We start from the raw sequence: 56,467 nt of genomic DNA on the forward strand, positions 1-56,467 counted from the left end.
CATCGCGCCGGACCAGACCCGGCGGCAGCATCAGCCCCATGCACCGCCAACGAGTCCGATCACCATCACGTCACGTGAACAACCGGCTGTAGTACTGGTCGCTGCCACCGCCAGCCTGACCCTCTCCGGTCGGCGACTGCTGCCGTGGCGGCGCCGGGAGCGCGCGCCCGAACTGGGTCCGTACGATGCGGCGTTTCTGGCGGGCGGACCGGAGCGGGTGGTGGAGGCGGCGCTCCATACCCTGTGGGGCAGTGACAACAACGTCGTGATCGGGTCGGGTGGGCGGCTGCGGTTGCCCGAGCCCTGGACGGAACCCGAGCATCCGGTGGAGCATGCCGTGGTCGAGAAGTGGCGGACCTCCGGCTCCACGACCCCGACGCTGCTGCGGGTACGGGCGGTACGGGCGGGGGCCGTACGCGAGATCGGCGACCGGCTCGTCAGCTACGGTCTGTTGATGGCCCCGCCACGCGCCCTGGCCCGTCTGTTCGCCACACGTGGCCTGGTCGTCGTGGTGTGCAGCACAGCGGTCCTGGCCGCCTTCGCCGTCCCGCAGGGGCTGCGGCAGACGGCACCGTTCATCGCGGTGGGGGTCGGCTGTCTGGCCGTGCGGGTGCTGTGCCCGGCGCGGGGTCCGCTGACCCCGGCGGGCCGTCGCCGCCTCGCAGCGATACGCACCGGCGAGCTGTGGGCATCGGCTGCGCTCGGGGCCGTGGTCTTCGACGGGTGGAGCGGGTTACCGGGTGAGCACCGACGCTCTCGGCGCTGGGGCGGGGGAGGGGGCCGTCTGCCGTCGGTGGGCCGGATGCTGATCAAGTACGGAAAGGCGCTGGATTCGGACTCCGACGACGGGAGCCCGGACAGCAACGGCACCGGCAGCGACCACAGCTCCAACGGGTCCGGCGGCTCCCACGACTCATCCGGCTCGCACGGCTCCTCGTTCGACGGAGGAGGCCACCACCACAGCTGCGGCGGTGGCAGCAGCTGTGGCGGCGGAAACTACTGAGCGTCGCGGCTCACACCTTCGCGAGCACGTCCTCCAACTCCTGGAGGAGCCTGCGCTTGGGCCGGGCGCCCACCATCGACTTCACCGGCTCGCCGGACCGGAACACCATGAGGGTCGGCATCGACAGCACCGCGTAGCGGCTCGTGATGCCCGGATTGGCGTCCACGTCCAGCTGGACGATCTTGATGCGCCCGGCTTCCTCTGCGGCGATCGCGCTGAGCACGGGGGCGAGCTGGCGGCACGGTCCGCACCAGTCGGCGGTGAACTCGACCAGTACGGGCAGCTCGGCCCCCAGCACCTCCCCGTCGAAGGTGGTATCGGTGACCTCGGCCACGCCCTCTGCCTGAATCATCTGTCATCCTCCCAGTTCACAACGTGGTTCCGGGCCGCCAGGAAGCTCGGCCGCGGCCTCCAGCTCGGCCCTCGCGAGCTCTGCGCCCACCTGGGCGCGGACCGACTGGAGCTGCTCGATGAGCGCGTCGAGCTCGCCGAGCTTGCGCCGGTAGACGGTCAGCGAGGCGGGGCAGGAGTCACCGGCCGGGTGGCCGGCGCGCAGGCACTCGACGAACGGCCGGGTCTCCTCCAGATCGAACCCGAAGTCCTGCAGGGTCCGGATCTGCTGCAGCAGACGCAGATCGTCCTCGTCGTACGTGCGGTACCCGTTCACGGCCCGCCGCGCAGGCAGCAGTCCGCGTGACTCGTAGTAGCGCAGAGTCCGCGTCGTCGTCCCGGCCTGCTCGGCCAGCTCCCCGATTCGCATGCTTCGACGGTAAAGGTTTACGCGGACGTCAAGGCAAGCGCGGGGCTCACCTGCCCCGCGCATCCTTCAACTGCCCTTTACATTCAAGAAGTTAAGAGTGCGTCGCCATTGACGGCCCTCCGGCGTGCACCTACAAAAGCGTGAGAGCGCTCTCACGACTGGTACCTCGTTCCGTTCCCCCCGCCCCCACCGGAGAGGTGTTCCTTGAACGCGAGCCGCATCCATCTGCCCGCCCACTCCCCCACCTCCACTCCCCGCAGACGCACCACCGCACTCGCCGCGCTGACCGTGATGGCCCTGGTCCTGGCCGGGCTGGCCACCGTCCTCGGCTCCGGATCCGCACGCGGCGCCGTCCCACCGGCTCCCGGCTGGGACCTGAAGTGGAGCGACGACTTCAACGGCGCCGACCGCGCCCTCCCCTCGGCCGCGAACTGGCAGATCGACACCGGCCACGCCTACCCGGGCGGCCCCGCGAACTGGGGCACGGGTGAGATCCAGAACTACACCGCCAACCCCGACAACCTCAGCCTCGACGGCAACGGCAACCTCCGGATCACCCCGCTCCGGGACGGCGCGGGCAACTGGACCTCCGGCCGGATCGAGACCACACGCTCCGACTTCAAGGCCCCGGCGGGCGGCACTCTGCGCATCGAGAGCCGGATCCAGATGCCGAACGTCTCCGGGAACGCGGCGCTCGGCTACTGGCCCGCGTTCTGGGCGCTCGGCTCCCCGTACCGTGGCAACTACTGGAACTGGCCGGGCATCGGCGAGTTCGACATCATGGAGAACGTCAACGGCATCAACTCCGTCTGGGGCGTGCTGCACTGCGGCGTCAACCCGGGCGGCCCGTGCAACGAGACGAGCGGCATCGCCGGCAACCGGGCCTGCCCCGCTACCAGTTGCCAGTCGGCGTTCCACACGTACACCTTCGAGTGGGACCGTTCCGTCACCCCCAATGCGCTGCGCTGGTACGTGGACGGCCAGCAGTTCCACTCCGTCTCCCAGAGCCGGCTGGACGCCGGCACCTGGGCCAACATGACCGAGCACGCGGGGTACTTCATCCTTCTCAACCTCGCGATCGGCGGCGCGTTCCCCGATGCGCTGGCCGGCAGCACCCCCACCGCGCAGACCGTCCCGGGCCGTCCCATGCTGGTCGACTACGTCGGCGTCTGGACCAAGGGCGGCGGAGGCGGCACCGACCCGACCGATCCCCCGGACCCGACCGATCCGCCGTCCGGCTCCTCCGACCTCACGCTCCGCTCCGGTGGCGGTCTGGGTGCGGCGGAGGCGTCCGGCTCGGCCGTGACCCTCGCCTCGGCGGGCGGCGCCAACTACGACGGCACCCCGCACAGTCCGCAGACCTTCACCTCCTCCGGCATCACCCGGACGTACAACGGCGGATCCACCCAGTTCGACCTGTTCGTCGACGCCGGCACGACGGTCGCCAACGGACAGCAGGTGAGGGTGAGCTACGACCGCACCGGCGACGGGACCTGGGACCGGACGGAGACGTACAACTACTTCCCCACCGACCCCGTCCCCGGCTACGAGCACTACACGCAGAGCAAGGGGCTCATGGCGTCGACCGGGAGCCAGGGCAATCTGGTGAACGGCAAGGTCAGGGTGGAGATCTGGAACGCCATCGGCAACGGCTCCAGCACGGTCGGAGTCGGCAACCAGTCGGTCGTCCACATCCCGTTCGCCTGACCGCACGGCCGACATACGTGTGCGGCCGGTACGGGAGTCCCGTACCGGCCGCACACCCACGTCGTTACGCCTTCGCCAGCGAGGCCTTCTCGCCGTCGCCGCCCCTGGACTCCGGGACGTACGGCTCCGTGGGGCCTTCGTCCGTGATCATCTTCTCGTCGAACGGGAGGGAGCCGGACAGCACCTGGTCCACCCGCTCCTTGTCGATCTCCTTGGTCCAGGTGCCGACCAGCACCGTGGCGACCGCGTTGCCCGCGAAGTTCGTCAGGGCGCGGGCCTCGCTCATGAAGCGGTCGATGCCGACGATCAGACCGACGCCGTCGACCAGGCCGGGGCGGTGGGACTGCAGGCCGCCCGCCAGCGTGGCGAGGCCCGCGCCGGTGACGCCTGCCGCACCCTTCGAGGCGACGATCATGAAGAGCAGGAGCGAGATCTGCTCCCCCGCGCTCAGCGGGTCCCCCATCGCGTTGGCGATGAAGAGCGAGGACATCGTCAGATAGATGGCGGTGCCGTCGAGGTTGAACGAGTAGCCGGTCGGCACGGTGATCCCCGCGACGGACTTGCTGACGCCCAGGTGCTCCATCTTGGCGATGAGCCGCGGCAGCGCGGACTCCGACGACGAGGTGGAGAGGATCAGCAGGAACTCGCGGCCCAGGTACTTCAGCAGGAGCAGCAGGTTCACCCCGGCGACCAGCCGCAGGATCGTGCCGAGCACCACGAAGACGAAGATCGCGCAGGTGATGTAGAAGCCGACCATGATGATCGCGAGGGACTTCAGCGCGTCGACGCCGGTCTCGCCGACCACGGCCGCCATCGCACCGAACGCACCGACCGGGGCCGCCCACATGATCATGGCGAGGACGCGGAAGACGAGTCGCTGGATGTGTCCGATGCCACGCAGGACGGGTTCGCCGGCCGATCCCATGGCCTGGAGCGCGAAGCCCGCGAGCAGGGCGACGAGCAGGGTCTGGAGCACTTCGCCCTCGGTGAAGGCGGAGACCATCGTCGTCGGGATGATGCCCAGCAGGAAGTCCACGGTGGACTCGCTCGCGCCGGCCGCCTGCTTCTCGCCGGCGGCGCGCACCGCTTCGGTGAGATGGAGGCCCTGGCCGGGCTCCAGGATGTTGCCGACGAGCAGGCCGATGGCGAGGGCCACGGTCGACATCACCAGGAAGTAGCCGAGTGCGAGCCCGCCGACCGCGCCGACCTTGGCGGCCTTGCGGACCGAGCCGACGCCCAGCACGATCGTGCAGAAGATGATCGGCGAGATCATCATCTTGATGAGGCTCACGAAGCCGGTACCGATCGGCTTCAGCTCGACGGCCACCCCGGGGGCCACGAAGCCCACCAGGATGCCGAGGGCCACGGCGCCGATCACGGCGAGATACAGATAATGCGTGCGGTCCCGCCTGGCGGCTGACACTTCCACGGGGCTTCTCCTCGGCTCGTCCCTGTCCGTCCCCCGTCCCTGGGGGTCCCGGCGAATATCCCGCCCCGTGTGACGACCGTCACCCTTACGTGCATTTCGTTCATATGTTTTCGGCCAGGCAGACTGTGACCATGCGTCTCCCACGCCCCCGTACCCGTCCGCGCAGCCTGGCCGGTCAGCTCTTCGCGATGCAGGTGGTGCTGGTTGCGGCCGTGGTGGCGGGGTGCGCGTTCTTCGCGTACGTCTCGGGGAGCGCGCAGGCGGAGGAGACCGCGACCCGGCAGGTCAGGGCGGCGGCGCTGGCGGTGGCCGGATCGCCGTCCGTACGGGAGGCGATCCGCACCCCGGACCCGTCCGCCGCGCTCCAGCCGTACGCGGAGAAGGTCCGCACGGACACCGGGATCGCCTTCGTCACCATCATGAGCCCGGACCGCATCCGCTGGACGCACCCCGACGCGGACCAGATCGGAGAGCCCTTCCTCGGCCACACCGCGCGGGCGCTGCGCGGCGAGACGTTCACGGAGACGTACACCGGCACGCTCGGCCCCTCGATCCGGGTCGTCACCCCGATCCGGGACGGCGGCAGGATCACCGGACTGGTCAGCGCGGGCATCACGGTCGAGCGGGTCTCCTCGCAGGTGCGGGCGCAGCTCGGTGCGCTGGGGCTCGCGGCGGGCGGCGCGCTCACCCTCGGCGGCATCGGCACCTACGTGATCAACGCCCGCCTTCGGCGCCACACGCACGGGATGAACGCCGCCGAGCTGAGCCGGATGCACGACTACCACCAAGCCACGCTGCACGCGGTGCGCGAGGGGCTGCTGATGCTCGACGGACAGCGCAGGATCGCGCTGATCAATGACGCGGGCCGGGAGCTGCTCGGGCTGCCGGCCGGTGCGGTCGGGCGCCGGGTGGTCGAACTGGAACTGCCGGCGCCGCTGACCGGGGCGCTGCTCGCCTCCGAGGAGCGGGTGGACGAGCTGCATCTGACGGCGGACCGGGTGATCGTGGTCAACACCCGTCCGGTGGTGGGCGGCGAGCAGCGCGGCACGGTCGTGACCCTCCGCGACCACACGGAACTCCAGGCCCTGTCCGGCGAGTTGGACTCGGAGCGGGGGTTCACCCAGGCCCTGCGCTCGCAGGCGCACGAGGCGGCGAACCGGCTGCACACGGTCGTCTCGCTGATCGAGCTCGGCCGGACGGAGGAGGCGGTCGGCTTCGCGACGGCGGAGCTGGAGCTCGCACAGGTCCTCACCGACCGGGTCGTCGGCGCCGTCGCCGAACCGGTGCTGGCGGCGCTGCTGCTGGGCAAGGCGGCGCAGGCGAACGAGCGGGGGGTGGAGCTGGTGCTCGCGGACGACAGTGTGATCGACGACGGTGCGCTGCCCGCGACGCTGCCGCAGCGCGATCTGGTGACGATCCTCGGCAATCTGATCGACAACGCGGTGGACGCGGCATCGGAGGCGGCGACGGCCCCGTCCGATGCGGGAGTCCCGTCCGGTGCGGGGACGGTGTCCGGGACCGGGGCGGCGGACTCCACAGCTGTGCCCGCTCAGCGCGGTGCGGCGCCACGCCGCGCCGGCCGCGCGCGGGTCACCGTCACCGCGCTCGCCGACGACCGTGAGCTGCTGCTGCGGGTCGCGGACACCGGGGCCGGGGTCGATCCCGCCGACGCCGCCGAGGTGTTCCACCGCGGCTGGTCGACGCACGGCGCCGGTCGTGGGCTCGGTCTGGCGCTCGTACAGCAGGCCGCGCACCGGGCCGGCGGGACGGTCACGCTGGGCGGGGGTCCGGACGGTGGCGCGGAGTTCACCGTACGGCTGCCGCTGTTGCCCTCGCACACCCCCACGCAGTGGCACACGACGAAGGAGCCCACCCCGTGATCCAGGTGCTGGTCGTCGAGGACGACCCCGTGGCCGCCGACGCGCACAGGCTGTACGTCGGCCGGGTCCCCGGCTTCACGGTGGCCGGGGTCGCGCATTCGCGTGCGGAGGCGGTACGGGCGCTGGACCGTACCCAGGTCGATCTGCTGCTCCTGGATCTGTATCTGCCCGACGGGCACGGTCTGCAGCTGCTGCGTTCGCTGCGCGCCGCCGGGCACGCAGCGGATGTCATCGCCGTGACGTCGGCGCGTGATCTGGCGGTGGTCCGGGAAGGGGTGTCGCTCGGTGTCGTCCAGTACGTACTGAAGCCGTTCACCTTCGCCACCCTGCGCGACCGCCTCGTGCGCTACGCCGAGTTCCGTGCGGCGGCCGGTGAGGCGAGCGGCCAGGACGAGGTGGACCGGGCGCTCGGCGCGCTGCGGGCTCCGGAGCCGGCCCGGCTGCCCAAGGGGCTGAGCGGCCCGACGCTGGAGGCGGTGACCCGCGCGCTGCGGGCCTCCCCGGACGGGGTGACCGCAGCCGCTACGGGCGTGGAACTGGGCATCTCGCGGATCACCGCACGCCGCTATCTGGAACATCTGGTGACGGTGGGCCGCGCAGTCCGCAGTCCGCAGTACGGGCAGATCGGGCGACCGGAGCTGCACTACCGCTGGGTGCCCGAAACGCGCTGACCGTTCGTCCCACCCGCACCCCTCACGCACAACAAGTGATTCCTGCACGGGCATTGACCTTGCCGACCGGCCGGTCCTACGGTCACGTCTCAGCCCCCACGGCTATGAGGAGGCCGCACCCCGCGCGATCACCTCCATGCGGCCAGCGGAACCTCGGAGCAGGCCTGTCTGCGGGCCCGGAAGCAAGCCCATGAGCAGGGTCTGCCGTATCCGACGTCGGCGGAGTTGTCGAAGAGGTTCCTCACCGGGGCGAAGAAGACGCCGGAGCGGTCCTGGCTCGGGGATGTGTCGGCCGTGGTGCTCCAGCAGTCCCTGCGGGACCTGGATGCGGCCTACCGGAACTTCTTCGGGAGCATCAAGGGCACCCGCAAGGGCCCGAAGATCACCGAACCACGGTTCAAATCAAAGCGGGACAGCCGTCAGTGTGTGCGGTTCACCGCGAACGCAAAGTGGTCGATCACACCGGACGGGAAGCTGAACCTTCCCAAGATCGGCCCGGTACGGGTGCGCTGGTCCCGTGCCCTGCCGTCGGCCCCGTCGACTGTGACGGTGATCAAGGACGCGGCCGGCCGGTACCGGGCCGGCTTCGTCGTGGAAACCGACCCCGCGAACGAGACTCTGCCCCCACACGACCGGGACCAGGGCGTCGACCTGGGGCTGACCCACTTCGCCGTCATGGCGGACGGCTCCCGCGTCCACTCGCCCCGGTTTTTACGCAGGGCGGAGAAGAAACTCAAGCAGGAGCAGCGCAGCCTGTCCCGGAAGAAGAAGGGGTCGAAGAACCGGAACAGGCAGCGGGTCAAGGTCGCCCGCGCTCATGCGAAGGTGGCGGATGCGCGCCGGGACTTTCACCACAAGCTGTCCACGAAACTGATCGTCGAGAACCAAGCGGTCAGTGTGGAGAGCCTGAGCGTGAAGGGTCTGGCCCGCACCCGGCTGGCAGGCGTTCGCCGACGACAGCTTCCGCAACGCCGTCCAGCTCACGCTCGCCTTCACCTTCCTGTCGTCGATCGTCGGGCAGAACACGCTGGGGCTGGCGCTCGCGGGCCTGATGCGGGCCGCGTCCCGCCCGGTCCGTGCGGTCACCGGGGCGCTGGTCATCACGGCCTGGGTACTGCCGGAGATCGTCGCGGCATTCCTGCAGTACGCGTTCTTCCGCCGCGAGGGCACTCTGAACGCGATCCTGGACCAGCTCCATCTGCCGGGCCAGAACTGGCTGTTCACGCTGCCGATCCTGGCGGTGTCGTTCGCCAATGTGTGGCGGGGGACGGCGTTCTCGATGCTGATCTACTCGGCGGCGCCGGCCGAGATCCCGCAGGACATCACGGAGGCCGCCGAGGTCGACGGGGCAAGCGGGCCGCGCCGGCTGTGGCACATCACGCTGCCGATGATCCGCCGTTCCATCGGCACCAATCTGATGCTCAACACCTTGTCCACGCTCTCTGTGTTCGGACTGATCTGGGCGATGACCCGCGGCGGTCCGGGCAACCGCAGCCAGACGCTTCCGGTGTTCATGTACGACCAGGCGTTCGTGAACAGCCTGATCGGCTACGGCACGGCGGTGGCGCTGCTGCTGCTTCTGGTGGGGTCCCTGTTCTCGATCGTCTACCTGAGGCTGATGAAGGTGGAGGTGTGACGGGCGTGAAAGGCGTGACGACGCCCCGGCGCACCCGGGCGCGGCTGGCGTCCGACGGGTCGCTGCTGCTGGTCGCGGTGGCGTTCGCACTGCCGCTGATGTGGCTGCTGTTCGCCTCGTTGGACGGCAGCGCCGATCTTCGGGTGCGACCGCCGGCGTCACCGACTCTGGAGAACTTCGACGCGGTCCTCACCGACGAGATCACCTTCACACCGATGCTCAACAGTCTGCTGCTGTGCGGCAGTGCGACGCTGCTGACCGTGGCGTGCGCGGCGCTGGCCGCGTATCCGCTGTCCCGCCACCGCTCGCGTCTGACCCGCCCGTATCTGCTGACGATCCTGTTCACGACGTGTCTGCCGATCACCGCGATCATGGTGCCGGTGTACGGGCTCTTCGTACAGGTCGATCTGATCGACACGATGTACGGGACGATGGACGGCGTGCCGAAGGTAGTGGAGGAGGCGGCCTGGACGGACGGGGCGTCGATGACACAGACGCTGGTCCGGGTGGTGCTGCCGCTGATGGGGCCGGGCGTGGGCGTGGTGACGATCTACACCTTCATCATGCTGTGGGGGAACTTCTTCGTCCCCTTCATGCTGCTGCTCTCTCCCGAGCAACTCCCGACCTCCGTCTCGATCTTCACCTTCTTCGGCAACTACGGATCGGTGGTCTACGGGCAGCTCGCGGCGTTCTCGATCCTGTACTCGACGCCGGTGCTGCTGCTGTACATCCTGATCTCGCGCCGCCTGGGTGGTGGGTTCGCCCTCGGCGGGGCGGTCAAGGGTTGAGCGGCTGCGAACGCTAGGACGTTCCTACGAGCCGTGAACTCGGTCGAACACACCGTAGTCAGACCGGGTTCCGGCTCCTACGGTGGGGCCGTGCACCCCACCCCACCTTTCAATGCCCCCGCCGCGCGCCGACTACGCGAGGCCCTGGGGATGGCGCCCGGCCATGTCGCGTACGGCCTCAGCGCCCAGTACGGACTCCGGATCAGCGCGGACACCGTCGCCGCCTGGGAGCGTGGCCTCGCGCTGCCCAGCGAGAAGGAGCTCACGGCGTTGGCCGGAGTGCTGTGGTGCGCGCCGGGCGACCTGCTGACCGCCGCCCGCACCCTGCGCGAACACCGGGTGGCCCGGGGCCTGGCCGTGGACGAGCTGGCACGGCTGCTGGGGCTGGCGGTCTCCGCGTATCAGCGGATGGAGGAGTCGGGGCGCTGGCGCGGCAATGAACGCCAGTCCGCGGCGCTCAGCGAGGCGTTGGAGCTGTCGGCGGCCGACTTCGTGACGGCGACGGGGCGGAACGAGGAGCTGGGGGAGCTGCTGCGCAGCGCGGTGACGACGCGCTGGCAAGCATATGCCCGGCCGGTCGCGAAGCTGGTGCCGCTGGAGCGACGGCGGCTGCAGCACGTGCTGGAACAGGTGCACTCCGACTACCAGGCGCTGATGGTGTCGACGCTGAGCTGGAGCACAGGGGGTCCGGAGCGGGCGGGCGCGGACGGGGAGGCGGGGCGGGCGTTTCTGGACGGGGTCGTGGAACGGTTCTGGGAGACGGCGGGGGCGTAGTGCGGCCGGGGCTTCAGGAGCCGCCCTGCCCCCGGAGGCCGGCTCCTGAAGCCGGCCTCCGACGAGGGTCGGAACCGCCGGTCAGAACACCGACTCCGCCTCGTACATCCGGTCCTTCGGCACTGTCTTCAGCTGCGCGATCGCGTCCGCCAGCGGCACCATCGTGATCTCGTTGCCGCGCAGCGCCGTCATCCGGCCGAAGTCGCCCCGGTGCGCCGCCTCGACCGCGTGCCAGCCGAAGCGGGTCGCGAGCACCCGGTCGTACGCGGTCGGCGTGCCGCCGCGCTGGACATGGCCGAGAATGACCGGCCTGGCCTCCTTGCCGAGGCGGGTCTCCAGCTCGACCGCGAGCCGGTTGCCGATGCCCTGGAAGCGCTCGTGGCCGTACTGGTCGATTGCGCCCTTCGCGTACGGCATCGAGCCCTCGACCGGATGCGCGCCCTCTGCGACACAGATGACCGCGAACTTCTTGCCGCGGGCGAAGCGCTCCTCGACCATCTTGACCAGGTCCGCGACCTCGAACGGCCGCTCGGGCAGACAGATGCCGTGCGCGCCGCCCGCCATGCCGGACTCCAGCGCGATCCAGCCCGCGTGCCGGCCCATCACCTCGACGACCATGACCCGCTGGTGCGATTCGGCCGTGGTCTTCAGACGGTCTATGGCCTCGGTGGCGACGCCCACCGCCGTGTCGAAGCCGAAGGTGCGGTCGGTCGAGGAGATGTCGTTGTCGATGGTCTTCGGAACGCCCACGACGGGCATCCCGGCGTCCGACAGCATCCGGGCCGCGGTGAGGGTGCCCTCGCCGCCGATCGGGATCAGCACATCGACGCCGTAACGGCGGTTCAGCTCATCACAGTTCTCGGCGGCTTCGCGGAGCCGGTCGCGCTCCAGCCGGGCCGAGCCGAGGATGGTGCCGCCGCGCGCGAGGATGCCGCTGACCGCGTCGAGGTCGAGGGGGCGGAAGTGGCCGTCGAGGAGTCCCTTGAAGCCGTCCTCGAACCCGATGACTTCGTCGCCGTGACCCACCACGGCGCGGTGCACGACCGACCGGATCACTGCGTTCAGACCTGGGCAATCGCCGCCTGCGGTGAGAACTCCGATGCGCATCGTGCTGTATCTCCCGCTCGTTAGTGCCGTGCATATCGGGGGCGACTGCTGAATCCCCCGTACCGTGAGCCACAGCGATTGTCCCACGTCAGGTCTGGACCTCGCGCTCTCGGTCTGTCCGGCGCGCGGCACCCGGCCGCAGCAGGGCGTGTGCAGCACCCTGGAACGGGGGCTTTCGCCCGGCGGGCAGCCTGGCCGCCCCCACAGGTATCGTCAAAAACGGCGATATCCGCCCAAACAGCCAGGACGACGGGAGAGCACGCGTGACGCGCAGCGTGTACGTGACGGGGATCGACCGGGGAGACGGCCGCCAGGTCGTCGATCTGGGGGTCATGGAGCTCCTGACGCGTCAGGTGGACCGGGTCGGGGTGTTCCGGCCGCTGGTCCACGACGGTCCCGACCGGCTGTTCGAGCTGCTGCGGGCCCGCTACCGGCTCACCCAGGACCCGTCGTCGGTCTACGGCCTGGACTATGCGGAGGCGTCCGCGCTGCAGGCGGAGAAGGGTACCGACGAACTGGTCTCGCGGCTCGTCGACCGCTTCCATCAGGTGGCCCGGGCGTACGAGGTGGTACTGGTCCTCGGCACCGACTTCGCGGCCACCCAGCTCCCCGACGAGCTGGCGCTCAATGCCCGGCTGGCCAATGAGTTCGGTGCCTCGGTGATCGCGGTGGTCGGAGGGAAGGGGCAGGACGCGGAGTCCGTGCGGGCCGAGACGCGCAATGCCTACCGGGCGTACGCCGGTCTGGGCTGCGACGTCCTCGCGATGGTGGTGAACCGGGTGGCGGCCGAGGACCGCGAGATCATCGCCGAGCGGCTGACGGCGCGGCTGCCCGTGCCGTGTTCGGTCCTGCCGGACGACGCTGCGCTCTCCGCGCCGACCGTCGCCCAGATCACCGCGGCGCTCGGCGGCACCGTGCTGCTGGGCGACGACTCGGGGCTGGCCAGGGACGCACTGGACTTCGTCTTCGGCGGTGCGATGCTGCCGAATCTGCTGAACGCGCTGACGCCCGGCTGCCTGGTGGTCACGCCCGGGGACCGGGCGGATCTGGTGGTCGGCTCACTCGCCGCGCACAGCGCCGGAACCCCGCCCATCGCGGGTCTGCTGCTGACACTGGACGAGCGCCCCGGCGAGGAGATACTCAAGCTGGCCGCACGGCTCGCACCGGGCACCCCGGTCGTGTCGGTGGCCGGCGGCTCCTTCCCCACAGCGGGCGAGCTCTTCACGTTGGAGGGCAAGTTGAACGCGGCGACGCCCCGCAAGGCGGAGACCGCGCTCGGCCTCTTCGAGCGTCATGTGGACACCGCCGCCCTGCTGGACCGGATCTCGGTGGCCCGCAGCGGCCGCGTCACGCCGATGATGTTCGAGCACGAACTGCTGGAGCAGGCCCGCGCGGACCGGCGCCGGGTGGTGCTGCCGGAGGGCGCGGAGGAGCGGGTGCTGCGCGCCGCCGACGTGCTGCTGCGCCGCGATGTCTGCGATCTCACCCTCCTCGGCGACCTGGACGTCATCCGCAAGAAGGCAGCCGACCTCGGCATCGATCTCGCCGACACCCAGCTGATCGACCCGCAGACCTCCGAGCTGCGCCAGGTGTTCGCGGAGCGGTACGCACAGCTGCGCGCGCACCGCGGGGTCACGGTGGAGCTGGCGTACGACGTCGTCTCGGACGTGAACTACTTCGGCACCCTGATGGTCCAGGAGGGACTGGCCGACGGGATGGTCTCCGGGGCCGTGCACTCCACCGCGGCGACGATCCGCCCCGCCTTCGAGATCATCAAGACCCGGGCGGACGCATCGATCGTGTCGTCCGTCTTCTTCATGTGCCTCGCCGACAAGGTCCTGGTGTACGGCGACTGCGCGGTCAACCCGGACCCGGACGCGGAGCAGCTCGCGGACATCGCCGTCCAGTCCGCCGCCACGGCCGCCCGCTTCGGTGTGGAGCCGCGGATCGCGATGCTCTCGTACTCGACGGGCACCTCGGGCACGGGGGCCGACGTCGACAAGGTGCGCCAGGCGACGGACCGGGTGCGCGAGAGCCGGCCGGACCTCATGATCGATGGCCCGATCCAGTACGACGCGGCGGTCGAGCCGAGCGTGGCCGCGACCAAGCTGCCCGGTTCGGAGGTGGCGGGGCAGGCGACCGTGCTGATCTTCCCGGACCTGAACACCGGCAACAACACGTACAAGGCCGTGCAGCGCTCGGCGGGCGCCGTGGCGGTGGGGCCGGTGCTCCAGGGGCTGCGCAAGCCCGTCAACGACCTGTCGCGCGGTGCGCTGGTCCAGGACATCGTCAACACCGTGGCCATTACGGCGATCCAGGCGCAGGCCCAGGAGTGAACCGCATGACCACCACCCTCACGAAGGAAGGTTCCGCCGCTGTGCAGGCCCGTCGCGTACTCGTTCTCAACTCCGGCTCCTCGTCGGTGAAGTACCAGCTCCTGGACATGAACGACCGCTCCCGGCTCGCGATCGGTCTGGTCGAGCGGATCGGCGAGGAGACGTCCCGTCTGCTGCACACCCCGCTGACCGGCGGCGGCGCCGAGACCCGCGAGCGCACCGGCAGGATCGCCGACCACGCGGCGGCCCTGAAGGCGGCGGCCGAGGAACTGGCCGCCGACGGGCTGGGCCTGGACTCCCCCGAGCTGGCGGCGATCGGCCACCGGGTGGTGCACGGCGGACTGCGGTTCACCGAGCCCACCGTCATCACCGACGAGGTGCTCCAGGAGATCGAGCGGCTCGTCCCGGTGGCGCCGCTGCACAACCCGGCGAACATCACCGGCATCCGTACCGCGCAGGCGCTGCGCCCCGATCTGCCACAGGTCGCCGTCTTCGACACCGCGTTCCACACGACGATGCCGGAGTACGCGGCGCGGTACGCGATCGACGTGGAGACCGCCGACGCGCACCGGATCCGCCGCTACGGCTTCCACGGCACTTCGCACGCGTATGTCTCCCGCAAGGCCGCCGAGCTGCTGGGACGTACCCCCGAGGAGGTCAATGTCATCGTGCTGCACCTGGGCAACGGCGCCTCGGCCTCGGCGGTGGCCGCCGGCCGGTGCGTGGAGACGTCGATGGGACTGACCCCGCTGGAGGGGCTGGTGATGGGGACGCGGTCCGGGGACATCGACCCGGCGGTCACCTTCCATCTGAAGCGGGTGGCAGGGATGTCCACCGACGAGATCGACGTCCTGCTGAACAAGAAGAGCGGCCTGGTCGGGCTCTGCGGGGACAACGACATGCGGGAGATCCGGCGCCGGATCGACGGGGGCGACGAGCGGGCGGCGCTGGCGTTCGACATCTACGTGCACCGGCTGAAGAAGTACATCGGCGCCTATTCGGCGGTCCTCGGGCGGGTGGATGCCGTGGTGTTCACGGCGGGGGTCGGGGAGAACTCGGCGCCGGTACGGGAGGCTGCGATCGCCGGTCTGGAGGAGTTCGGCCTGGTGGTGGACGCCGGTCTCAACGCCGTTCGGTCCGGCGGACCCAGGCTGATCTCGCCCGACTACGCGCGGGTCGCGGTCGCCGTGGTGCCGACGGACGAGGAGCTGGAGATCGCCGACCAGACCTTCGCACTGGTCGGACAGGCCGAATCGGCCGGACAGGCAGTGCCGGTCGGACAGGCCGACAACTGAGCACCCCCGCGCCCCTTTGTATCTTCCACCAGACGGAATATTCCGCAGCGAAACAAACCGATAGGATCCGCCTCATGCGCCGTTCCAAAATCGTCTGCACCCTCGGTCCCGCCGTCGACTCCCATGAGCAGCTCGTCGCTCTGATCGAGGCCGGCATGAGCGTGGCCCGTTTCAACTTCAGCCACGGCTCCCACGAGGAACACCAGGGCCGTTACGACCGCGTCCGCAAGGCGGCCGCCGAGACGGGCCGGGCGGTGGGCGTGCTCGCCGACCTCCAGGGCCCGAAGATCCGCCTGGCGAAGTTCGCCGAGGGCCCCGTCGAACTGGTCCGCGGGGACGAGTTCACCATCACCACCGAGGACGTCCCCGGTGACAAGTCGATCTGCGGTACGACCTACAAGGGTCTGCCGAGCGACGTCACCAAGGGCGACCCGATCCTGATCAACGACGGCAACGTCGAGCTGAAGGTCGTCGCGGTCGAGGGTCCCCGGGTCAGAAGCATCGTCATCGAGGGCGGGGTCATCTCCGACCACAAGGGCATCAACCTGCCCGGTGCCGCGGTGAACGTCCCGGCCCTGTCCGAGAAGGACGTGGAGGACCTCCGGTTCGCCCTGCGGATGGGCTGCGACCTGGTCGCGCTCTCGTTCGTACGGGACGCCAACGACGTCAAGGACGTCCACAAGGTGATGGACGAGGAGGGCCGCCGGGTCCCCGTCATCGCCAAGGTGGAGAAGCCGCAGGCCGTCGAGCACATGGAGGGCGTCATCATGGCGTTCGACGGTGTCATGGTCGCCCGTGGTGACCTGGCCGTCGAATACCCCCTGGAGAAGGTCCCGATGGTGCAGAAGCGCCTGGTGGAGCTCTGCCGGCGGAACGCCAAGCCGGTGATCGTGGCGACCCAGATGATGGAGTCGATGATCACCAACTCGCGGCCGACCCGCGCCGAGGCGTCCGACGTCGCCAACGCGATCCTGGACGGAGCGGACGCGGTCATGCTGTCCGCCGAATCCAGCGTCGGCGCGTACCCGATCGAGACGGTCAAGACGATGTCGAAGATCGTCGTCGCCGCCGAGGAGGAGCTGCTCTCCAAGGGCCTGCAGCCGCTGGTGCCGGGCAAGAAGCCCCGTACCCAGGGCGGTTCGGTGGCCCGCGCGGCCTGCGAGATCGCGGACTTCCTGAACGGCAAGGCGCTGGTCGCCTTCACCAAGTCCGGTGACACGGCCCGCCGGCTGTCCCGCTACCGCGCCGTGCAGCCGATCCTGGCCTTCACCACCGACGAGTCCACCCGTAACCAGCTCGCGCTGAGCTGGGGTGTCGAGGCCTATGTCGTGCCGCACGTGGACAACACCGACGCCATGGTGGACCTGGTCGACGCGGAACTGCTGAAGCTGGACCGCTACAACGCCGGCGACACGATGGTCATCACGGCCGGTTCGCCCCCCGGCGTCCCCGGCACCACCAACATGGTCCGGGTGCACCACGTGGGCGGCGGAGCCCGCGACTGACGCGTACCGCCCGCACCGGCGTACGACTGTGGCCCGCACCCCCTGCGACGGGGGTGCGGGCCACAGTCCTGTGCGGCTCCCGAACGGGTCCTGGATCCACGGGCGCTAGCTGTTGGCGCCGGTGAAGTAGTTGTGCAGCCCGGGCACCGTGAGCGTGCCGCCGAACTGGCCGGCCTGGGTGACCTTCACGTTGGTGAAGAACGCGAACGGTACGTTCACCGGCGGCGGGGTCTGGGGGCTGAACGTGATCGGGATGAGGCCGAAGAGGTTGCCCTTCAGCTCCTCCGTGTACATCGTCACCGTGCCGTTGCGGATGGTGGACGTGGAGCCCTTCCGCGCCTGGACATGGCCGGTGCTGCCGTTCGGCCCCTCCGTCAGCTGGTGCAGGTCCTTGATGTCCACGGACGAGGCGGTGAACTTGAGCACCTTCTTGGTGGTGCCGTCGCCCTTCTCCACCTCGACGATGCCCTTGTAGTCGAGCCCGTTCAGGGTGAGCAGCGAACTCTCCAGGATCCACGGCTGGTTCGGCAGCCGGGGGATGCCCTGCTCCAGGTCGGCCGCGGCCAGCGCCTCGGGGTCGGCGGTGGGGCACGGGAAGCGCTCCTTGGCGCCGTCCGGGATGTCCTCGTCCTTCTTGGGGTCGAGGCCCTTGACCTCCTCGTCGAGCTCCTCGACCTTCGTGCCCGCCTTGCCCGCCGCGTCACGAATGGCGTCTGCGGTCTTGTCGGCGGTGTCCTTCGCGGCGTCCGTGACCTTGTCGACGGGGTTCCCGGTCGACCCGGTCGTGGTGCCGGACGGCTTCGGGGACGCGGTGGTGGCGCTCGGGGACGGGCTCGCCGTCTCCTGGTCCGATCCGCCGAGGAGTCCGGTGAGCACGTCGCCGACGCCCAGCGGGTCCAGCGGGCTCTTCGTCGCCGTGGGCGACGGAGAGGTGCTCGGCGTCGCGGCGGACGCGTCGCCGGAGCCACTTGCCGTGCCGCTCGACGACGAGGTCGCCGAAGGCTTCGGGGTCGCTCCGTCGCCCTGGTCCGAACCGCTGCCGCTGTCGCCGGTGGTCTCACTGGCGGACGGCGAAGGGGTCTTCGTCGCCGAGGCCGACGGCTCCGGAGACTCGCTCGGCTCATCGGAACGGGTCACACAGGGGCCCGCCGCGAAGGGGATGTCCGTCGCGTCGTCGGCCAGCGCAAGCTTGGGGGTGAGCCCCATCCCGACAAAGACCGCCGTCGGCATCGCGGCGAGAGCGAAGGCCTTGCCCGCGGGTATGTGCAGCTTCGTCAGCAGCGACTTCCTGGGGGCCGCGTGACGCGGCCCGCTTCTGACCCGGAAATCCTCGCCTCCGGTCGAGTTCAGCTGCGTCTCGTCACCCCGCACTGTTCCTCCCGCCGTTGGCTTCAACTTTGCCGTTCGTGCTGTCGTCGCTCCACGGAGCGGGACCCGGGCTGTACGTCGGTCCGGAGCCGAGCTGAGGTTCCCGGCCGTCCGGCGCGGAACCCTCAGGAGCCTCCGGGCCCTTCGGGGAGTGTCCGGCCGCGTGCTTGGCCGGCTGCTCGCCTGCGGGCGTGCCCGGGGCCCAGGACAGGGCGAGGCAGCCGCCGATCATGGCGAGCAGGAACCCGACCACGAAACCGCCGAGGTTGGACACCGGAATGGAGACCAGTGCCAGCAGGATCGCGGCGACACCGGCGAACACCCGGACAATTTGGTGGTACCACATGGTCAGACCAAGCGTGACCAGCAGTACACCGATGATCAGTGAGCCCGCACCCGCGGTGGTCGCCATGGCCAGCGTGAGGTGGCCGAGCTTCAGATTGGCGTACGGGAAGTACGCGATCGGCGCCCCCCCGAGTGCGGTGAGCAGGCCGGCCCAGAACGGCCGGGTGTGCCGCCAGGCACGGAACCGCAGCCGCCAGTAGGCGAAGTCGCGGGAACCTGTGGTCTCGGCGCTCATGGAAAACAGCTCCCTGGAACCGGTATTGCTGTGAAAAAAGAGTGGGAGACGGGTGGGCGGGGCAGCTTCACGCTTCCCCGCCCACCCGGGCGGAGTGCTTAGTAGCACTCCTTGACGCCGTTGTAGAGGCGCATGCTCAGGCCGCTGAGCTTGAAGGTGCCGGCGGTGGTCGCCCACGCCTTCTGCTTCACGTTGTCGAGAACCGCGCGGTCCGCCTGCTGGGCGAAGCCGTTCTCGAAGACGTTCTCGCCGTCCTTGATCTTCGGACCCTTGGAGGCGTCCTTCGCCGCAACACCGATGTCGATGTTGGTGAACGTGGCGTCGGCGTCCAGATCCGCAACGTCGAGGTACAGGTTCTCGGCGTGAACCGGGGTACCGCCGCCGCCGGCCTTCAGCTGGAGGCTGACGGACCCGAGGACCGGGATGTCGGGTGTGACGACGGACTGGCACATGCCAGTGATGTCGGCCGACTTGAACGACGAAATCGCGACGGGGTGCAGGGTCTTCTTGTCACCCTTGAGCTCCGCGTAGCCGGCGTCTATGCCGCCGTACTGCGAGAAGCCCTTGCCGTCCAGGTGCTCTGCCGTCACCTTGAACGACTGGCCGGAGACGCTGAACGACGCGGCCAGCGCACCCTGTGCAAGGGATACACCGACAGCAGCCGTCAGGGCCACGCTCGGCACCATGACGAGAGCGAACCGCTTCCATCTGGTCCCGCCACGAACTTGGGACTCCATGACTTTCCTCCTTCTCGGACGTACATCTCCGGTCCGGGCCTGGGCCCGTCCTGGGATGGGAGAAGTGCTACGTCCTCGGAAAGGAGAGCGCCGGAACCGGAGGCGTCAGCCGCGTCCGAATCACTGGCGATCACCCCCGAGCGACAACCACTGGCCACGCGTTCGCGCAACCTGTTCGGACAGGCCCTGCCGGTCAGCAGGAACCCCCCTGTCCGCGGTCGGCGCCACTGCCGCCGACCCACTCGGTGGGGACCCAATTCGGCCGCCGCGCCGACTGGCGGTCGGGCTGGCGTCATTGGACCGAGCGTGGCTGATCGTGGTGCATTCGCGCCCGCGACACAAGGGGCATCGTTACTCGCTAGTAACGGCCCGATAACCGATGCACAACCGGGTGGCGTCAACCGGCCACACAGGGTGGTGCAAGGCCCAGGAAGAAAAGGGTCAAATGGGGTCCGTAAGCGGACAGATCGCTACGTGCGATTTACTGCGAGTAACAGTTCGAGCTTTTATCAAGATTTGGTAAAGCAAGGCCGACTCTTATCGCCAGGGCGCGAAAACGGCCGTGGTGCCGCGGGGCACCACGGCCGCGTTGTCACATCGGAACAAGACCCGTCAGAACAGGACCCGGGCCAGTGCCGTGCGTGCGGCGACGACCCTCGGGTCCTCCGGGCCGATCACCTCGAACAGCTCAAGGAGGCGCAGCCGCGCCGCGTCCCGCTCGTCACCGAAATTACGGCGCACGGTCTCGACGAGCCGCCCGAAGGCGTCCTCGACATGGCCGCCGACCAGATCCAGATCGGCGGCGGCGATCTGCGCCGCCACATCGCCGGGCTTCTCGGCGGCGTCGTTGCGGACCCGCTGCGGGTCCATGTCCTGCACCCGGGAGAGCAGTTCGGCCTGGGCGAGACCCAGCTTGGCCTCGGTGTTGGCCGGGTCGTCGGAGAGCACGTTCTTGTACGCCTGGACGGCGCCGGAGAAGTCGTTGGCGTCCAGCGCCCGGACGGCCGCTTCGAGCAGCGCGTCGTACGGACCGGCGGGCACCTCCGCCGGGCCCTGATCGGCTCCCTCCGGACCGGCCGCGGCCTCCTCGACCGCGATCCCGGTGAGACCGAACCGCTCCTCGCCGACCTGGATCAGCTGGTCCAGGGTCTCCCGGATCTGGGCTTCCGGGGCCGCACCCTGGAAGAGCGGGAGGGCCTGCCCGGCGACGACGGCGAAGACCGCCGGGATGCCCTGGATACCGAACTGCTGCATCAGCATCTGGTTGGCGTCGACATCGACCTTGGCCAGCACGAAGCGGCCGTTGTACTCCTGGGCAAGGCGCTCCAGGAGCGGCCCCAGCTGCTTGCACGGCTCGCACCACTCGGCCCAGAAGTCGATGACGACGGGGACCTCGGCGGAGCGCTGGAGAACGTCGCGCTCGAAGCCTGCCTCATCGACATCGATCACCAGGGCGGACGGGGGCACGGCACCGCCGCCACCCTGCCGGGCGGTCTCGGCACGGGCCTGCTCCGCCTTCACCTTGGCCTCGCCGGCCGCCTTCACCGCGGCGAGGTCGACGACGCCGCTCATGGACATGTTCCTAGGCTGCATACGTACATCCTCCCCCCTCGGCACGCCGTTGTGGAAAGCGATCCGGGAACCGCATCCGTCCGTGGCCCCCGCCGGCGTGCGGGGCGCACGGACATCCACGGCCCGAGGGCCCCTGAAGGGCCCCTTTTCCTTGCCGGGTCCCCACCCGGCGCATGTGGCTGTCGTTCGCTCGTGGCGCAGGCAACGGCGCGGCCGCCGTCCTTACGCTACGACCCGTAGCGTAACTGTCCCGCACCCCTCATGCACAAGAGTGTTCGGTGATCTGTCTCACGACGAACGGGACCGGCCGGTTCTCCTTACTGGCGGGTATGGTCACGGGATGCTGAGCCACGGCCACCCCAAATCCGCCCGAACGGGTCGACCGCGCAGCGCCGCGGCCGATGAAGCGATCCTGGAGGCCTGCCGGGCCTCGCTGGTCGACCTCGGCTGGTCGAAGCTGACGATGGGTGATGTGGCCACGCGGGCCGGGGTGGCCAAGACGACCCTCTACCGCCGCTGGGCCGGGAAGAACGAACTGGTCGTCGACGCCGTCGCGGTCCTCTTCGACGAGCTGGAACTGCCGGATCTGGGCAGCCTGTCGGCCGATGTGCAGGGCGTGGTGCTGCAGTTCGCCGCACTGCTGGAGCGCCCGGAGACCAGGACCGCGCTGATGGCCGTGGTCGCCGAGTCGACCCGCGACGAGGCGCTGCGGGCCCGGATCCGCGACTCGATCGTGGACCGGCAGAAGCGTCTTGTGCTGCTGGGACGGCAACGGGCGCAGCAGCGCGGTGAGTTGCCCGTCGAGGCGGACGAGGCAACGGCGGCCAGGACGGCCGACCTGATCTTCGATGTGATCGCCGGTGCGGTCGTGCACCGGACGCTGGTGAGCGCCGAGCCCGTCGACGAGGACTGGGCCCGGCGCTTCACCGTTCTGCTGCTCGCGGGGCTGGGCGCGGCGGCCGCCACGTAACGCGGGGCCGTCGGCCGTGCGGCCCTCAGAAGCCGGGCGGCTCGGTGTAGGTGCCCCACTCGTCCCGCAGGACCCCGCAGATCTCACCGAGCGTCGCCTCGGCCCGTACCGCGTCGAGCATCGGTCCGATCATGTTCGAGCCGTCGCGGGCGGCGGCCAGCATCGCGTCCAGCGAGGCGCGGACGCGGGCGTCGTCACGGGCGGCCTTGCGGCCGACGAGCTCGCGGACCTGCTCGCGCTCGACCTCGTGGCTGACCCGCAGGATCTCCAGGTCGCCGGTGACCGAGCCGTGGTGGACATTGACGCCCACGACCCGCTTGTCGCCCTTCTCCAGCGACTGCTGGTACTGGAAGGCGGACTCGGCGATCTCGCCGGTGAACCAGCCGTCCTCGATCCCGCGCAGGATGCCGGAGGTCATCGGCCCGATGGGGTGCTGCCCGTCCGGATGCGCCCTGGTGCCGCGCTCCCTGATCTGGTCGAAGATCTTCTCGGCGTCGGCCTCGATCCGGTCGGTGAGCTGCTCGACGTACCAGGAACCACCGAGCGGGTCCGCCACATTGGCGACGCCGGTCTCCTCCATCAGCACCTGCTGGGTGCGCAGCGCGATCTCGGCGGCCTGCTCGGAGGGGAGCGCGAGGGTCTCGTCGAGGGCGTTGGTGTGCAGCGAGTTGGTGCCGCCGAGGACGGCGGACAGGGCCTCGACCGCCGTTCGTACGACGTTGTTGTACGGCTGCTGGGCGGTGAGGGAGACCCCGGCGGTCTGGGTGTGGAAGCGGAGCCACTGCGCCTTGTCGGTCTTCGCCCCGTACACCTCCTTCATCCAGCGGGCCCAGATCCGGCGGGCGGCGCGGAACTTGGCGATCTCCTCGAAGAAGTCGAGGTGCGCGTCGAAGAAGAAGGAGAGCCCGGGGGCGAAGGTGTCGACGTCGAGCCCGCGGGAGAGGCCGAGCTCCACGTAACCGAAGCCGTCGGCGAGCGTGTACGCGAGCTCCTGCGCGGCCGTCGCCCCGGCCTCGCGGATGTGGTAGCCGGAGACCGAGAGCGGCTTGTACGCGGGGATGGCGGCGGCGCAGTGCTCCATCAGGTCGCCGATCAGACGCAGATGGGGCTCGGGCTGGAAGAGCCACTCCTTCTGCGCGATGTACTCCTTGAAGATGTCGGTCTGGAGCGTGCCGTTGAGCACACCCGGGTCGACGCCCTGGCGCTCGGCGGCGACCAGGTACATGCAGAAGACAGGGACGGCGGGGCCGCTGATCGTCATGGACGTCGTGACGTCGCCGAGCGGGATGTCCTTGAAGAGGACCTCCATGTCGGCGGCGGAGTCGATGGCGACACCGCAGTGCCCGACCTCGCCGAGCGAGCGCGGCTCGTCGGAGTCGCGGCCCATCAGCGTCGGCATGTCGAAGGCGACGCTGAGCCCGCCGCCGCCCGCGGCAAGGATCATCTTGTACCGCTCGTTGGTCTGCTCGGCGTTGCCGAAGCCGGCGAACTGGCGGATGGTCCAGGTGCGGCCGCGGTAGCCGGTCGGATAGAGGCCCCGGGTGAACGGGTACTCGCCCGGCCAGCCGATCCGCTCGAACCCCTCGTAGGTGTCCCCGGGGCGGGGCCCGTAAGCGGGCTCGACCGGGTCCCCGGAGAGCGTGGTGAAGTCCGCGTCACGCTTGCGGGCCTTGTCGTAACGGGCCTGCCAGCGTCGGCGGCCTTCCTCGATCGCGTCAGCGTCCATGGAATCCAATTTACTAGGACGTCCTAGTAAATGTCGATGACAAACCGCCCCGCGCTTTGCGCAGGGCGGTTCGGGTGGGGCCGGGTCAGACCTTGGCGGTCACCGGGGAGCCGTCCGCGATCAGCGGCTCGACCTCCTGGACGACCTTGCGCTCGACGAAGAACGCGGCGGTCGGGATCGTGCCGGAGATCAGCACCCAGAGGAGCTTGCCCATCGGCCACTTCGCCTTGGAACCCAGATCGAAGGCGAAGATGAGGTAGATGATGTACAGCGCACCGTGGATCTGGGAGACGACGAGCGTCAGGCCCTCACCGGTGTCGAAGCCGTACTTGAAGACCATGCAGGTGCAGAGCACCAGCAACATGACGGCGGTGACGTAGGCCATCACCCGGTACCGGGTCAGCACACTGCGTTTCATGGCAACGAGCGTAACCGGGCAACCGGGGCGATCTTGAAGCGGGCCGGGGGTCGGACGCGCCGGTCTAGCTCTCTTCGAAGTCGTGGGCCGCGACCCGCAGCGGACGCAGCATGGCGAAGATCTCCGCGCACTCCTCGGCGTCGTACACCCCGAGTCCGAATTCCATGTCCACGAGGTCCCGGGTGGCCGCCTCGACCACCACGCGGCCCTTCTCGGTGATGGACGCGAGCGTGCCGCGGCCGTCGTTCGGGTTGGGCCGCTTGTCGACCAGGCCGGACCTGACCAGCCGGTCCACGGTGTTCGTGACGGAGGTGGGGTGGACCATCAGCCGCTCGCCGATCTTGGACATCGGCAGCTCGCCCGCCTTGGAGAAGGTGAGCAGCACCAGCGCCTCGTACCGCGCGAAGGTCAGCCCGTACGGTTTGACGACCGCGTCGACCTCGGCAAGCAGGATCTGCTGCGCACGCATGATCGAGGTGATCGCCCCCATCGCGGGGACCGGGCCCCAGCGCTGCTGCCAGAGTTCGTCGGCGCGGGCGATGGGATCGAACGGGAGACTGAGCGGCTTCGGCACGGCACCGACCTTACCCACTGGTCACATGCTGGTCAGCCCCGTCTCGCACTTCGGTCAGAGGACCGCCTGCGGGCGCTGTCGCCCCGACCTCGCGGACCAGCAGGAGCGTGCACACCGTACCGATCGCCCCGGCCCCCGCGACCACCAGATGCACGGGGACGAATTCGGCGGCCAGCCCGGCCAGCGCCATGCCGATGCCCTGGACCGTCATGAGCCCGGCGGTGAGCAGGGTCATGGCCCGGCCGCGGAGTTCTTCCGGGAGGGCGTCGACGAACCACTGGTCGAGGCCGATGATGTACGCCGCCCCCACCCCGGCCAGCGCGAGTGCCGCAAGCGTCAGCGGCAGACCGGGGCGGAACCCGTACAGGGCGAGCGGCAGCAGCCCGGCGGCGGCGACCGGCAGCACGATCCGGGAGCGCATGCGGGGGGTCAGCACGGCTCCCGCGTACAGCTCGGCGGCGATGTGGCCGACCGGCATCGCGCACATCAGCAGGCCGAGGGCGGCCGGGCCGAGGCCGATCTCGTCCGCGTACGGGGCGGCGAGCGCCTCCGGTGCGACGACGAACAGCGCGGGCACCCAGAAGAGCAGCATCAGCGCACGGATCCTCCGGTCGGCCAGAACGATGCGGGCGCCGGCGAGCGACTCCTTGAGCAGGGTGGCGCCGCGGTCGCCGCCGGTCCTGGCGGGCCGGTCACGCGTGCCGAAGCGGAGCAGGACCGCCGAGCAGAGGAACGTACCGACGGTGATGGTGATCGCCCCGCGCGCGGACAACGCGGCGAGCAGCACGCCGCCGACACCGAAACCGGTCAGCAGCGCGCTCTGCGAGACGATCCGCAGCAGCGAGCGGCCCAGTACGTAGAGGTCGCCCTCGCCGAGGATGTCGGTGAGCGCGGCCATCCGCGTCCCGGTGAAGACGGGCGATACGGAGGCTACGAGACAGCGCAGCGCGAGGAGGCCGCCGACAGGGGTGCCGGGCAGCACCATGACGGCGACGCAGCCCGCGCAGATCAGATCGCAGGTGACGAGGACCCGGCGGGCCGGGTAGCGGTCGGCGACGCCGGCGAAGAGGGTGCCGCCGACGAGGTACGGGAGGAAGCCGAGCGCGAAGGTGAGGGCGCTGAGCAGCGGTGAGCCCGTGAGGTCGTAGACGAGGACGGTAAGTGCGAGCTCGCTGACGACGACGCCGAGAAGGGAGAGCAGATGCGCGGCGAAGACGGCCCGGAACTCCCGCACGGCGAAGACGGCGCGGTAGCCGCGGGGCCCGCCGGGGGCGGGGCCGTCCGACGGTGTGTCCGCAGCGGGAGCCGCGACCCGGAGCGCGGGCGACGGGTTCGGGTCAATGGGGTCGGCGCGCTCCGGGGGCGGAGCCGAGGTCGGCACCGGCCCGGCCGGACGGGCGTGCGCGGCGCGGGGCCCGGCTGACGGGTCGTGGGGCGAAGGGCCCGCCGGACCGGCCGTGGTGTCCGCCGCGTCGCGGGGGCCGCCCGCCGGGGTGGGGCTGTGGCTCGGCATGGCCGCAGCTTGGAGGACCGGGGCCCCCGCTCCGTAGACTTTCGGCTGACGCCGAATCTTCGCGGGGGCCGCCGATGCCGTTCCATTTGCATTTCGAAGGGAGCGATCTGCTCCGCTGCCGGTTCGCCCTCTCCCCGCTCTGGGAGACGCAGGCCGCGGTGCGCACCCTTCTGCGCCCCGGGCAGCACGTCTACCACCAGCCCTGGCTGAGGCGCGTCCGGAGCGCCGCCGCAGGTCTCGACCTCGGACCGCTGTGGCTGCTGATGCCGGAGAGCGGGCACAACCCGGACTTCCTCTGCCCACCCCCGATCGGGCCCTATGCCTCGTTCGAGGAGGAGATCGCCGGTGTACGCGCCATCGATCCGTTGCTCATCCATGAGGATCTGGCGCTGACGCTCGCCGACCAGCCGGGGGCGCTGGACTCCCCCGCCGGACAGGCGATGCTCGCCGATCCCCGGCGGACGCTGCGTGAGCTGACCGCATTGATGGAGCAGGCCTGGCAGGTGCTGGTCGAGCCGGACTGGCCGCGGCTGCGCGCGCTGCTGGAGGCCGATATCGCGTACCACTCGCGCCGGCTCGCCGAGGTCGGCTTCGCCCGGCTGCTCGGCGAGCTGAGCCCTCAGCTGAGCTGGACGGACTCGACGCTCTCGCTGACCGGAATGAAGGGCCGGCACTCCCGGGTGCTCGGCGGGCAGGGTCTGGTCCTGATGCCGAGCGTCTTCGCCTGGCCGAATGTGGTCAGCGGGTACGAGCCGCCCTGGCAGCCCGCGGTGATCTACCCGGCGCGCGGGATCGGCAGTCTGTGGACGGAACCCGCGGACCGCACTCCGCAGACGCTCGCGCGGCTGCTCGGGCGGGCGCGGGCCGACGTCCTGTGCGGGCTCGACGAACCGGCCTCGACGAGCGCCCTCGCGCACCGGATGGGCCTCGCGCCGTCCTCCGTGTCGGAGCATCTGTCGGTGCTGCGGGCGGCGGGGCTGCTGACGTCGCGGCGGTACGGGCATCAGGTGCTGTACGAGCGGACGGCGCTCGGGATCGCGCTCACGGCACACCCCGGATGACGATGAGCCCCCGCGCCGTGCGGCGCGGGGGCTCATCGGGTGGTGCAAAAAAAGGGGACGTCAGTCTGCGAGATACCGCTCGACCGTCTCGACCTTGGAGGTCAGGCCGTCGGTGACACCGGCCCGGATATCGGCCTTCAGTACGAGGGAGACGCGTCCGGCTCGGGCCTCGACGGCCGCGACGGCCCGCTTGACGACGTCCATGACCTCGTCCCACTCACCCTCTATGGAGGTGAACATGGCGTCGGTACGGTTGGGCAGTCCGGACTCGCGGACGACCCGGACGGCGTCGGCGACGTACTCGCCGACGTCCTCGCCGACCCCCAGCGGGCTGACGGAGAAGGCGACGATCATGCCTTGACCACGCCTTCCCGGCGGGCCCGGGCGGCGATGACGCCGTCGGTCTCGTAGCGCTTCAGCACCTTGTCGCCGTACAGCCCGCCGAACGGGAGCAGCGCCAGCAGGAAGAAGAACGCGACGCGCTTGAACGGCCACTTGGTCTTGGACCAGACGTCCAGCAGCAGGACGGCGTAGATCACGAAGAAGACGCCGTGCAGCATGCCGAGCGGCATCATCAGGAAGTCGATGTCGGAGACACGGCTGAGGATCGAGCCAAAGATGATCAGCGCCGGGAAGGAAAGCGCCTCGGGAATCGAGATGAGGCGCAGCCGGTGCAGGGCAGTGGCGGTCTTGATGTCCACGAGGGCACCTTCGGTGGGAGGGTCGTGACGGCTTGTGAATTCAAGCACAAGCCTCGCCTATTCTGACATCGCGCCCCGCATGCCCCGCGGGCGGGGGCCGGTGCCCGCCACGGGGCACGTATCGGCGCATATCAGGGCCGTCTCAGGGTCCGGATAGGCCTACGGGCCCTGTCCGGACCCTGGCCCGGGCCGCTACCGTCGACCCGTGGCAATGTTCCGACTCCAAGGCAGCAAGACGCTCGCCGTCGATCTCACCGGCGACGCCGTCAAGGCGAAGAACGGCTCGATGGTCGCGTACGACGGCCGGATGGCGTTCAAGAAGATGTCCGGCGGCGGTGAGGGGATCCGCGGCATGGTGACCCGCCGGCTGACCGGCGAGCAGATGACCGTGATGGAAGTGACAGGACAGGGCACCTGCTACTTCGCTGACCGCGCGAGCGAGATCAACCTCGTGTCGCTGCGCGGCGAGAAGCTCTACGTGGAGGCGAGCAATCTGCTCTGCACCGACGCCGGGCTGCGCACCGGCACCACCTTCACCGGGCTGCGCGGCGGGGCGACCGGCAACGGTTTGTTCACCACCACCGTCGAGGGCACCGGCCAGGCGGCGATCATGTCGGACGGCTCGGCCGTGGTGCTGCGGGTGACGGCCCAGTACCCGCTGTCCGTCGACCCCGGCGCGTACATCGCCCACCAGGGCAACCTCCAGCAGCACTTCCAGTCCGGGGTGAACTTCCGGACGCTGATGGGCGAGGGCTCGGGCGAGTCGTTCCAGATCCGGTTCGAGGGCGAGGGCCTCGTCTACGTGCAGCCGAGCGAACGGAACACCATCGGGGGCGATGTCTGATGCCGTTCCGTGAGATCAACTCGAAGATGGTCGAGGCGACAGTGATCCCCGGCCAGAAGATGTTCAGCCAGCGCGGCGCGATGCTCGCGTACCGCGGCGAGGTGTCGTTCACCCCGAACATCCAGGGCGGCCAGGGCGGCCTGATGTCGATGATCGGCCGGCGGGTGGCGAACGAGGCGACCCCGCTGATGACGGTCGAGGGCAGCGGCACGGTGATGTTCGGCCACGGCGGCCACCACATCCAGGTGATCAACCTGGCCGGCGACACCCTCTACGTGGAGGCCGACCGGCTGCTCGCCTTCGACGGGACGTTGCAGCAGGGCACGATGTTCATGGGCGCGCAGGGCGGGGTCATGGGCATGGTGCGCGGCCAGGTGACCGGGCAGGGCCTGTTCACCACGACACTGAAGGGCCATGGCGCGGTCGCGGTGATGGCGCACGGCGGGGTGATCGAGCTGCCGATCACCCCGGGCCGCGAGGTGCATGTGGACCCGCAGGCGTATGTCGCGCACCACGGCGACGTGCGCAACAAGCTCTCCACCGCGCTCGGCTGGCGCGACATGGTGGGGCGCGGCTCCGGCGAGGCGTTCCAGCTGGAGCTCAGCGGCAGTGGCGCGGTGTACGTCCAGGCGTCGGAGGAGAAGCTGTGAGCACGCCCGTGATCTTCGATCCGATGACGCTGCCGTCGGACGACAACGTCAACGCGTACACCTTCTGCGTGGAGCTCAAGGGGAGCCAGTGGTTCCTGCAGAAGGGCAAGATGATCGCCTACTACGGGCGCATCGAGTTCAACGGTATCGGCCACGGCCGCTTCGACCGGCTGATCCGTACGAGCTTCCACTCGCCGCTGCACGCGAGTGACTGGGTGGTGGCCGAGGGCAGCGGCAAGATGCTGCTCGCCGACCGGGCGTTCGACGTGAACTCGTACGACCTGGAGGACGGAAACCTGACGATCCGTTCCGGCAACCTCCTCGCGTACCAGCCGACGCTGGCACTCAAGCAGTCGATCGTGCCGGGCTTTCTCACGCTGATCGGTACGGGGAAGTTCGTGGCCGCGTCCAACGGTCCGGTGGTCTTCATGGAGCCGCCGCTGCGGGTCGATCCGCAGGCGCTGGTGGGCTGGGCGGACTGCCCCTCGCCGTGCCACCACTACGACCACGGCTACATGACGGGCGTGATGGGCGGGCTCAGGTCGCTGACCGGGATCGGTGGGACGTCGGGCGAGGAGCACCAGTTCGAGTTCGTCGGCGCCGGTACGGTGCTGCTCCAGTCGACGGAGGTCCTGATGCCCGAACAGGCGACGGGGCTGACTCCGCAGCAGGCCGGGGTGCCGGGCGGCGGGCAGCACTCACCCGGTGCAGGTCAACCTGGTTCCACCCCCCGTCTGCCCGGGCAGCTGGGGGACCTCCAGCGCCGCTTCGGTTTGTGACCGGTAGTCTGCAGAGTGTGACGTCGAACGTCTGCGCCCAGCCCGAGCCGGACTCCCGAGCCGGCCTCCGGGCGGGTGCCGGGCGTCACACAACCCACTTCGTCCAGATTTCAACTTCTTAGGTAGAATCCATATATGGAGACCGAGACGGCCACCCGCTGGCTGAGCGACGCGGAACAGTGCGCCTGGCGCACCCACCTGGACGTCAGCAGGCTGCTGATGCACCAGCTGGAGAAGGATCTCCAGCCGTTCGACCTGACCATGAACGACTACGAAATCCTGGTCAACCTCTCGGAGTCGGACGACCAGCGCATGCGGATGAGCGACCTGGCCGCCGCCACCCTGCAGTCGAAGAGCCGACTCTCGCACCAGATCACGCGGATGGAGTCGGCGGGGCTGGTCCACCGGGAGAACTGCGAGTCCGACCGGCGCGGGCTGTTCGCGGTGCTCACGGAGTCCGGTGCGGAGACGATGCGGAAGGTTGCGCCGCACCATGTCGCTTCGGTGCGCAAACACTTCATGGACCTGCTGACGCCGGAGGCACTGGCGGAGCTGCATGCGGCGCTGACGCCGGTTGCGGATCATCTGCGGGGGCGGCGGGGCAAGCCGTAGCGCGGCGGGGCGCGCGAGTGGGGGTGCGCCCGTTGCACGGGCGCGGCGGCTTTGTCCTCAATCGCCGGACGGGCTTGATCTGCCCTCGACCGCCGGACGGGCTTGAATGTGGCCGGGCGGGCCTGGACGGGCCTGGTGGGGGGCGTACTCATCAGCGGGGCTGACGATGCCCTCAGCTGCCTGGATTCGGTCGTGTCGACAGGCGTAGTTCGAAATGGGCGCCGCCCTCCGGGGATCGGGTGACCGCCAGGGTGCCCCGATGTCTGCGGGCCACGTCCCTCGCGATGGCGAGGCCCAGGCCCGCGCCACCCTCGTCGCGGCTGCGGGCGCCATCCAGGCGCACGAAGCGTTCGAAGATCCGCTCACGTTCGGGCTCCGGAATGCCCGCCCCGTCGTCGTCGACCGCGACGACCACGCTGCCGCGTTCCGTACGCACCGAGACGGCGACCGAACTCTCCGCGTGACGCTCCGCGTTGTCCAGCAGATTACCGATGATTCGCGCCAACTGACCGCGTGATCCGGTGAGTTCGATGGGCTCCGACGCCGGCACCGACACCGAAACCGGGATCCGGTCGCCGGTCCGCTGCGCGACCTCCTCGTGGACGAGCGCGCCGACGTCCAGCCGGGTGTTCCCCGGCCGCTCTCCCGCGTCCAGCCGGGCCAGCAGCAGCAGATCGGCGGCCAGTACCTGGAGCCGCACGGTGTCCGCGACCGCGCCCGGCACGTCCAGCAGCTCCGGGTGGGCCGCGCCCACCTCCAACTGCGTGCGCAGCGACGCGATCGGGCTGCGCAGCTCGTGCGAGGCGTCCGCGACGAAGCGCCGCTGACGGTCGACCGAGGCCTCCAGCGCGGCCAGGGTCTCGTTGGTGGTACGGGCCAGCCGGGCGATCTCGTCGCGCGAACCGGGTTCCGGCACCCGCCGGGACAGATCCTCGGACGCCGTGATCGCGGCCATCTCCGCCCGGATGCCCTCGACGGGCCGCAGCGCGCGCCTCGTCACCAGCCAGGTCACCGCGGCGACGATCAGCAGCATGACGGGCAGCCCGATCAGCATCGCACCGCGCACGCTGCCCACCGCCTTCTGCTCGGTGGCGAGCGGGGCTCCCGCGTGGACGGTCAGGGTCACACCGGCGCCGGTGGTGGCGGAGACGGAGGCGAAGCGGTAGTCGGCCGTGTCGCCGTCGACGGTGGCTGTGCCGCTGGTGAAGTCCGGGTCGTCGGAGGAGACTTCGCCGCGGGCAGGGATGTTCCCGTTCGCGCCGTCATCGTCGCCGCGGTCTTCGCCGCCGTGGCGGTCGCCGCTGCCGTCGTCGTCGGTGCCGGCGCTCGTCGGCGCGACGGGCACATGGGGGGTGACCCGGCCCGTACCCGTGCCGGTGATCGCCTCCAGGTCCTTGGACACGGCCACCAGCCGCCCGTCCTCGTCGGTCACCTGGACCGGGTGCTCCTCCTCGTCCGGCAGGTCCAGCTGACCGACCGGAACATCGAGGGCCAGCTGTCCGGCGACCTCACGGGCCGCCACCTCCGCCTGGAGGCCCGCCTGGTCGGTGAGGTTGGCGCGCAGGACGAGGAGTACGGCGAGCCCGGCGCCGATCAGGGCGACCGCGACCACCACCGTGGCGCCGAGCGCGGCCCTGGCCCGTACCGATCTCACAGCGCCTCCAGCCGGTAGCCGGCACCGCGCACCGTACGGATGGCTGCGGCGGAGAGCTTGCGCCTCAGCGCGCTCACGTACACCTCGACGATGTTCGGGTCCCCGTCGTACGCGAAGTCCCAGACGTGTTCCAGGATGTCCGCCTTGCTGACCACCTGTCCCGCCCGCAGCGCCAGCTGCTCCAGCACGGCGAACTCCTTGGCGGTGAGCGTGACTTCGTCCTCACCCAGGTGGACGCGGCGGGCCGCGGTGTCCAGCCGCAGTGCGCCGACGGTGAGCACGGGTGAGGCGGAACCGCCGCGCCGGCGCCGCAGCAGTGCCCGGATCCGGGCGACCAGCACCACGTACGAGAACGGCTTGGTCAGATAGAGGTCGTACGCCCCCTCGCCCGCCCGGTGCAGCCCTTCGAGGCCGTCGTGCACGACGTCCACGGCGAAGCCCTCGGCGGTGAGCCCCCTGGCCAGGGACGTCGCCAGCCGCTTCTCGTCCTCCACGATCAACAGACGCATACGCACAGAGTGGCAAACGGAACCTGAAGACGGCTTCAGGTGGCTTCAGGCTGCGTTCAGCATCGGTGCGCCACGGTGGTTCACGTTGCACACGGGCAACCCGATCGGGGAGGAACCCTCATGAAGCGCAGGATCGCCATCGCCGCCGTCACCGCGGCCGTACTCGTCGGCGGCGGGACCGCCACGGCCGTCGCCTTCGCCGACGACAGCGGCCGGGACAGCCACGACAGCGCGAAGGTGCTCGGTAAGCACACCTCCGACGACAACAACGACGACCGCAACCTGCCCACGCCTCGGTCGGTCCCCGTCACGCTCTCCGCGGCGATGGACGCCGCCCTGCGCTCGACGCCGGGCACGGTCACCTCGATCGAGCTCGACGACGCCGACCGGAGCGGCGGCGCGCTGCACTGGGATGTCGACATCAAGGGCAAGGACGGCAGGCACCACGAGCTGAACGTGGACGCCAGGACCGCCGAGGTCACCCCCGACCGCTCGGACGACGGTCACCACGGGGACGACCGGCACGACGACGACCGGCACGACCATGATGGGCACCTCGACGGCCGCGACGACGACTGATCAGGGCGCGTAGACCGACAGCGCGAATGGCGCACCAGGGCCCTGTCACTGACGCTTTCTCAGCGCACACCGCCCCGGGCGGAAGGCGGCCCGCACGCCGCCCGTCGCCCCCGGCGTCAGGCCCCGGTGATTCCCGCCACCAATTCGTCCGCCGCGGCGTACGGGTCCAGACGGCCCGCCACGATGCGTTCGGCCAGGGAGTCCAGCCGGCGGTCGCCGTGGAGGTCGCCGATGCGTTCGCGGAGTCTGGTGACCGCGATCGTCTCGACCTCGCGGGCCGCGCGCGCAGCCCGCCGCTCCGCGAGGACGCCGTGCTCCTCCATCCACGCCCGGTGCTTCTCCAGCGCCTCGACGACCTCGTCGATGCCCTCGCCCCGGGCGGCTACCGTCTTCACGATCGGCGGCCGCCAGTCGCCGGGCCCCCGGGACTCCCCGAGGCCCAGCATGTGGTTGAGCTCGCGCGCGGTGGCGTCCGCACCGTCCCGGTCGGCCTTGTTGACGACGTACACATCGCCGATCTCCAGGATTCCGGCCTTCGCCGCCTGAATGCCGTCGCCCATGCCGGGGGCGAGCAGGACCACGGAGGTGTCGGCCTGGGAGGCGATCTCCACCTCCGACTGGCCGACGCCGACCGTCTCCACCAGGATCACGTCACAGCCCGCCGCGTCCAGCACCCGGATCGCCTGCGGCGCCGACCAGGCGAGGCCGCCCAGATGTCCGCGGGTGGCCATGGAGCGGATGTAGACGCCCGGGTCGGAGGCGTGCTCCGACATCCGGACCCGGTCGCCGAGGAGCGCGCCCCCGGAGAACGGTGACGAGGGGTCGACGGCGAGCACACCGACGCGCTTGCCGGCGCGGCGGTACGCCGAGACGAGCGCCGACGTGGAGGTCGACTTGCCGACACCGGGCGAACCGGTCAGGCCGACCACGTACGCGTTCCCGGCCAGCGGCGCGAGGGCCGCCATGACCTCGCGCAGCTGCGGCGACGCCCCCTCCACCAGCGAGATGAGCCGGGCCACGGCCCGCGGCCGGCCCTCACGGGCCTGCTCGACCAGGGTGGGGACGTCCACCATTACCGCTCCGTTCGGTTCGCTCTGCAGCTGCGTACGTACGACTACTTCTTGCCCGGAACGCGAATGATCAGTGCATCGCCCTGACCGCCACCGCCGCACAGCGCCGCCGCGCCCGTGCCACCGCCACGCCGCTTCAGCTCCAGCGCCAGGTGCAGCACCACACGGGCGCCGGACATCCCGATCGGGTGGCCCAGCGCGATCGCGCCACCGTTGACGTTCACCCTTTCCGGGGAGATGCCGAGGTCCTTCATCGACTGGACGGCGACGGCCGCGAACGCCTCGTTGATCTCGACGAGGTCGAGGTCGTCGACGGTGAGGCCGTCCTTCTTCAGCGCGTGCTTGATCGCGTTGGACGGCTGCGACTGCAGCGAGTTGTCCGGGCCCGCCACATTGCCGTGCGCACCGATCTCGGCGATCCAGTCCAGGCCAAGCTCCTCGGCCTTGGTCTTACTCATCACGACGACGGCAGCGGCGCCGTCGGAGATCTGCGAGGAGGTGCCGGCGGTGATCGTGCCGTCCCTGGTGAAGGCGGGGCGCAGCTTGCCGAGGGACTCGACGGTCGTCTCGGCGCGGATGCCCTCGTCCTTGGAGAAGAGGACCGGGTCGCCCTTGCGCTGCGGGATCTCGACCGGGGTGATCTCGGCCTCGAAGAGACCGTTCTTCTGGGCGGCGGCGGCACGCTGGTGGGACAGGGCGCCGATCTCGTCCTGGTCCAGACGGTTCAGACCGAGGCGGGTGTTGTGCTTCTCGGTGGATTCACCCATCGGGATGTTCTCGTACGCGTCGGTCAGACCGTCGTACGCCATCGAGTCGAGCATCTCGATCGCGCCGTACTTGTAGCCCTCGCGGGACTTCGGGAGCAGGTGCGGGGCGTTGGTCATGGACTCCTGGCCACCGGCGACCACGATGTCGAACTCGCCGGCGCGGATCAGCTGGTCGGCCAGCGCGATCGCGTCGAGTCCGGACAGACACACCTTGTTGACGGTGAGCGCGGGAACGTTCATCGGGATGCCGGCCTTGACCGCGGCCTGGCGTGCCGGGATCTGCCCCGCCCCGGCCTGGAGCACCTGGCCCATGATCACGTATTCGACCTGGTCGCCGCCGATGCCGGCCCGGTCCAGCGCGGCCTTGATGGCGAAGCCGCCGAGGTCGGCTGCGGAGAAGCTCTTCAGGGAGCCGAGAAGACGCCCCATGGGCGTACGGGCGCCCGCGACAATCACTGAGGTGGTACCGGTCGTTCCAGACATGAGGCACGGCCCCTTGGATTAGATGTGAACGAGGGTTTACTTGAATGTACTGAGCGGTACCTCGCCCGTCATCCGGCAGCGGGTGTGATCGCGCGCACGTTGCGTAACCATCGGTGGAGCGCTCCACTGTTGTCCATGCTGACGCGAATCGACCACATCGGGATCGCCTGTTTCGACCTCGACAAGACCGTCGAGTTCTACCGCTCGACCTATGGCTTCGAAGTCTTCCACTCCGAGGTGAACGAGGAGCAGGGCGTGCGGGAGGCCATGCTCAAGATCAATGAGACCTCGGACGGCGGTGCCTCCTACCTCCAGCTGCTCGAACCCACTCGCGAGGACTCGGCCGTCGGTAAATGGCTGGCCAAAAACGGCGAGGGCGTCCATCACATCGCCTTCGGTACCGCAGACGTCGACGAGGACGCCGCGGACATCCGTTCCAAGGGCGTCCGGGTGCTGTACGACGAGCCCAGGACCGGGTCGATGGGGTCCCGGATCACCTTCCTGCACCCCAAGGACTGCCACGGCGTCCTCACCGAACTGGTCACGTCCGCAGCGGAGCACTGACCTCCGGATACCTGGCCCGGTAGAGTGGGCGGTTCCGGGCCGGGGCCGGGTCGGGGCCGCGCCGCGTCCCCAGCCGTAGATCTGTCACCATTCCCCGGGGGACCGTTCGCCGGCGAACGGTACTCATTTGGAGAGTTGCGACCAGGGGACGGATGGGACCGCGCAGTGCGGGGCTACGAACGCCAGGAGAGCCACCGAGCTGACGACGACCACCTCTCGCGGTTCGAAGCCGAGATGGACCGGCTGAAGACCGACCGGGAGAAGGCCGTCCAGCACGCCGAGGACCTCGGTTACCAGGTCGAGGTCTTGCGCGCCAAGCTGCACGAGGCTCGGCGCAATCTCGCGACCCGTCCCGCGTACGACAGCGCGGACATCGGCTACCAGGCCGAACAGCTGCTCCGTAATGCCCAGATCCAGGCTGATCAGCTGCGTACCGATGCCGAGCGCGAGCTCCGTGACGCCCGGGCGCAGACGCAGCGGATCCTGCAGGAGCACGCCGAACACCAGGCGCGGCTGCAGGCCGAGTTGCACAACGAGGCCGTGCAGCGGCGGCAGCGGCTCGACCAGGAGCTCGCGGAGCGCCGTCAGACCGTCGAGTCGCACGTCAACGAGAACGTCGCCTGGGCCGAGCAGTTGCGGGCCCGGACCGAGTCCCAGGCCCGCCGGCTGCTCGACGAGTCGCGGACCGAGGCCGAGCAGTCCCTGGCCGCCGCACGCGCCGAGGCGGCCCGGCTCGCGGACGAGACCCGGCAGCGGCTCGGCTCCGAGGCGGAGTCCGCCCGCGCCGAGGCCGAAGCGATCCTCCTGCGTGCCCGCAAGGACGCCGAGCGGCTGCTCAACGCCGCGTCCAACCAGGCGCAGGAGGCCACCAGCCACGCCGAGCAGCTGCGCACGTCGACGACCGCGGAGACCGAGCAGACCCGGCAGCAGACGGCCGAGCTGAACCGGGCCGCCGAGCAGCGCATGCAGGAGGCCGAGACGCAGCTGCGTGAGGCCCGCCTGGAGGCCGAGAAGGTCCTCACCGAGGCGAAGGAGGCCGCGGTCAAGCGGCTGGCCGGCGCCGAGTCGCAGAACGAGCAGCGCACCCGTACGGCCAAGTCGGAGATCGCCCGGCTGGTAGGCGAGGCCACGACGGACGCCGAGGCGCTGAAGGCGGAGGCCGAGCAGGCGCTCGCCGACGCCCGCGCCGAAGCGGACCGGCTCACGTCCGAGGCGACGGAGAGGGCCCGCACCGCGGCCGCCGAGGACGCCGCGGCCCAGCTCGCCAAGGCGGCCAGGACCGCCGAGGAGGTGCTGACCAAGGCGTCCGAGGACGCGAGGTCCACCACCCGGGCGGCGAGCGAGGAGGCCGACCGGATCCGCCGCGAGGCGGAGGCCGAGGCGGACCGGCTGCGCGGCGAGGCGGCCGAGCAGGCCGACCAGCTCAAGGGCGCGGCCAAGGACGACACCAAGGAGTACCGGGCCAGGACGGTCGAGCTGCAGGAGGAGGCGCGCAGGCTGCGCGGCGAGGCCGAGCAGCTGCGCTCCGAGGCGGTCGCCGAGGGCGAGCGGATCCGGGGCGAGGCCCGCCGCGAGGCCGTCCAGCAGATCGAGGAAGGCGCCAAGACCGCCGAGGAGCTGCTGTCCAAGGCGAAGGCGGACGCGGAGGAGCTCCGGACCGCCGCGGGCACCGACAGCGAACGGGTCCGTGCCGAGGCGATCGAGCGCGCCACAGTGCTGCGCAAGCAGGCCGAGGAGGCCCTCGAGCGGGCCCGCGCCGAGGCCGAGCGGCTGCGTACGGAGTCCGAGGAACAGGCGGAGTCCACCACGGCCGTGGCCGAGCAGGCGGCGGCCGAGCTCCGTGAGGAGACCGAGCGCGCGGTCGCGGCCCGGCGCGCCGAGGCAGCCGACGAGCTGACCCGGCTGCACACCGAGGCCGAGACCCGGGTCACCACCGCCGAGCAGGCGCTCACGGAGGCGCGCGCCGAGGCGGAGCGGATCCGGCGCGAGACGAACGAGGAGTCCGAGCGGCTGCGTGCGGAGGCCGCCGAGCGGCTGCGCGCACTGCAGGAGCAGGCCGAGACCGAGGCCGAGCGGCTGCGCGACGAGGCGGCGGCGGATGCGTCGCAGTCCCGTGCGGAGGGTGAGACCGTCGCCGTACGGCTGCGCAGCGAGGCGGCCGCCGAGGCGGAGCGCCTCAGGACCGAGGCGCAGGAGAGCGCCGACCGGGTGCGGTCGGAGGCCGCGGCCGCGGCCGAGCGGGTCGGCACCGAGGCCGCCGAGGCGCTGGCCGCCGCCCAGGAGGAGGCGAACCGACGCCGCCGCGAGGCCGAGGAGACCCTCGACGCGGCGCGCACGGAGGCGACCCAGGAGCGCGAGCGGGCCCGCGAACAGAGCGAGGAGCTCCTCGCCTCCGCCCGCAAGCGGGTCGAGGAGGCACAGGCCGAGACCCAGCGGCTGGTCGGCGAGGCGGACGCCCGGGCGACCGAGATGGTCTCCGCCGCCGAGCAGACCGCCCAGCAGGTACGGGACTCGGTCTCCGGGCTCCAGGAGCAGGCCGAGGCGGAGATCGCCGGGCTGCGCTCCACCGCCGAGCATGTCGCGGAGCGGACGAAGTCCGAGGCGCAGGAGGAGGCGGACCGGGTCCGCGCCGACGCGTACGCGGAGCGGGAACGGGCCAGCGAGGACGCCGCCCGGATCCGCCGGGAGGCCCAGGAGGAGTCCGAGGCCGCGAAGTCGATGGCCGAGCGGACCGTCAGCGACGCGATCACCGAGTCGGAGCGGCTGCGCACGGACACCGCGGAGTACAGCCAGCGGGTGCGTACCGAGGCATCGGACGCCCTGGCATCGGCCGAGCAGGACGCCGCGCGCAGCCGCGCGGACGCCCGCGAGGACGCCAACCGGATGCGTTCGGACGCCGCGGCCCAGGCCGACCGGCTGGTGGGCGAGGCGTCGGGCGAGGGTGAGCGGATCCTTGCCGAGGCGAATCAGCAGGCGACCGAGCTGGTCGGCGACGCCACCAACGAGGCGGAGCGGCTGCGCGCGGAGGCGGCGGCCACGGTCGGCTCGGCACAGGAGCACGCGGCCCGCACCCGCGAGGAGTCGGAGCGGGTGCGCGCCGACGCGGAGGCGGCGGCCGAGCAGATGCGCGGGGAGGCCCGCGAGGAGACGGACCGGCTGCTCGACGAGGCGCGCGAGGCGGCGGCGAAGCGCCGTGCCGACGCCGCCGAGCAGGCCGACCAGCTCGTCAACAAGGCTCAGGAGGAGGCATTGCGCGCCGCCACCGAGGCCGAGAAGCAGGCCGACACGATGGTCGGCGTGGCCCGCAAGGAGGCCTTGCGGATCACCTCGGAGGCGACCGTCGAGGGCAACTCCCTGGTGGAGCGGGCCCGTGCGGACGCGGACGAACTGCTGGTCGGCGCCCGTCGGGACGCCACGGCCATCCGGGAGCGGGCCGAGGAGCTCCGGACCCGTCTGGAGAGCGAGATCGAAGAGCTGCACGACCGGGCGCGGCGCGAGACCTCCGAGCAGATGAAGACGGCGGGCGAGCGCGTCGACAAGCTGATGAAGGCTGCGACGGAGCAGCGCGAAGAGGCTGCGGCGAAGGCCAAGGAGCTGCTGTCGGACGCGAATTCGGAAGCGAGCAAGGTCAGGATCGCCGCGGTGAAGCGGGCCGAGTCGCTGCTGAAGGAGGCCGAGCAGAAGAAGGCCTCCCTGGTCCGCGAGGCCGAGAAACTGCGTGCCGACGCCGAGCAGGAGGCGAAGAAGACGGTGGACGAGGGCCGTCGCGAGCTCGACGTTCTGGTGCGCCGGCGCGAGGACATCAACACGGAGATCTCCCGTGTCCAGGACGTCCTGGAGGCGTTGGAGTCCTTCGAAGCGCCGGGCGGCGGCAAGGGTGCGGGCAGCGGTTCCACGGGCGGCGTCAAAGCCGGGGCCTCGGCGGGCACTCGCTCGAGTGGCAAGTCGTCCGAGGGGTAGTCGCCCGGTCGGGTCACGTGCTTCGACAAGGACGTTCGCCCCTCCGAGTGGCAAGGGTTACGGGGGTTAGCCACTCAAAAGGGGTGTCATACTCCAGATCAAACGGGCATCCACTCGATGACACGCCGCTCAGGCCCCTAGGATTCCCCCTATCACCTCACCGGTCTCACTTCGACAGGAACCCCATGAGTGACCCTTCCTCCCCCTTCGGCTTCGAGCTCGTGCGGCGTGGTTACGACCGCGGTCAGGTGGATGACCGCATTACCAAGCTCGTCGCCGACCGTGATAGTGCTCTCACCCGCATCACGTCTTTGGAAAAGCGCATCGAGGAGCTGCACCTCGAAACGCAGAACGCCCAGGCCCAGGTGAACGACGCGGAGCCGTCGTACGCGGGTCTCGGTGCGCGTGTGGAGAAGATTCTCCGCCTCGCCGAGGAGGAGGCGAAGGACCTGCGCGAGGAGGCGCGTCGCGCCGCCGAGCAGCACCGTGAGCTCGCCGAGTCGGCCGCCCAGCAGGTGCGCAACGACGCCGAGTCGTTCGCCGCCGAGCGCAAGGCGAAGGCCGAGGACGAGGGCGTACGCATCGTCGAGAAGGCCAAGGGTGAGGCCACCACGCTGCGCACCGACGCCCAGAAGGACGCGGCGCAGAAGCGTGAGGAGGCGGACGCCCTCTTCGAGGAGACCCGCGCCAAGGCCGCCCAGGCCGCCGCGGACTTCGAGACAAACCTGGCCAAGCGTCGCGACCAGTCGGAGCGCGACCTCGCGTCCCGTCAGGCCAAGGCCGAGAAGCGCCTTGCCGAGATCGAGCACCGCGCCGAGCAGCTCCGCCTGGAGGCCGAGAAGCTCCGTACGGACGCCGAGCGCCGGGCCCGTCAGACGGTGGAGACCGCGCAGCGCCAGGCCGAGGACATCGTGGCCGACGCGAACGCGAAGGCCGACCGGATCCGCAGCGAATCGGAGCGCGAGCTGGCGGCGCTCACCAACCGCCGCGACTCGATCAACGCGCAGCTGACCAACGTCCGCGAGATGCTGGCGACGCTGACCGGTGCCGCAGTGGCCGCCGCCGGCTCGCCGGTGGACGACGAGCCCGTCACCCGCGGGGTCCCGGCTCAGCAGACCCGCTGACCCTGCGGTACCTCACCTGTACCCGTTGCGCGCCCGGTTCCGCCCTTGTGGTGGCGCCGGGCGCGCGGCCGTTCTAGCGTGTGCGCATGATCGAGCTTGATGGTCTCACCAAGCGCTTCGGTAACAAGGTTGCCGTCGACCACCTCTCATGCCAGGTCAGGCCTGGCATGGTGACGGGTTTTCTGGGCCCGAACGGGGCCGGCAAATCCACCACGATGCGGATGATGCTCGATCTCGACAACCCGACGAGCGGATCGGTGCGCATCGACGGCAAGCACTACCGCGAGCTGTCGGAACCCCTGAAGCACATCGGTGCGCTGCTCGACGCCAAGTCGATGCACGGCGGCCGCAGCGCGTACAACAATCTGCTCTGTCTCGCGCAGAGCAATCGCATCCCGGAGAGCCGTGTCCCGGAAGTTCTCGACACCGTCGGCCTGAGCGCGGTGGCGAGGAAGAAGTCCAAGTCGTTCTCTCTCGGTATGGGTCAGCGGCTCGGAATCGCGGCCGCGCTGCTCGGTGATCCCGAGATCCTGATGTTCGACGAACCCGTCAATGGTCTGGACCCCGAGGGAATTCACTGGATTCGCAATCTGATGAAGACGCTCGCCGCGGAAGGCCGGACGATCTTCGTCTCCTCGCATCTGATGAGCGAAATGGCGCTCACCGCGGAACACTTGATCGTCATCGGGCAGGGCCGGCTGCTCGCCGACACCTCGATGGCCGACTTCATCCACCAGAACTCGCGCAGTTACGTACGGATGCGTTCCCCGCAACAGGAACGGCTGCGCGATGTGCTGCACGAGGAGGGCATCATCGCGGTCGAATCGGGGAGCGGCGTGCTGGAGATCGACGGCGCCACCAGCGAACAGCTCGGCGAGCTGGCCGCGCAGCACCACATCGTGCTGCATGAGCTGAGCTCCCAGCGGGCCTCGCTGGAAGAAGCGTTCATGCAGATGACGGCGGACTCCGTGGAGTATCACGCCCACGCGGACCACGCCGGGGCGCCGCCGGCGCCCGCGGGCCCGCAGTGGGGCGAGCAGTGGAATCTGCAGTCCGGCACCCCCGCCCCCGGGAAGGGGGCGTGACGACGATGGCATCGGTACCCGCGGTCCTGAACTCCGAGTGGACCAAGATCCGTACGGTCTCCTCGACCACCTGGACCCTGATCTCCGCGTTCGCCGTCACCGTGGCGATGAGCGCGGCACTCTGCGCACTGATGAACGCCCAGTTCGACGATCTCCCCGCACCGGAGAGGGCCACCTTCGACCCGACCTTCCTCAGCTTCTCCGGCATGATCCTCGGTCAGCTTGCGATGGTCGTCTTCGGTGTCCTGGTGGTCGGTACGGAGTACAGCTCCGGCATGATCCGCACCTCACTGGCCGCCGTACCGCAGCGCGGCTCGTTCCTCTTCAGCAAGATCGTGGTCGCCGGCGTCCTCTCCCTGGTGGTCGGCCTGGCCACCAGCTTCGTCACCTTCTTCCTCGGCCAGGCCCTGCTCGGCGACCACCGCACGAACATCGGCGCGGACAACGTCCTGCGTGCGGTCTTCGGCGGCGGCATCTACATGGGCCTGATCGCGATCTTCTCCATGGGCGTGGCCACGATGCTGCGCAGCTCGATGCTGTCGCTCGGCATCCTGATGCCCTTCTTCTTCCTGGTCTCCCAGATCCTGTCGGCGGTCCCCGGCGCCAAGAACGTGGCCCGATACTTCCCCGACCAGGCCGGCTCCAAGATCATGCAAGTGGTTCCGGACGCCATGGACAGCGACCCGGCCCCGTACGGACCGTGGGGCGGGCTGGGCATTCTGGCGGCGTGGGTGGTGGCTGCACTGATCGGCGGCTATCTCGTACTCAAGAAGCGGGACGCATAACCCGGAGGATCTGGGCGAAGCAGAAGACAACGGGTGGAATGACTCCGGTTCGGTGCGATACGTGAGCGACGCACCCCTGCAACAGCTTGGCCGGAACCGTCAAGGCCTGGATATCCTCCTAACTCTTACGGGGGGCGTGCGGCCGGTCGGCCTGGGCCCCGACGACAGATAAGTCGATGGGGCTGGAGCATGATCGAGGCAGTCGGCCTGACCAAGCGCTACGGCGCGAAGACGGCCGTGTACAACCTTTCCTTCCAGGTGCGGCCGGGTGCCGTCACCGGATTCCTCGGTCCCAACGGGTCGGGCAAGTCCACCACCATGCGCATGATGCTCGGCCTGGACCGTCCCACATCGGGCCATGTGACGATCGGCGGGCATGCCTTCCGCAGCCTGCCGAACGCCCCGCGCCAGGTGGGTGCGCTGCTGGACGCCAAGGCGGTGCACGGCGGCCGCAGCGCCCGCAATCACCTGCTCTCGCTGGCCCAGCTCGCCGGTATTCCGGCCGCCCGGGTCGACGAGGTGCTCGGCGTCGTCGGTCTGCAGGACGTCGCAAAGAAGCGGTCCAAGGGCTTCTCGCTCGGCATGGGGCAGCGGCTCGGGATCGCGGCGGCGCTGCTCGGCGACCCGCAGGTGCTGCTCTTCGACGAGCCGGTCAACGGTCTCGACCCCGAAGGCATCCTCTGGGTCCGCAACCTGATGAAGATGCTCGCCGCCGAGGGGCGCACGGTCTTCGTCTCCAGCCACCTGATGAGCGAGATGGCGCTCACCGCCGACCATCTGATCGTGATCGGCCGCGGGCAGCTGCTCGCCGATATGAGCATCAAGGACTTCATCTCCGCCAACTCGGCCGATTTCGCGCGGGTGCGGGTCCCGGACGCGCAGCCGGAGCTGCGGGAGAAGCTGACCGCGTCGCTCACCGAGGCGGGCGGCCGGGTCATGTCGGAGCCGGACGGGGCGCTGCGCGTCACCGGGCTGCAGCTGCCGCGGATCAGCGATCTGGCGCACGAGTCGGACGTCCGGCTGTGGGAGCTCTCGCCGCACCAGGCCTCGCTGGAGGAGGCGTACATGCGGATGACGCAGGGCGCCGTGGACTACCGTTCGACGGTGGACCAGAAGGCCGGCCTGCAACAGCCCATGATGGGCGGCGGATACGTGCAGCCGGCCGTCCAGGAGATGCCGCAGCAGGGCTGGTACGCACCGCCGCCGCCCGGACAGAACCCGTACGCGGCACCCCCTGTGGCCGCCCCGGCCGCAGCCGCTCCGGCCGTGCCCGCCGTCGGCCCCGCAGACCTGACCCAGCGCGACACCAGCGAGGACGCCCGATGACAACGCCGCCGACCCCGCAGGCGCCGTACCAGCAGCAGGCGCAGCAGTACCCGCAGCAGCCCCCGGCCCCGCAGCAGAACTGGCAGGGGGCACCCGCCGGCCTCTATGCCTCGCCGATCCCGCAGCGCCGCGCCACCCTCGGTGACGCACTCGCTTCCGAGTGGACCAAGATCCGTTCCGTGCGCTCCACGATGTGGACGCTCGGCATCATGATCGTGCTGCTGCTCAGCATCGGACTGCTGTCGGCGATCGCCGTCAACGCGTCCGGCTCCGAGCTCGGCAGCAGCCCCGTGCTCAGTCTCGGCTTCTTCGGGGTGCTCCTCGGTTCGATCTGCGTGATCACGCTCGGCGTGATGACGATCGCCTCCGAATACGGCACCGGCATGATCCGTACGACGCTGACGGCCTGCCCCAGCCGCGGCCGGGTGCTGACCGCGAAGGCGGCCGTCTTCTTCCTGCTCACCTTCGTCATCACAACCGTGACGACCGCGCTCGTCGGCGTGCTGCAGACGGCCATGCTGGGCGGCGCCGAGCCGACCGGTGGCGACTGGATGCGCGCCACGGTCGGTGTCGGCCTCTACATCGCGACGCTGGGGCTGCTGTCGCTCGCGGTGGGCGCCCTCATCCGGCACTCCGCCGGCGCGATCACGATCATGATCGCCGTGGTGCTGCTGCCGCTCGTGCTGGCCATGTTCATGTTCTCGGAGTCGCTCGCCGATGTGCAGCAGGCGCTCTTCGAGTACTCGATCCCCAGCCAGCTCGGCGCGTTCTACGACGCATCGGTCACCTCGTCGGGGCCGTCCGGCTGGGAGCCGCTCTGGATCATGCTCGGCGTCACGGCCGTGGCCATGATCGGCGCCTATGTGTCCCTGGACAGGCGCGACGTCTGACCGGTCACCGGCCGACGGAACTCAGTAGCGCGGCGCGTTCCTGGACCGCTGCACCCTTGTGGTGCGGCGGTCCCTCGCATTCCAGCAGGCCTTGTGCCAGTGCCTGCGGTCGTCGATCCCGCCGTACTCGGACCAGGCCACGAGATGCGGAACGCCGGGCGGGATCTCCTGGTCGCAGCCGGGGCAGCGGTAGCGCTTGCCCGCCGCGCTCGCGCCGCTCACCGGGCGGACCGACCACTGCTCGCCCTGCCACTCCTCTGCGCGCCCTCCCCCGCCGTACCGCTCGCCCGCCTCGCTTGCGCTGCCGGTGGGACTCTCGCCGCCTCGGGGGCGGTTGCGGCGCGGGGACACGTGACACCTCACTGGGCAGGCCGGGCAGTTCCCGTCCAGCGTAGGGCCATTCGGACGGGGCAGGCGCCCAGGAGGCCCCGGGACGGGGGCCGGGACACGACGGGTTACCGGAAAATCGCAACAACTTTGCCGTGGACCGTGCCTTTGGCACGTGTCAGACGTTGTTGCCAATAGGGGAGAGCCGCGTCGGCCGCAAGGAGGCAATTGGCGATGCGCGTGGGAACGTTTGTACTGGCAGCCCAGTTTCCGGGCCAGGGACCGGGGGAAGCGCTGCATCGCGCGATCCGGTCCGCCGAGGTCGCGGAGGAATCCGGGCTCGATTCGGTCTGGCTGGCAGAGCATCATTTCGTGCCGTACGGGGTGTGCCCGTCCGCCGTCACCCTGGCCGCGCTGCTGCTCGGCCGCACCCGCAGAATCCAGGTCGGTACGGCGGTGAGCGTGCTGCCGTCCCAGCATCCGGTGGCGCTGGGCGAGCAGGCCGCGCTGCTCCACCTCACCAGCGGGGGCAGGTTCTCCCTCGGCGTGGGACGGGGCGGCCCCTGGGTGGATCTGGAGGTGTTCGGAGGGGGCCTGGAGGCGTACGAGAACGGCTTCCCCGAGTCGTTGGAGCTGCTGCTCGACTGGCTGAGCAAACCGCGCGTGGCGGGTCGTGGGGAGCGATTCGGCTTCCGTGAGGTCGCGGTGGTCCCCCGGGCCGACGAACTGCTCGACGAGCACCACGAGGACACCGCGCAGGGGCCGGGCGGCCCCGAGGTGATCGTCGCGTGCACCTCGCCGAAGAGTGTGAAACTCGCCGCGGAGAACGGCCTGCCGATGCTCCTCGGCATGCACTGCGGGGACGAGGAGAAGGCCGAGATGGTCGCCCTGTGGCGCTCCACCGCTCTCGCCGCGGGCCGTTCCCCGGAGAGCGTCCGCGCCGCGGGGCATGTCTCCGCGGGCGTCGCACAGATCGCGGACCGTCGCGAGGAGGCCGTGGAGACGCTCGTGAAGGCGATGCCTGGCTGGTTGCGGCAGGGGCTCGACGCCCATGTGACGGTCGACGGCAGGCACCGGGTGATGCGCGATCCGGTCGCGTATACGGAATTGCTGTGCGGCCTTCATCCCGTGGGCCCGCCCCGGCTCGCGGCCGACCGGCTCGCCGCCACTGCCGAGCGGACGGGCATCACCAGGTTCGCGCTCCTGGCGGAGGGTTCGGGAGATCTCGCGGCCACGGAGGAGAACGTAGCGCGGCTGGGCACCGAGGTACTGCCACTCCTGACATGAACACCCGTAGGAGTACGGGGAGCTGCCGCCCCGGGGCCAGTTGCACCTCCCGCGGCCCGGAGCGGCAGCAGAAGCGTTCAGCAGTCCCGGAGTTCGGGCGACTGGTTGAGCAACTGACCCCTCACCGAGGTGAAGCGGGCCAACCGCTCGTCGACCGAGGCGTCCAGCGGGAACACCGCGACGCGGTGGCAGTTCTGGAATGCCAGGCGCACCCCGAAGTGCCGCTGCAGCGCACCGCGTATCGCATCACTCGCGAGCGCACGCAACAGCTGACCACGTGCCTGCTCGTCCGGCGGCGGCGTCTGGTTGTCGGCGAACTCTCCGCCGTCGACCTTCAGCTGGGCCACCAGAGAGCTGATCATCTCCCATGCGTAGGGCAGGGAGGTCCGGACGCAGTCGACGAAGTCGGCTTCGTCGACCTCGCCTCGCTCGGCCTGTTCCAACAGCGCCGGTGAGACGTCGAGCGACATGGGTTCTCCTCTCGCGACCCCGGCGGGCGGCCGGGGCCTTACGGGCAGGGAAGGAGGACGGCGACGCAGCGTACACACACGGCGACCTCCTGCTTCCACGGTAAGGGCGCAGTCCGGGCCGCACCAGGAGATTGGGAACACAACCGGCCAATAACGAAGGTGCGCAAAGAGGGGCAAGCCCGCGGGGCGGGAAGGGCTGTGGCGGGCGGTGGTGGTGGGTTGCCGGAGAGAGAATCGCGTGGAGCACCCGTCGTCGAGTAGCGTTGCCGACCATGCGTCTCGTCATCGCCCGCTGCTCCGTGGACTACGCGGGCCGGCTCACGGCCCACCTGCCCTCCGCTCCCCGTCTCATCCTGGTCAAGGCGGACGGGAGCGTCTCGATCCACGCCGACGACAGGGCGTACAAACCCCTCAACTGGATGTCACCGCCCTGCACCCTGAAGGAGGGCGCCGACGACACCGAAGGCGTCTGGACCGTGGTGAACAAAGCGGGCGAGAAATTGATCATCACGATGGAGGAGATCCTCCACGACTCGTCGCACGAACTGGGCGTCGATCCGGGCCTCATCAAGGACGGCGTGGAAGCGCACCTGCAGGAGCTGCTCGCCGACCGGATCGAGATCCTCGGCGAGGGCTACACCCTGATCCGCCGCGAGTACCCCACCGCCATCGGCCCGGTCGACATCCTGTGCCGGGACGCCGACGGGAAGACCGTGGCCGTCGAGCTCAAGCGCCGCGGTGACATCGACGGTGTGGAGCAGCTGACCCGCTATCTGGAGCTGCTCAACCGCGATCCCCATCTCGCCCCGGTGAAGGGAATCTTCGCGGCGCAGGAGATCAAGCCGCAGGCCCGGGTGCTGGCGACGGACCGGGGAATCGGCTGTGTGGTCCTCGACTACGACGCCATGCGCGGCATCGAGGACGACAAGTTGCGGCTGTTCTGACGAGCTGCGTACGTACGCCGGACAGGCACGGGCCCCGTCCGGCGTACGCGCGCGTGGTTCCGCTCAGACCACGGTCGCCACGGTCGGGCTGCTGGCCGCCGACGACGGGGCGGGCCCGCTCGCCGAGTCGGAACTGCCCGGCTCGGTCGGCGGGGTCTCACTCGCCGAGTCCGACGGGTCCGGGGAGTCACTCTCCGACGAGGACGAGGACGGGGTCGGGGTGGGCGACTTCGGCGGTGTGGGCGACTTCGACGGGCTGGACGACTTGGTCGGCTTGTGACTGGACGGCTTGTCCGACGGGCTGTCGCCCGGTGCGGACGAGTCGTCCGTGGAAGGCGCACCGCTGCCGCTCGGGGTGATCTGACTGCCGGACGGGCCCGGCGACGAGGGACTCCCGCTCGACGAGGCCTTGCCCGGCGCCGTGGCGTCCGTCGGCTCGTCGGCCGGGAACCCGCCGTCGATGCTGTCCTCGTCGGCCGACTGCTCGGTCGTGACGCTGCCGCCGTCCTGGGCGTCGCTGCTGGACGTCATGCCGAGCGTGACCACCGTGCCGAGCACCCCGGCCAGCAGGACGCCCGCCCCCGCCGCGACGAGGTTGCGACGGGCACCGCCGAGCAACGCCGCCTTGCGGCCGCCGGACGCACCGGTGCCTGCCGCCGGGGCGACCCGGGATATCAGCGCGGTTTCGTCCTCGGACGTACGCGGCACCGCCATCGGCCCGGTCACCGGTATGACGGCGAGCGACCGCGCCGACTCCTCGTACCGCGCGGCCGGCGCCTCCTCGCCCGGCGGGGTGCGGCCGCCGAGCACCGGTCCGCCGGAGCGGTCGGCGACCAGGGCGAGCGCGCGGCGTCCGGCCACCGCCCCGGACTTGTCGGCGAGCGCGCCGCGCATACCGATCGACGCCTCCAGTTCGGCCCTGGCCCGGTCGAGATTGCCGGTACAGAGCGCGAGCACGCCCAACTCATGGTGGAAGTAAGCCTCTTCGGCGACCTCACCGGTGATCCTGGCAGCCTCCTGGCCGAGCCGCAGGGCCCTCTCCCAGCCGCCCCAGTGCAGCCCGGCGGCGAAGGCAGGGGCAGCGCTGCGGGCCAGCAGCACGGCTGCGCTGGCCTGTCCGGCCCCGTCGCCGGGGACCAGCTGGTTCATGGCCGCGACGATCGCGTCGGCCTCGGCGACCGCGCGGGCGGGGGTGACCGAGGGATGCCCGGCCCACCAGGCGTAGTGCTGGGCCGCCGTACTGGCGCGGTCGGCCGCGTCCTCGCCGTATCCGGCGGCCTCCAGCTGGGCGAGGACACCGGCGGCCAGCCGGTAGCGGGAGCCGGCCGGGGAGAGCAGTCCGCAGCCGGCCAGCTCGCCGAGCGCGGCATCGGCGTGGGTGTCCCCCACAAGCGCCGGCAGATGCGCCTGGTGCGGCACCTCGCCGCCGAGCGCGACCGCGAAGTGCAGGGTGTCGCGCGCGGGCTCGCTGAGCCGGGAGGCGAGCAGCGCGGCGGGCGCGGCACCCTCACCGAGGCTGGGCAGCGGCACGTCACGGCCGTCGGCGTCCTGACCGAAGGCGTCGAAGGAATCGTCGACGGGCCGGCCGTCGAAGTAGCCGTGCTCGTCGTACGCGGTGGGGTCGGTGCGCAGCATGTCGCGCTGGCGCAGCAGGGCGCCCGCCTGGACGAAGCGCAGCGGCAGTCCCTCGGACTCGAACCAGAGGTCGCCCGCCCAGTTCGCCTCGTCCTCCGTGAGCGGTCGCTCGACGACCTGCTCCAGCAGGTCGACGGCGGCGCTGCGGCCCAGCCCCGCGAGGAAGACCTCTTCGAGGTGCGAGTCGGCGGTGGGTGCGGCGATGACGGGTGTCACGGCGAACAGGAACGCGCACTCCGGCGTCGCGTCGAGCAGTTCCTCCAGTGCGGACCCGCCGAACTCCAGGTCGTCGAGGACGACGACGGCCCCGATGCCCCGGATCACTTCGAGGAGGGCGGCGCGGTCGGGGCGCAGCAGTGGCGCGTCGAAGACCGCCTCGTAGAGCCCGTACAGCACGTCGGTGGCGGTGCGCTTGTGGCCGGAGAGCCGTACGACTCCGTCCGGTGCGAGGTCCGCGCAGTCGGCGGCGACGGCGTTCAGCAGCGCGGTGCGTCCCGATCCGGCCGGTCCGGTGAGCCGCACCGAGCGGCCGCGCGCCAGCAGGCGCACCACCCTCTCAAGCTCCTCCGCACGCTCCAGGAGCGGCAGTTGGGGGGAGGGAGGTCCAGGCGGTACCGGCGGTGCGGCGGCGCGCTCGCGGTCGGTGCGCTCGGCGGAGGTGCGACGGGCCGGAGCAGCGGGCTGCTCCCCCGGCGGGCACAGCTCGACCTCGCTGCCGTCGACCGGGTTGACGGTGAGCAGGAAGTCGCCGGGAAACAGCTGCACAATGCGCGCCTGCTGCTGAAGCTGCTGGCCGAAATCGGTACTCAGCGGGTCACGGGGCCGTCGTCGGCCGGTGTCCTCGCCGTAGCCGTCATTGTCATGGCCGAAAACCTCCGGCCCCCGGTGTGTCGGGTCCATCGCCAAACCCCCCAGACGCGTCGCGCACGGTTGCCCCTCCCGGCCTCGCAAGCCCTGCTGTCGCTTCTGGTCCGGTGTCCGCCCCATGGGTTATGTCAATCGGCGGACGGCCGAACCTTAAACCTTCGCACAGTATCTACGAACCATCGGGGTGCCACGCCGTCCAGGACGTCATGGTCTCGTGTGGATTGTGCGGGTTCGGGCGGGAGGGCGAGTACCCCCTGCGCCCGCGCTACACCCGCGGCAGGGAGTCCGCGGCGATTCCGCCCTCGATCGCCAGAATGCGGTGCAGTCTCGTCGCCACCAGCAGGCGCTGCATCTGTGGCGGCACACCACGGAGCACCAGCCGCCGTCCGGCCCGCCCGGCCCGGCGGTGCGCACCCATGATGACGCCGAGTCCGGTGGCGTCCCAGGAGTCCAGCTCGGTCAGGTCGAGAATCAGGTCGCCGACCCCGTCGTCAAGGGCCGAGTGCAGGACCGTACGGGCGTCCGCCGCGCTTCGGACGTCGAGGCGCCCCCCGACGACCAGCTCGGCGTGGTCGCCCCTGATGTGCATATGCGCTCCCCGGAAATGCTCCATGGCACGGTCGTCTGTCTGTATCTGTCTCTGCCACAACTGACTGCGGCAACGACAGGGAGGTTTCCGTCTGTAAGCGAACCGATACCGAATTCACTCCGTGGAGTGACAACGGTCCACTCAAGGGCCACCGCAGCCGGGGGGTGACTCCCGGCTCCCCCGGGCGTGATCGACGGCAGATCAGGCGCCCAGGGGCCAAATAACGATCAGTAGGTATAGAAGCCCTGCCCGCTCTTGCGGCCGATGTCACCTGCATCGACCATCCGGCGCATCAGCTCGGGTGCGGCAAACTTCTCGTCCTGCGACTCGGTGTAGATGTTGGACGTGGCGTGCAGCAGGATGTCGACGCCGGTGAGGTCCGCCGTCGCGAGGGGGCCCATGGCGTGGCCGAAGCCCAGCTTGCAGGCGATGTCGATGTCCTCGGCCGAGGCGACGCCCGACTCGTACAGCTTGGCGGCCTCGACGACCAGCGCCGAGATCAGCCGGGTGGTGACGAACCCTGCGACGTCACGGTTGACGACGATGCAGGTCTTGCCGACGGACTCGGCGAACTCCCGTGCGGTGGCCAGCGTTTCGTCGCTCGTCTTGTAGCCGCGCACCAGCTCGCAGAGCTGCATCATCGGGACCGGCGAGAAGAAGTGCACACCGACGACGCGCTCCGGGCGCTCCGTGACAGCCGCGATCTTGGTGATCGGGATGGCGGAGGTGTTCGAGGCGAGGACGGCGTCGTCCCGCACGATCTTGTCGAGGGCCCGGAAGATCTCGTGCTTGACCTCGAGCTTCTCGAAGACGGCCTCGACGACGACATCCGCGTCGGCCACCGCGTCGAGGTCGGTGGTTGTCGTGATGCGGGCCAGCGCGGCGTCGGCGTCGGCCGCCTCCAGCTTGCCCTTGGATACGAACTTGTCGTACGAGGCCTTGATGCCGTCGCGCCCACGGGCCAGGGCCTCGTCGGTGACATCGCGCAGCACGACGTCCCAGCCCGCCTGGGCGGAGACCTGCGCGATACCGGACCCCATGAGTCCGGCCCCGATGACGGCGAGCTTCCTGGCCACGTTCGCACCCCTTTGTGTCAGTCCTCGACGGCCGTCGTCCGCGACGGCTCCCCGGACGATTTCTTAACGCTTGTTCACCTGCTCTCCGGCGGAGATTAGTACCCGTGGGGCGCGCTGGGGCAGTGAAGAGATACGCGTCACGTCTCACATGACGGACATCACACCGGGACACGTCATTCGGCGGCGCACCGCGCGTAGTTGAGTGGACGTGCGCGTCCGCCCGTGTTCCGGACCGCCGGAGCGGGAACGGCCCCGGATAGGCTCGGCCGCATGGTCAATCTGACGCGCATCTATACCCGTACCGGCGACCAGGGCACCACCGCCCTCGGCGACATGAGCCGCACCGCCAAGACCGATCTGCGGATCTCGGCGTACGCGGACACCAATGAGGCCAACGCCGTCATCGGTACGGCGATCGCGCTCGGGCAGTTGCCGGAGGAGGTCGTGAAGGTCCTCGTCCGCGTGCAGAACGACCTGTTCGACGTGGGCGCGGATCTGTCGACGCCGCTCGTCGAGAAGCCGAAGTATCCGCCGCTGCGGGTCGAGCAGAACTACGTCGACAGGCTGGAGGCGGACTGCGACCACTTCCTGGAGCAGTTGGAGAAGCTGCGGAGTTTCATCCTGCCGGGCGGTACGCCGGGGGCGGCGCTGCTCCACCAGGCATGCACGGTGGTACGGCGGGCCGAGCGGTCCACCTGGGCGGCGCTGGAGGTGCACGGCGACGTGATGAACGCACTGACGGCGACCTACCTCAACCGCCTCTCCGACCTTCTGTTCATCCTGGCGAGGACGGCGAACAAGGAAGTCGGCGACGTGCTGTGGGTGCCGGGCGGCGAGCGGTAGGAACCGGGTGCGTCCGGCTCGGCAGATGTCCTCAGCCTGGCCGGACGGACCCGTTCCGCTCTCTCGAAGACGCACGACAGCCTGGTGCCGGGGAAGCCCGGACCGCGCAGCTGGGACCAAGCGACTCTTCTGGCACAGGAGTTGGGCATTTTTGGTTTACTTCCGATCTTTGGTCCAGACCTCTTGACGATTGGTCCAGACCTTCCTAACCTCACCGAACACACTGCGGTGAGCACGCCATGACAAAGCGGGCTCAGGGCGGCGCAGGGTTTGCAGTCCACGGACCACCCCCGTTTGTCCGGACCTCACCCGAGGAGCACCGTTGAGCACCGAAACCCCCCTACGCCGAGCGAGATTCAGATTCGGCCTGGCCACCACCACCCGCACGAAAGCGATGGCGGGCCTCACCGCGCTACTGCTCCCCCTGGCCGCCATGGTCGGACTGGCCACCCCGGCCCAGGCCGCCACCTCGGCAACCGCCACCTACGTCAAGAAGTCCGACTGGGGCACCGGTTTCGAGGGCCAGTGGACGGTGAAGAACACCGGCACCACCGCCCTCAGTTCCTGGACCATCGAGTGGGACTTCCCCTCCGGCACGTCGGTCACGTCCGCCTGGGACGCCACTGTCACCAGCTCCGGAACCCACTGGACCGCCAAGAACGTCGGCTGGAACGGTACGGTCGCCGCCGGCGCCAGCGTCAGCTTCGGCTTCAACGGCGCCGGCCCCGGCGCCCCCACCGGCTGCAAGGTGAACGGCGCCTCCTGTGACGGCGGCAGCGTCCCCGGCGACAACGCCCCCTCCGCACCCGGCACTCCGACCGCGAGCAATATCACCGACACCGGTGTGAAGCTCACCTGGACGGCGGCCACCGACGACAACGGCATCAAGAACTACGACGTGCTGCGCAACGGCAACAAGGTCACCACCGTCACCGGCCTGACCTACACCGACAGCGGGCTGACCGCCGGCACCGACTACTCGTACACGATCCAGGCGCGTGACACCGCCGACCAGACGGGCCCGGTCAGCGGCTCGGTGGCCGTACACACCACGGGCGGTGGAGGAAACCCCGATCCCGGCAGCAAGGTCAAGCTCGGCTACTTCACCGAGTGGGGCGTCTACGACCGCAACTTCCACGTCAAGAACCTGGAGACCAGCGGCAGCGCCGCCAAGATCACACACATCAACTACTCCTTCGGCAACGTCACCGGCGGCCAGTGCGCGATCGGCGACGCCTACGCCGCTTACCAGAAGACCTACGACGCGGCCTCCAGCGTCGACGGCACCGCCGACACCTGGGACCAGCCGGTGGCCGGCAACTTCAACCAGCTGCGCGAGCTGAAGAAGAAGCACCCGGGTCTCAAGGTCCTCTGGTCCTTCGGCGGCTGGACCTGGTCCGGCGGCTTCACCCAGGCCGCGCAGAACCCCACCGCCTTCGCCAACTCCTGCTACAACCTGGTCGAGGACCCCCGCTGGGCCGATGTCTTCGACGGCATCGACATCGACTGGGAGTACCCCAACGCCTGCGGTCTGTCCTGTGACAGCAGCGGCGCCTCGGCGTTCAAGACCGTGGTCTCCGCGCTGCGGACGAAGTTCGGCAGCTCCAACCTGGTCACCGCGGCCATCACCGCCGACGCATCGTCGGGCGGCAAGATCGACGCGACCGACTACGCGGGCGCGGCCCAGTACGTCGACTGGTACAACGTGATGACGTACGACTTCTTCGGCGCCTGGGACACGGACGGCCCGACCGCCCCGCACTCCCCGCTGACCTCGTACAGCGGCATCCCGCTGGACGGCTACAACAGCGACGCCGCGATCACCAAGCTCAAGGGCAAGGGCATCGCGGGCAGCAAGCTGAACCTCGGCATCGGCTTCTACGGGCGCGGCTGGACGGGCGTCACCCAGGCCACCCCGGGCGGCACCGCGACGGGCCCCGCCGCCGGCAAGTACGAGCAGGGCATCGAGGACTACAAGGTGCTCAAGACCAGCTGCCCGTCCACCGGAACCATCGCCGGCACCGCCTACGCCAAGTGCGGCAGCAACTGGTGGAGCTACGACACCCCGGCCACCATCGCCGGGAAGATGACCTACGTGAAGAACCAGGGCCTCAAGGGCGCGTTCTTCTGGGAGTTCAGCGGGGACACCAGCAACGGTGAACTCGTCAGCGCGATCGACAGCGGCCTGAGGTAATCACCGCAGACCTCGAGCAGATCAGCACGTAACCCCGAAAAGCAGCCGGGGAGACAGGTCCGCCCCCTGTCTCCCCGGTTCTTCGTTGTGTCCGCAGTCGCGCCCGTAGCTACGGGCCGTCAGGCCACGTCCACCCTCCGCGGACCTCGTCCGGGGGACCTCTTTCCGGCGAGGCCCTTTCTAAGCGACATTGACGCGCTGGCCGGGCGGAGCCGCCTCCAGCCAGGCGAGGAATCCGGTGAGGGCGTCCTCGCTCATCGCCAGCTCCAGGCGGGTCTCGCGGTGGAGACAGCCGAGCACGACGGCGTCGGAGAGCAGCGCCAGCTCCTCCTCGCCCTCGGGCAGCCGCCGGGCGACCACCTCGATCGAGGAGCGCTCAAGAACCCGGCGGGGACGGGGGGCGTACGAGAAGACCCGGAACCAGTCGATCTTGTCGCCGCTGT

The 56,467-nt window shown here is 70.1% G+C and carries 51 protein-coding genes and 2 pseudogenes (1 of these 53 cut by a window edge); 29 read left to right on the forward strand and 24 right to left on the reverse strand.

All coding sequences use genetic code 11. The annotated features are described in order from the left end of the window. Window positions 1-1,003: TIGR04222 domain-containing membrane protein (locus ABZV38_RS20210; RefSeq protein ID WP_356328796.1), on the forward strand; the 1,003-nt coding region annotated here is incomplete at its 5' end. Window positions 1,004-1,013: 10 nt separating this feature from the next. Here ABZV38_RS20210 and trxA read toward each other — a convergent pair. Beyond that, on the reverse strand, window positions 1,014-1,355 hold the full coding sequence (gene trxA / locus ABZV38_RS20215) for a thioredoxin (RefSeq protein ID WP_356328798.1): 342 nt from the start codon (window positions 1,353-1,355) through the stop codon (window positions 1,014-1,016). Between the two features lie 3 nt (window positions 1,356-1,358). Continuing rightward, a complete protein-coding gene (locus ABZV38_RS20220; RefSeq protein WP_356328800.1) occupies window positions 1,359-1,763 on the reverse strand; it encodes a MerR family transcriptional regulator in 405 nt (134 codons plus the stop codon). A gap of 291 nt (window positions 1,764-2,054) precedes the next feature. On the opposite strand from ABZV38_RS20220, the gene ABZV38_RS20225 reads away from it, so the two are divergent. After that, window positions 2,055-3,470, forward strand: a complete 1,416-nt coding sequence (locus ABZV38_RS20225) for a glycoside hydrolase family 16 protein (protein WP_356328928.1) — start codon at window positions 2,055-2,057, stop codon at window positions 3,468-3,470. A gap of 64 nt (window positions 3,471-3,534) precedes the next feature. Here ABZV38_RS20225 and ABZV38_RS20230 read toward each other — a convergent pair whose 3' ends face one another. After that, window positions 3,535-4,899 carry a cation:dicarboxylase symporter family transporter gene (locus tag ABZV38_RS20230; protein ID WP_356328802.1) on the reverse strand — a complete coding sequence of 455 codons (1,365 nt, stop codon included), beginning with the start codon at window positions 4,897-4,899 and terminating at the stop codon, window positions 3,535-3,537. Between the two features lie 131 nt (window positions 4,900-5,030). Between ABZV38_RS20230 and ABZV38_RS20235 the strand changes: the two genes are divergently transcribed. From ABZV38_RS20235 to ABZV38_RS20260, 6 genes and pseudogenes are all read left to right on the forward strand, one after another. Continuing rightward, on the forward strand, window positions 5,031-6,779 hold the full coding sequence (locus ABZV38_RS20235) for an ATP-binding protein (RefSeq protein ID WP_356328804.1): 1,749 nt from the start codon (window positions 5,031-5,033) through the stop codon (window positions 6,777-6,779). Further along, window positions 6,776-7,450, forward strand: a complete 675-nt coding sequence (locus ABZV38_RS20240; protein ID WP_356328805.1) for a response regulator — start codon at window positions 6,776-6,778, stop codon at window positions 7,448-7,450. The genes ABZV38_RS20235 and ABZV38_RS20240 overlap by 4 nt, the downstream gene beginning before the upstream one ends. A gap of 168 nt (window positions 7,451-7,618) precedes the next feature. Further along, window positions 7,619-8,392: pseudogene (locus ABZV38_RS20245) on the forward strand (transposase); the annotation flags it as partial. Next, window positions 8,391-9,086: pseudogene (locus ABZV38_RS20250) on the forward strand (sugar ABC transporter permease); the annotation flags it as partial. The pseudogenes ABZV38_RS20245 and ABZV38_RS20250, both read left to right, overlap by 2 nt. Then, complete coding sequence (locus ABZV38_RS20255; protein WP_356328806.1) at window positions 9,083-9,874, forward strand: carbohydrate ABC transporter permease; 792 nt, start codon at window positions 9,083-9,085, stop codon at window positions 9,872-9,874. The pseudogene ABZV38_RS20250 and the gene ABZV38_RS20255, both read left to right, overlap by 4 nt. Window positions 9,875-10,024: 150 nt before the next feature. Further along, window positions 10,025-10,648, forward strand: a complete 624-nt coding sequence (locus ABZV38_RS20260) for a helix-turn-helix transcriptional regulator (RefSeq protein WP_356328929.1) — start codon at window positions 10,025-10,027, stop codon at window positions 10,646-10,648. A gap of 81 nt (window positions 10,649-10,729) precedes the next feature. On the opposite strand, the gene ABZV38_RS20265 is transcribed toward ABZV38_RS20260, so the two are convergent. Next, window positions 10,730-11,755 (reverse strand): ATP-dependent 6-phosphofructokinase, encoded by a 1,026-nt coding sequence (locus ABZV38_RS20265; RefSeq protein WP_356328808.1) that lies wholly within the window; start codon window positions 11,753-11,755, stop codon window positions 10,730-10,732. 263 nt (window positions 11,756-12,018) lie between these two features. Here ABZV38_RS20265 and pta point away from each other — a divergent pair, with 263 nt between their 5' ends. The 3 genes from pta to pyk all read left to right on the forward strand — a co-directional run bounded on the left by pta (window position 12,019) and on the right by pyk (window position 16,891). Further along, window positions 12,019-14,091: a phosphate acetyltransferase gene (gene pta, locus ABZV38_RS20270; protein ID WP_356328810.1), complete on the forward strand. Its 2,073-nt coding sequence runs from the start codon at window positions 12,019-12,021 to the stop codon at window positions 14,089-14,091. Window positions 14,092-14,096: 5 nt separating this feature from the next. Continuing rightward, window positions 14,097-15,386, forward strand: a complete 1,290-nt coding sequence (locus ABZV38_RS20275; protein ID WP_356328812.1) for an acetate kinase — start codon at window positions 14,097-14,099, stop codon at window positions 15,384-15,386. A gap of 74 nt (window positions 15,387-15,460) precedes the next feature. Further along, the gene (gene pyk / locus ABZV38_RS20280) at window positions 15,461-16,891 is read left to right on the forward strand and encodes a pyruvate kinase (RefSeq protein ID WP_356328814.1); all 1,431 of its coding nucleotides are present in this window, start codon (window positions 15,461-15,463) and stop codon (window positions 16,889-16,891) included. 105 nt (window positions 16,892-16,996) lie between these two features. On the opposite strand, the gene ABZV38_RS20285 is transcribed toward pyk, so the two are convergent. The 4 genes from ABZV38_RS20285 to ABZV38_RS20300 all read right to left on the reverse strand — a co-directional run bounded on the left by ABZV38_RS20285 (window position 16,997) and on the right by ABZV38_RS20300 (window position 21,169). Then, a complete protein-coding gene (locus ABZV38_RS20285; RefSeq protein ID WP_356328816.1) occupies window positions 16,997-18,262 on the reverse strand; it encodes a hypothetical protein in 1,266 nt (421 codons plus the stop codon). Then, window positions 18,252-18,839 carry a DUF6114 domain-containing protein gene (locus ABZV38_RS20290; RefSeq protein ID WP_356328817.1) on the reverse strand — a complete coding sequence of 196 codons (588 nt, stop codon included), beginning with the start codon at window positions 18,837-18,839 and terminating at the stop codon, window positions 18,252-18,254. Before ABZV38_RS20290 ends, ABZV38_RS20285 begins: the two co-directional genes overlap by 11 nt. A gap of 98 nt (window positions 18,840-18,937) precedes the next feature. Further along, on the reverse strand, window positions 18,938-19,576 hold the full coding sequence (locus ABZV38_RS20295) for a DUF6230 family protein (protein ID WP_356328819.1): 639 nt from the start codon (window positions 19,574-19,576) through the stop codon (window positions 18,938-18,940). A 612-nt stretch (window positions 19,577-20,188) separates the two neighbouring features. Next, window positions 20,189-21,169, reverse strand: a complete 981-nt coding sequence (locus tag ABZV38_RS20300) for a tetratricopeptide repeat protein (RefSeq protein ID WP_356328821.1) — start codon at window positions 21,167-21,169, stop codon at window positions 20,189-20,191. A 319-nt stretch (window positions 21,170-21,488) separates the two neighbouring features. On the opposite strand from ABZV38_RS20300, the gene ABZV38_RS20305 reads away from it, so the two are divergent. After that, entirely contained in the window at window positions 21,489-22,118 is a 630-nt protein-coding gene (locus ABZV38_RS20305) for a TetR/AcrR family transcriptional regulator (RefSeq protein WP_356328823.1), read from the forward strand. Between the two features lie 25 nt (window positions 22,119-22,143). On the opposite strand, the gene ABZV38_RS20310 is transcribed toward ABZV38_RS20305, so the two are convergent. From ABZV38_RS20310 to ABZV38_RS20325, 4 genes are all read right to left on the reverse strand, one after another. Further along, entirely contained in the window at window positions 22,144-23,844 is a 1,701-nt protein-coding gene (locus tag ABZV38_RS20310; RefSeq protein WP_356328826.1) for a methylmalonyl-CoA mutase family protein, read from the reverse strand. 85 nt (window positions 23,845-23,929) lie between these two features. Continuing rightward, window positions 23,930-24,262, reverse strand: coding sequence for a DUF3817 domain-containing protein (locus ABZV38_RS20315; protein ID WP_356328828.1), 333 nt, complete (start codon window positions 24,260-24,262; stop codon window positions 23,930-23,932). 64 nt (window positions 24,263-24,326) lie between these two features. After that, window positions 24,327-24,836: a MarR family transcriptional regulator gene (locus ABZV38_RS20320; RefSeq protein ID WP_356328830.1), complete on the reverse strand. Its 510-nt coding sequence runs from the start codon at window positions 24,834-24,836 to the stop codon at window positions 24,327-24,329. Between the two features lie 10 nt (window positions 24,837-24,846). After that, window positions 24,847-26,349, reverse strand: coding sequence for an MFS transporter (locus ABZV38_RS20325; protein WP_356328832.1), 1,503 nt, complete (start codon window positions 26,347-26,349; stop codon window positions 24,847-24,849). A 74-nt stretch (window positions 26,350-26,423) separates the two neighbouring features. Between ABZV38_RS20325 and ABZV38_RS20330 the strand changes: the two genes are divergently transcribed. After that, window positions 26,424-27,410 (forward strand): DUF5937 family protein, encoded by a 987-nt coding sequence (locus tag ABZV38_RS20330; protein WP_356328834.1) that lies wholly within the window; start codon window positions 26,424-26,426, stop codon window positions 27,408-27,410. A gap of 60 nt (window positions 27,411-27,470) precedes the next feature. Here the strand turns inward: ABZV38_RS20330 and ABZV38_RS20335 are convergent, their stop codons facing one another. Beyond that, window positions 27,471-27,764, reverse strand: a complete 294-nt coding sequence (locus ABZV38_RS20335) for an MTH1187 family thiamine-binding protein (RefSeq protein ID WP_356328835.1) — start codon at window positions 27,762-27,764, stop codon at window positions 27,471-27,473. After that, entirely contained in the window at window positions 27,761-28,111 is a 351-nt protein-coding gene (locus tag ABZV38_RS20340) for a DUF3817 domain-containing protein (RefSeq protein WP_356328837.1), read from the reverse strand. The genes ABZV38_RS20335 and ABZV38_RS20340 overlap by 4 nt, the downstream gene beginning before the upstream one ends. Before the next feature lie 211 nt (window positions 28,112-28,322). Between ABZV38_RS20340 and ABZV38_RS20345 the strand changes: the two genes are divergently transcribed. The 4 genes from ABZV38_RS20345 to ABZV38_RS20360 all read left to right on the forward strand — a co-directional run bounded on the left by ABZV38_RS20345 (window position 28,323) and on the right by ABZV38_RS20360 (window position 30,996). After that, window positions 28,323-28,955 (forward strand): AIM24 family protein, encoded by a 633-nt coding sequence (locus tag ABZV38_RS20345; RefSeq protein WP_330248977.1) that lies wholly within the window; start codon window positions 28,323-28,325, stop codon window positions 28,953-28,955. Continuing rightward, on the forward strand, window positions 28,955-29,605 hold the full coding sequence (locus ABZV38_RS20350) for an AIM24 family protein (RefSeq protein WP_356328839.1): 651 nt from the start codon (window positions 28,955-28,957) through the stop codon (window positions 29,603-29,605). Before ABZV38_RS20345 ends, ABZV38_RS20350 begins: the two co-directional genes overlap by 1 nt. Continuing rightward, window positions 29,602-30,384, forward strand: a complete 783-nt coding sequence (locus ABZV38_RS20355) for an AIM24 family protein (RefSeq protein WP_356328841.1) — start codon at window positions 29,602-29,604, stop codon at window positions 30,382-30,384. The genes ABZV38_RS20350 and ABZV38_RS20355 overlap by 4 nt, the downstream gene beginning before the upstream one ends. A 135-nt stretch (window positions 30,385-30,519) precedes the next feature. Then, entirely contained in the window at window positions 30,520-30,996 is a 477-nt protein-coding gene (locus tag ABZV38_RS20360; RefSeq protein WP_356328842.1) for a MarR family transcriptional regulator, read from the forward strand. Window positions 30,997-31,168: 172 nt separating this feature from the next. Here ABZV38_RS20360 and ABZV38_RS20365 read toward each other — a convergent pair whose 3' ends face one another. Next, the gene (locus ABZV38_RS20365) at window positions 31,169-32,650 is read right to left on the reverse strand and encodes a HAMP domain-containing sensor histidine kinase (protein WP_356328844.1); all 1,482 of its coding nucleotides are present in this window, start codon (window positions 32,648-32,650) and stop codon (window positions 31,169-31,171) included. After that, window positions 32,647-33,159 carry a response regulator transcription factor gene (locus ABZV38_RS20370; protein WP_356328846.1) on the reverse strand — a complete coding sequence of 171 codons (513 nt, stop codon included), beginning with the start codon at window positions 33,157-33,159 and terminating at the stop codon, window positions 32,647-32,649. The genes ABZV38_RS20365 and ABZV38_RS20370 overlap by 4 nt, the downstream gene beginning before the upstream one ends. A gap of 120 nt (window positions 33,160-33,279) precedes the next feature. Here ABZV38_RS20370 and ABZV38_RS20375 point away from each other — a divergent pair, with 120 nt between their 5' ends. Next, window positions 33,280-33,738 carry a PepSY domain-containing protein gene (locus ABZV38_RS20375; RefSeq protein WP_356328848.1) on the forward strand — a complete coding sequence of 153 codons (459 nt, stop codon included), beginning with the start codon at window positions 33,280-33,282 and terminating at the stop codon, window positions 33,736-33,738. Between the two features lie 116 nt (window positions 33,739-33,854). On the opposite strand, the gene meaB is transcribed toward ABZV38_RS20375, so the two are convergent. Both meaB and ABZV38_RS20385 read right to left on the reverse strand, forming a co-directional pair. Next, window positions 33,855-34,811 (reverse strand): methylmalonyl Co-A mutase-associated GTPase MeaB, encoded by a 957-nt coding sequence (meaB, locus tag ABZV38_RS20380; protein WP_356328850.1) that lies wholly within the window; start codon window positions 34,809-34,811, stop codon window positions 33,855-33,857. Window positions 34,812-34,852: 41 nt separating this feature from the next. Then, on the reverse strand, window positions 34,853-36,058 hold the full coding sequence (locus tag ABZV38_RS20385; protein ID WP_356328853.1) for an acetyl-CoA C-acetyltransferase: 1,206 nt from the start codon (window positions 36,056-36,058) through the stop codon (window positions 34,853-34,855). Window positions 36,059-36,193: 135 nt separating this feature from the next. Between ABZV38_RS20385 and mce the strand changes: the two genes are divergently transcribed. The 7 genes from mce (at window position 36,194) to ABZV38_RS20420 (ending at window position 45,792) form a co-directional block, all read left to right on the forward strand. Continuing rightward, the gene (gene mce, locus ABZV38_RS20390; protein ID WP_356328855.1) at window positions 36,194-36,622 is read left to right on the forward strand and encodes a methylmalonyl-CoA epimerase; all 429 of its coding nucleotides are present in this window, start codon (window positions 36,194-36,196) and stop codon (window positions 36,620-36,622) included. A gap of 165 nt (window positions 36,623-36,787) precedes the next feature. Then, complete coding sequence (scy, locus tag ABZV38_RS20395; RefSeq protein WP_356328857.1) at window positions 36,788-40,582, forward strand: polarized growth protein Scy; 3,795 nt, start codon at window positions 36,788-36,790, stop codon at window positions 40,580-40,582. Between the two features lie 185 nt (window positions 40,583-40,767). Beyond that, window positions 40,768-41,706, forward strand: coding sequence for a cellulose-binding protein (locus ABZV38_RS20400; RefSeq protein ID WP_356328859.1), 939 nt, complete (start codon window positions 40,768-40,770; stop codon window positions 41,704-41,706). Window positions 41,707-41,792: 86 nt separating this feature from the next. Further along, window positions 41,793-42,791, forward strand: a complete 999-nt coding sequence (locus ABZV38_RS20405; RefSeq protein WP_356328861.1) for an ATP-binding cassette domain-containing protein — start codon at window positions 41,793-41,795, stop codon at window positions 42,789-42,791. A 5-nt stretch (window positions 42,792-42,796) separates the two neighbouring features. Further along, window positions 42,797-43,576, forward strand: a complete 780-nt coding sequence (locus ABZV38_RS20410) for an ABC transporter permease subunit (protein ID WP_356328863.1) — start codon at window positions 42,797-42,799, stop codon at window positions 43,574-43,576. Window positions 43,577-43,765: 189 nt separating this feature from the next. Then, window positions 43,766-44,902 carry an ABC transporter ATP-binding protein gene (locus ABZV38_RS20415; protein WP_356328866.1) on the forward strand — a complete coding sequence of 379 codons (1,137 nt, stop codon included), beginning with the start codon at window positions 43,766-43,768 and terminating at the stop codon, window positions 44,900-44,902. Continuing rightward, window positions 44,899-45,792 carry an ABC transporter permease subunit gene (locus tag ABZV38_RS20420; protein ID WP_356328868.1) on the forward strand — a complete coding sequence of 298 codons (894 nt, stop codon included), beginning with the start codon at window positions 44,899-44,901 and terminating at the stop codon, window positions 45,790-45,792. The genes ABZV38_RS20415 and ABZV38_RS20420 overlap by 4 nt, the downstream gene beginning before the upstream one ends. Window positions 45,793-45,813: 21 nt before the next feature. Here the strand turns inward: ABZV38_RS20420 and ABZV38_RS20425 are convergent, their stop codons facing one another. Continuing rightward, a complete protein-coding gene (locus tag ABZV38_RS20425) occupies window positions 45,814-46,143 on the reverse strand; it encodes an ATP/GTP-binding protein (RefSeq protein ID WP_356328870.1) in 330 nt (109 codons plus the stop codon). 210 nt (window positions 46,144-46,353) lie between these two features. Between ABZV38_RS20425 and ABZV38_RS20430 the strand changes: the two genes are divergently transcribed. Further along, entirely contained in the window at window positions 46,354-47,406 is a 1,053-nt protein-coding gene (locus ABZV38_RS20430; protein WP_356328872.1) for an LLM class flavin-dependent oxidoreductase, read from the forward strand. 77 nt (window positions 47,407-47,483) lie between these two features. Here ABZV38_RS20430 and ABZV38_RS20435 read toward each other — a convergent pair whose 3' ends face one another. Next, a complete protein-coding gene (locus tag ABZV38_RS20435; RefSeq protein WP_030971516.1) occupies window positions 47,484-47,876 on the reverse strand; it encodes an SCO5389 family protein in 393 nt (130 codons plus the stop codon). A 272-nt stretch (window positions 47,877-48,148) separates the two neighbouring features. On the opposite strand from ABZV38_RS20435, the gene nucS reads away from it, so the two are divergent. Beyond that, on the forward strand, window positions 48,149-48,820 hold the full coding sequence (nucS, locus tag ABZV38_RS20440; protein WP_030971518.1) for an endonuclease NucS: 672 nt from the start codon (window positions 48,149-48,151) through the stop codon (window positions 48,818-48,820). Between the two features lie 63 nt (window positions 48,821-48,883). Here the strand turns inward: nucS and ABZV38_RS20445 are convergent, their stop codons facing one another. From ABZV38_RS20445 to ABZV38_RS20455, 3 genes are all read right to left on the reverse strand, one after another. After that, window positions 48,884-51,355: an ATP-binding protein gene (locus tag ABZV38_RS20445; RefSeq protein WP_356328874.1), complete on the reverse strand. Its 2,472-nt coding sequence runs from the start codon at window positions 51,353-51,355 to the stop codon at window positions 48,884-48,886. Between the two features lie 232 nt (window positions 51,356-51,587). Beyond that, entirely contained in the window at window positions 51,588-51,911 is a 324-nt protein-coding gene (locus ABZV38_RS20450; protein ID WP_030916001.1) for an STAS domain-containing protein, read from the reverse strand. A 227-nt stretch (window positions 51,912-52,138) separates the two neighbouring features. Beyond that, window positions 52,139-52,987: a 3-hydroxyacyl-CoA dehydrogenase family protein gene (locus ABZV38_RS20455; protein ID WP_356328876.1), complete on the reverse strand. Its 849-nt coding sequence runs from the start codon at window positions 52,985-52,987 to the stop codon at window positions 52,139-52,141. 270 nt (window positions 52,988-53,257) lie between these two features. Here ABZV38_RS20455 and ABZV38_RS20460 point away from each other — a divergent pair, with 270 nt between their 5' ends. Continuing rightward, a complete protein-coding gene (locus tag ABZV38_RS20460; protein WP_356328877.1) occupies window positions 53,258-53,830 on the forward strand; it encodes a cob(I)yrinic acid a,c-diamide adenosyltransferase in 573 nt (190 codons plus the stop codon). Window positions 53,831-54,152: 322 nt separating this feature from the next. After that, on the forward strand, window positions 54,153-56,024 hold the full coding sequence (locus ABZV38_RS20465) for a glycoside hydrolase family 18 chitinase (RefSeq protein WP_356328880.1): 1,872 nt from the start codon (window positions 54,153-54,155) through the stop codon (window positions 56,022-56,024). A 180-nt stretch (window positions 56,025-56,204) separates the two neighbouring features. Here the strand turns inward: ABZV38_RS20465 and ABZV38_RS20470 are convergent, their stop codons facing one another. Then, on the reverse strand, window positions 56,205-56,467 hold the 3' portion of the coding sequence (locus tag ABZV38_RS20470) for a DUF2550 domain-containing protein (RefSeq protein WP_356328882.1). The gene runs 184 nt beyond the window's last position; only the last 263 of its 447 coding nucleotides appear in the window; its start codon lies off the right edge, out of view; the stop codon is at window positions 56,205-56,207.

Origin of the sequence: Streptomyces sp. NPDC005181, from assembly GCF_040608395.1 — a bacterium.
In the GTDB taxonomy this organism is placed as follows: domain Bacteria; phylum Actinomycetota; class Actinomycetes; order Streptomycetales; family Streptomycetaceae; genus Streptomyces.

What these genes read in the sequence shown, in the direction of transcription:
- trxA (WP_356328798.1), bottom strand. Translation starts at nt 1,355, where the DNA reads ATGATTCAGGCAGAGGGCGTGGCCGAGGTCACCGATACCACCTTCGAC.
- ABZV38_RS20220 (WP_356328800.1), bottom strand. Translation starts at nt 1,763, where the DNA reads ATGCGAATCGGGGAGCTGGCCGAGCAGGCCGGGACGACGACGCGGACT.
- ABZV38_RS20225 (WP_356328928.1), top strand. Translation starts at nt 2,055, where the DNA reads ATGGCCCTGGTCCTGGCCGGGCTGGCCACCGTCCTCGGCTCCGGATCC.
- ABZV38_RS20235 (WP_356328804.1), top strand. Translation starts at nt 5,031, where the DNA reads ATGCGTCTCCCACGCCCCCGTACCCGTCCGCGCAGCCTGGCCGGTCAG.
- ABZV38_RS20260 (WP_356328929.1), top strand. Translation starts at nt 10,025, where the DNA reads ATGGCGCCCGGCCATGTCGCGTACGGCCTCAGCGCCCAGTACGGACTC.
- ABZV38_RS20265 (WP_356328808.1), bottom strand. Translation starts at nt 11,755, where the DNA reads ATGCGCATCGGAGTTCTCACCGCAGGCGGCGATTGCCCAGGTCTGAAC.
- ABZV38_RS20275 (WP_356328812.1), top strand. Translation starts at nt 14,097, where the DNA reads ATGACCACCACCCTCACGAAGGAAGGTTCCGCCGCTGTGCAGGCCCGT.
- pyk (WP_356328814.1), top strand. Translation starts at nt 15,461, where the DNA reads ATGCGCCGTTCCAAAATCGTCTGCACCCTCGGTCCCGCCGTCGACTCC.
- ABZV38_RS20290 (WP_356328817.1), bottom strand. Translation starts at nt 18,839, where the DNA reads ATGAGCGCCGAGACCACAGGTTCCCGCGACTTCGCCTACTGGCGGCTG.
- ABZV38_RS20295 (WP_356328819.1), bottom strand. Translation starts at nt 19,576, where the DNA reads ATGGAGTCCCAAGTTCGTGGCGGGACCAGATGGAAGCGGTTCGCTCTC.
- ABZV38_RS20300 (WP_356328821.1), bottom strand. Translation starts at nt 21,169, where the DNA reads ATGCAGCCTAGGAACATGTCCATGAGCGGCGTCGTCGACCTCGCCGCG.
- ABZV38_RS20305 (WP_356328823.1), top strand. Translation starts at nt 21,489, where the DNA reads ATGCTGAGCCACGGCCACCCCAAATCCGCCCGAACGGGTCGACCGCGC.
- ABZV38_RS20310 (WP_356328826.1), bottom strand. Translation starts at nt 23,844, where the DNA reads ATGGACGCTGACGCGATCGAGGAAGGCCGCCGACGCTGGCAGGCCCGT.
- ABZV38_RS20315 (WP_356328828.1), bottom strand. Translation starts at nt 24,262, where the DNA reads ATGAAACGCAGTGTGCTGACCCGGTACCGGGTGATGGCCTACGTCACC.
- ABZV38_RS20325 (WP_356328832.1), bottom strand. Translation starts at nt 26,349, where the DNA reads ATGCCGAGCCACAGCCCCACCCCGGCGGGCGGCCCCCGCGACGCGGCG.
- ABZV38_RS20330 (WP_356328834.1), top strand. Translation starts at nt 26,424, where the DNA reads ATGCCGTTCCATTTGCATTTCGAAGGGAGCGATCTGCTCCGCTGCCGG.
- ABZV38_RS20335 (WP_356328835.1), bottom strand. Translation starts at nt 27,764, where the DNA reads ATGATCGTCGCCTTCTCCGTCAGCCCGCTGGGGGTCGGCGAGGACGTC.
- ABZV38_RS20345 (WP_330248977.1), top strand. Translation starts at nt 28,323, where the DNA reads ATGTTCCGACTCCAAGGCAGCAAGACGCTCGCCGTCGATCTCACCGGC.
- ABZV38_RS20350 (WP_356328839.1), top strand. Translation starts at nt 28,955, where the DNA reads ATGCCGTTCCGTGAGATCAACTCGAAGATGGTCGAGGCGACAGTGATC.
- ABZV38_RS20360 (WP_356328842.1), top strand. Translation starts at nt 30,520, where the DNA reads ATGGAGACCGAGACGGCCACCCGCTGGCTGAGCGACGCGGAACAGTGC.
- ABZV38_RS20370 (WP_356328846.1), bottom strand. Translation starts at nt 33,159, where the DNA reads ATGCGTCTGTTGATCGTGGAGGACGAGAAGCGGCTGGCGACGTCCCTG.
- ABZV38_RS20375 (WP_356328848.1), top strand. Translation starts at nt 33,280, where the DNA reads ATGAAGCGCAGGATCGCCATCGCCGCCGTCACCGCGGCCGTACTCGTC.
- meaB (WP_356328850.1), bottom strand. Translation starts at nt 34,811, where the DNA reads ATGGTGGACGTCCCCACCCTGGTCGAGCAGGCCCGTGAGGGCCGGCCG.
- ABZV38_RS20385 (WP_356328853.1), bottom strand. Translation starts at nt 36,058, where the DNA reads ATGTCTGGAACGACCGGTACCACCTCAGTGATTGTCGCGGGCGCCCGT.
- mce (WP_356328855.1), top strand. Translation starts at nt 36,194, where the DNA reads ATGCTGACGCGAATCGACCACATCGGGATCGCCTGTTTCGACCTCGAC.
- ABZV38_RS20400 (WP_356328859.1), top strand. Translation starts at nt 40,768, where the DNA reads ATGAGTGACCCTTCCTCCCCCTTCGGCTTCGAGCTCGTGCGGCGTGGT.
- ABZV38_RS20405 (WP_356328861.1), top strand. Translation starts at nt 41,793, where the DNA reads ATGATCGAGCTTGATGGTCTCACCAAGCGCTTCGGTAACAAGGTTGCC.
- ABZV38_RS20410 (WP_356328863.1), top strand. Translation starts at nt 42,797, where the DNA reads ATGGCATCGGTACCCGCGGTCCTGAACTCCGAGTGGACCAAGATCCGT.
- ABZV38_RS20415 (WP_356328866.1), top strand. Translation starts at nt 43,766, where the DNA reads ATGATCGAGGCAGTCGGCCTGACCAAGCGCTACGGCGCGAAGACGGCC.
- ABZV38_RS20420 (WP_356328868.1), top strand. Translation starts at nt 44,899, where the DNA reads ATGACAACGCCGCCGACCCCGCAGGCGCCGTACCAGCAGCAGGCGCAG.
- ABZV38_RS20430 (WP_356328872.1), top strand. Translation starts at nt 46,354, where the DNA reads ATGCGCGTGGGAACGTTTGTACTGGCAGCCCAGTTTCCGGGCCAGGGA.
- ABZV38_RS20435 (WP_030971516.1), bottom strand. Translation starts at nt 47,876, where the DNA reads ATGTCGCTCGACGTCTCACCGGCGCTGTTGGAACAGGCCGAGCGAGGC.
- nucS (WP_030971518.1), top strand. Translation starts at nt 48,149, where the DNA reads ATGCGTCTCGTCATCGCCCGCTGCTCCGTGGACTACGCGGGCCGGCTC.
- ABZV38_RS20445 (WP_356328874.1), bottom strand. Translation starts at nt 51,355, where the DNA reads ATGGACCCGACACACCGGGGGCCGGAGGTTTTCGGCCATGACAATGAC.
- ABZV38_RS20450 (WP_030916001.1), bottom strand. Translation starts at nt 51,911, where the DNA reads ATGCACATCAGGGGCGACCACGCCGAGCTGGTCGTCGGGGGGCGCCTC.
- ABZV38_RS20460 (WP_356328877.1), top strand. Translation starts at nt 53,258, where the DNA reads ATGGTCAATCTGACGCGCATCTATACCCGTACCGGCGACCAGGGCACC.